Below are 57,153 nucleotides of genomic sequence, written 5' to 3'. Positions count from 1 at the left end.
GTGGCCGGGAAGCCGATGGTCCTGCCGGGTTCCAGACCCCCGGACGAGCCCCGGCGGGGCCCGCCGGCCGTGGATGTCGAGGGGTACTTGAGGAGGGTCCGGCAGTTGCTGGACGACGGCCTCATCTCACCGGAGGAAGCCGCGCGGAGCCGGGACCGCGCGCTCCGTGTGCTGGACGACCAGTTGTTGGGCGGCGCCTCGGGTGACTGAGCATACGGAGAACACGGAGGACGCCGAGAACTCGGAGAACGCCGAGAACGCAGAAAGTACAGAGCACGTGGAGCACATCGTTCCGGGGTGGGCGCAGCGGATCGCCGCCGCCGAGCGGGCGGTGCGGGGCGAGCCCGGATCGCTGGACGCGCTGCGCGCCCTGATCACGGCGCCGGCCGACGACCGGGAGTTCCTCCGCACCCCTGACGACGCACGGCAATTCGCCTACCTGGTGACCCTGTTGCGCGAGCTGGACCTCGGCGAAGAGCTCGCCGCCGCGCTGGACGTGGCCGTGGAGTGGATCGACGCGCTGCGCGTGGAGCCGCGGTACCGGTGCGTGGTGCACAACCGGCTCGCCGTGGTCCTCATCGACGAGGGCGGCGCCCGTCTCGACGGTGCCCTGACCGCGCTGGAGTCGGCGCTGGCCGCCACGGACTCCCCCCTCGAAAGAGCCCGCACTCATACAAGCCTGGCCCTGTGCGCCGCCGAGCAGGGCAGGTGGCGGGCCGCCGAGTCGCACGCCTGGCAGGGAAACGGGCTGGGCCGCTCACTGCCGGAGTCCGGGCTCCGCCTCGACGTACTCCTGCGCACCACCTCGGTGCTCCTGCTGTGCGCGGGGCGCGCCGCGGACGACGTACGCATACGTCAACTGGCCCAGGATCTCGGGGAATTGTGCCGTCAACAGATGGACCGGCTGGGGGACGACCATCCCCGGTCCCTGGAGGCCCTGGTCCTGATGGCTTCGGCACGGCACGAAATCGCCGTGCTGGACGGTGACTTGACCGGCATGGAGCGGCTGATCGACGTCCTCGCGGTGGCGGCGCAGCGCGCGTCGACCACGCTGGGGCTGCGGCATCCGCAGGCCAGGGCGGTACGCAAGGTCCTCGCCCACACGTACGAGACCACGGCCCTGGCCCGCGCCGCCGGCCCGGTCGCCGCTCCACCACCCCCGCCCTCGTCTCCAGCCCCCGAGCTCCGCACGAGTCCCCCTCTCGTCCTCGAACTCCTCGTCGGCGGCCTCCAGGGCGCGACGCCCGAGCGGACGCTCGGCGACCCGCGCGTCGCACAGATCGACGGCGACGAGATCGCGGCACTGCACCGCAGGGTCGAGGACCTGGACGCGGAGCAGCGGCCGCAGGACTACGAGGGGCGCACAGTGCCCGAGTCCTACAGCTGGGGACCGCTCGCGCCGGGCAGGCCAGGTCGGGTGCTGTGGTTCCTGCTGCTCCCCTTCATGCTCGTGAACCTCGCCACCTGGATGCACCCGCCTGCCCGTGGTCACCTGCGCACCCGCAGGCTGCACTCCGTTCTGATCAGGCTCGCGGCGCTCAGCCTGACGGTCATGGTGGTGACGGCCGTCTGCGCGCTCTTCATGGACCTCGTCGCCTGGCAGTGCGCGGGCCGGACCGCGTGCGCGCGCGGTCAGAGCTTCTGGCTGGGCTTCCTCTCGGCGGAGTCCGGCTGGTGGGGGCAGCCGGGCAGGCGGCTCGCGGTGGGATCGCTCCTGCCATGCGTGCTCATCGGTCTGTTGCGGCGGCTGTCCCGGCAGACGTGGAACGCGTACGAGTCCCAGCAGCCGCCGGCCCGTCCCCCGGAGGAGACCGACGACGCGGGGGCCTCCCGGCCCACCCTCTCGTTGCCCGGTTTCTGGTACGGCAGGCGCCACCTGGCCCGGCTCAACTCGATGCACACCACCGCCGGGCTGACCACCGTCGCCCTGCTGCTCGTCACGGCGACGAGCAGCTACGACCGGCGGTCCGGCGGACCGGCCGCCCTGGTCGTGTGCGGCCTGCTGCTCAGCGTGCTGGTCGCCTCCTTCGGACTGATCGCGGTCTGGGGGGTCTGCCGTCGGGGCCGCTCCGAGAGCTGGATCGACCGGAGGCTGGACCTGGCGCTCACCCGGGCCGTCACCACGGGCTCGGCGGTGCTCGTCGGGCTCTGCCTCCTGTACGCCATGTGGTCCCGGCCCCGCTGGCGGTCGGCTGGACTGCTGCCGAGCGGTGAACTCGTCTACGGCGGGCTGCTGTTGACGCAGGGCGTGATCGTGGTGGCGCTCGCGGTGGCCGGGACGGTGCTGTTCCGCAGTTCTCCCGCCCCGTACGTCCTCCTGCGGGGCCTCGCCCCCGCGACCGCCGTGACGCTCGCCTTCGCCCTGTACAACATGATGGCCGCAGGCGCCGTGCAGGGACTCGCGGACTGGCTGGGCAACTACGGCGGGCCGGGCACGGCGGGCGGCCCCATCACGGGCCCCTCTCCCCTGATCACCTGGCAGATGTCCACCATCCCCGTACTGCTCGCCGTGCTGCTTTTCCTCGCCGCTGCGATGCACCTCCGGCTGCGCCGGATCGCGCGGTGGTTGCGCGCCTCCGTGGCAGCCGACCATCCGGGCGACCGCCCCGACCCGTCGCGCACGGACCGGATCGCCACTGCCCTGGCGCACGCCCGTACCACCGACTCGATCCCGATGATGCTGAGCACCATGGCCACGGCCGTCCTGCTGCTGAGCACGGCCGCCGTGGCGGGGGCCCTGGTCACCGGCGCCCCGCCGGGCGGCCCGGGAGCCGGGCTGCCGGAGCCCCTGGGGGAGCTGAGCCGGGTGCTGAAGGGGATCGGGTCGTGGCTGATCGCCCTGGGGGTCCTCGTCTTCCTCAACTCCAGCCGCCGGGCCTCCCGCGCGCCCACGTCCCGCAGTCTGCTGGGCATCGTGTGGGACCTGGGCACCTTCTGGCCCCGCGCCGCCCACCCGTTCGCGCGGCTCAGTTACTCGGAGCGGTCCGTCCCCGATCTCACCTGGCGGATGTCGACGTGGTGCCGGTCGACGGGCGGCCGGATCCTGATGTCGGCGCACTCCCAGGGCAGCGTGCTCGCGGCCGCCGCCATCTGGCAGCTCTCCCCCTCCGAACGTCACCGGGTCCAGCTGCTCACCTACGGCTCACCGCTCGAGCGCCTGTACGGGCGGCTGTTCCCGGCGTACTTCGGGCAGCAGGAGCTGCGGGCCCTGCACCGCGAGGTGCACACCTGGCGCAATCTGTGGCGGCCCACCGACCCCATCGGCGGCCCGGTGTTCCGTGCGGGGCAGGACGACGGCCCCGAGGTCGACGTGCAGTTGAAGGACCCGCTCGCCTACGGCCGGAGCGTCCGGCACCCGCTGCCCGCGCCGATCCACGGGAACGCCGACTACAGCGCCGACCCGACGTTCGCCGAGGAGCGCGCACGCATGGCTGCGTCGGCGTTCCCGGCACTCGACGGCCCGGCACCCCGCCGGTCGCTCGGCGGTACGTAGACGGCGGACCGGCACGCGCCCACCACCACCGTCAAGGGGTCAGGCGCCGGGTCGGACCGGGCCGACGAGGGTGCCCCTGGTCACCTTGAGCCTGCCCTCGGCGACCGACGTACCGGGGATCTGCCCGCCCGGGGCCCGGAGCGTGAACGACACCTCGTTCGCGGGCTTTCCCCTGCCGGAGTTGGGGACCTGGATGTCGAAGTGCACCGGGTGGCCCGGGCCGAAGGTCACCGCGGTCCTCTGCTTGCCGTAACGGCCTGCGGTGATCCCGCTGTCGGAGCCGTGGTTCGCGAACCGGACCTCGGTGGGCGAACCCGCCAGCCTGCACGGGGCGTACCCGCGCGGCGCGGTCAGGGTGACGCGGTAGTGACGGTGCCCGGCGCTGTGCGGTGCGGCGGTGATCTTCGCGAGATGGTTGGCCGGACGGCATGCGGACGGGGCGGAGCCACTGCCCTTCGCCGGTGCGGCCTGTACGGCTCCCGCGCCGGCCGAGCCTGCCAGCGCGAGGGACGATGCCCGCGGAACCTATGAGCAGCCCCTGGCGGGCCACGCTCGGTTGTAGACCGGAGGCCCTGTCCCCGACGAACACCCGGTCATGCGGTAACCAACCCGCGGATATCAGGCTGACCGCGCGTCGTCGCACGACACGCACCCCGGCCTCCCGCCGGTCCCACAGCACCACCCCCGGCCCGCCCAGCGAGCCCAACTCCCCCTGCCCACTTGACAAAACGACCTACATATCAGGTTCACTTTTCGCGTGTCCCTTTCTCATTGACCGCGGCCCGTTTCCGTCCTAAAGGACAGCCCGGTGAGACGAACTCCCTGCTCTCCCACTGGCCGGGGGTGGGGTATGTCGCGTGTGGCGGGCGAAGTGTCGGAGTCTCCGTCGTACGGACGGGGGGATTGACGAAGTTCTGGTCTGGTCGACGTCGGGTGTCGATGTCTTCGAACCTTCGATGCCGTGGCCTACTTTCTGCCGGCGGTACGGGCAGAAGCACTATTCGGGGATCCACTGGTTCTCTACGATGCGCGTCCACGGCAGCTACGAGTGCCGTCTTGAGCTGACACGGCTGCTCTACGCCGACTTCGACCCGGACGTGGCACGTCTTCGCCCACCCGGTCTTGCTTTCCACCACTCTCGAATTTCGGTCGGTGTAGCGCGCGCTGGTCGAGGGAGCTCTGGAAGCCCGTCGGACGGCGGGGTACAGGTAATGCTCCTGACATGCCGTGTGCAGCGTTTTTTGGCCATCCCTGGGCCGTTCTCGGTACTGGCTACCAGCCAGCTATGCCCCGGCTTTGACCTGTGCAAATCATTGTGAATCAGGTCAATGCCACTTCACGCCGATGGAGAACAGGCCACCCCGGTATACCGGTGGAGCGGCCTAATCACTCTGGCCGGTTACGCCGTCGTCGTGCTGCTCCTGTTGACGCTACGTTCAACAGCGATCCGCACCATCACACCGACCACACCACTGGCCGGGATTCCCGCCTGTTCCAACGCGGGCCCGTCCAAAGGGGGATGAGCACGATGCGTCACTCACGATCGTCCGGTCGCTGGCGAAGAGGGATCGTCGCCCTCACGGTCGCCGCGAGTTCCGCGCTGACCGGCCTGACGGCAATGGCCCCGACGGCGGCTGCGGCCGAGACGAAGCCCGCCGCGTGGGCAACTGGCCAGCCCAAGCTCGGCGACGCCTGTACCGCTGCCGATCTCGGCAAGCGGCACCCGTTCATCAAGTCCACCCAGATCGTTCCGACGATCACGCACTTCAAGGGCTGGTACGTCACCGAGGGAACCATGGGCTCGCAGACGGTGGAGACCAGCACCCAGACCGTGATCACGGTCTCGGTCGGGCTGAACGCCTCCGTCCAGGGAAACTTCCAGGTCGAGGCACTCGGGCAGGTGGGGGCGAGCCTGGGACTGACCGTCCAGACGTCCTTCAGCCAGACCAGCAGCGAGTCGAAGTCGATCAGCTGGGACTTCCACGAGCCGGGCTACTACGCCCTGTACGAAGGCACCCGCAAGGTCACCGGCCAGTACGGCAGCCTGAACTGCAACCGGGTCGACCTGGGCAGCGGCAGCTACGCCACCACGTGGGTGGAGGGCCCCGAGAGCGGCTCCTACACCACCTATACGACCCTCGAAGCGGGCGCGGTGCGCTGCGAGGACACCGTCCCCGCCAGCAGCATCATGCGCAAAGCCCAGGACATCCTCGGCTGCGGCGCCGCCCCGGCCCGCGCCGAACACACCTCCTCCGCCGACAAGGCGATGACGCCTGCGAAGACAGCCCCGAAGGAGACGTCCGACGCGGCTCCCGCCGCCGGTGCGTCCTCGGGCTTCACCTGCGACGCGGGCTACTACAAGATCGGCACACCCGACCGGGCCCTGTTCTGGACCGCACCCCTGCAGCAGGGCGACAGCGTGCGGCTCAGGCCCTCCACAATCTTCAGCGGCAACCTGGACCAATGGCAGCTGTGCCGCGGACCAGAGACGCAGGGCGTCGCCGAACAGATCCTCGTCAACCACCGCACCGGCAAGTGCCTGGCCATCGCGGAGCAGAACGCAGCCAACGAGCAGGCACCCCTGGTCCAGGCCGACTGCAAGGCCGATGACCTCCAACGGTTCTACATCTACCGCGATGTCCCAGGCACCAACAAGATCGGTGTCCAGAACAAGTACACCGGCTCCATGATCGGCCACGACCGCTACGCCGACGGCCAGCCCCTGCGCCAGTACAGCATGGGCAAGGCCGACGGCACCGGCACCTACGTCCTGGTCAAAGCCTGACCTGTGACACCAGGCTCGATTCGGAAGCATCGGTGACACCCGCGTGGGCCCCGGGGACTCCACGTCCCCGGGGCCCACGCGCGCGACAGGGGGCCATGCGCAGAGGTGCTCAGCGGCGGAATGGCGCAGTAGGGGCGGCGGACGGCTTGTTGAAGTGCGCGGCGTGAGCAGGGAGTTCGCGCCGGAAACCTCCCCGCCTGTGGACATCACTGATGCCGAGGCCCGTCAGCGCCTCGTCAGTTCGGACACCAGGGCCGGCCGTCGTTCCAGCAGACCAGGCGCGCAGCGGCGCGGCAGGCACACTCGCCTGCTGCCCTGCTGCCCTGCTGCCCTGCTGCCCTGCCGGGCCATTCGTGGCTGACGGCTTTCCAGGACCGTGGCCGACCCCGTAGCGAACGGGGCAGCTCCGATCAACTCCGTTACGAACAGACCGAATCAACCAGAGGAACGAGAGGGAACGATCATGTCCATACCAGGTATACATCGCCGTCACAGGGGGCAGAACCGAAGGCCGAACAGGCTGCGCCATGCCCTGTCAGGGGCGATGGCAGCTGCTATCGCGGCAGCCATCGCATGCAGTGGCACCGCGACAGCCGCAGAGGCGCCCGCCCCTCGTGCCGAAGGCACAAGCGCCGTCACGACGGGCCCGGCGAAACAGCGCGTCACGTTCCAGATGTTCACGGCGCGAGTGACGGAGCTGGTCACCACGACACCGGACCACGCGGGCAACGTCACCGTGCGCCTGGCCGGCGGGAGGACAATTCCCATCCCGGCATCCGACAAGGACCGCGTGATGGCCCGCGCCGCCCAACAGGCCAAGGCCCAACTCCAGAGCCCCGCCGCGCCCAGACCGTGCGGCACCGCCTATGTCACGCTCATGGAGAAGTCCAACCACCGCCCGGTCAAAATCGAGACCGGGTTCATCGTGCCGGAGAAGGCCACCGGCTACGAATGGCTCGTCACCATCAAGGGGCCAGGCGGCTACACCCGCGACTACACCAGGCGCGGCAACCTCGCCCTGCGCAAAAGCTGGGCAGGAGGCGATGAGAGCGACAAGGACGAGGCCCCGGGCCTCTACACAGCGATCGTCGACCCCGCCGCATCCTTCGTTCGGCTCCTCAGCGGTGACCCCTGCATTGCGAGTGCGAAGGACACGGAGCGCCTGACCATACCCCAGGCCGCATGCATGGACGTGTCCCAGCCCAATTCCGGCGACGGGTGGATCCGCAACAGCACCGAGCCGGTGCCGCACCGTAACCGCACCGACCCGACCAGCCCGGCCGGTACCCGGGCGGCTGGAGCGCAGGCCTGCCTGCGCAAGAACCTGGGCAAGGGCAGTGATGCTTCGGGAGAGCCCACGGGGTGGCTGGACGCACAACTGTTCCGCGACACACACTCGCCCGGTACCACGATCGCCCGGTGCCACCTGATCGCCAACATCCTCGGCGGGAAGGGGCAGATACTGGACGGCGGACAGGACAATCTCGCCCCGTGCTGGCAGGTGGGACTGAACACGGGAACGCCCAGCATGCGAACCTACGAGCAGCAGATACAGAAGACGCTCGCAGCACTCCCCGAGGGGTCGGACGATGCGGTCTTCTACGTGGTGACCCCCTTGTACAGGGACAGCGAAAGCACGATTCCCACGGGCGTCTCAATGAGCGCTGCGCTTCAGAAGCCGGACAGAACACAGACCTTGCTCTTCGTCGACACCGTCCTCAACACCAAGGGCAATACTGGGCTGCTCAACCTCGGCAACTGATCCGACCTGATCCACCCGCAGGGAGCTAGAATGAGCCACACCACCCCGCCGCGACCTCTCGACGTTGTCGCGGTCTTCCCTCAACTGGCTCCCCTCGCACGTATGGCGACCCGGTTGCATCCACGCCCCGGCTCGCCCACACCGCACGACAGCTCGGTCGGCGGGCCGCTGCTGTGGCCCGCCGACGAGCCGTGGCCGTACTGCGACGGGCCGCACGAATGGGACGGGGTGAACGCAGCCCTCTCGCCGCAAGACGTCCGAGTGCAGCGGCGCATCCGGGTGGCCGTGGCGAGCCGGCCGCACGGAATACCCGAGACTGCCCGTTACACGCCCGAGGAACGCGCGATCGACGAGCGGATCGATGCCGGCCGCCCCTGGCCCACGGGCTCGGTCGCCATGCTGCCCGTGGCCCAGCTGTTCGTGCGCGATGTTCCCCTGCTGCGTCCGCCCGGCAGGACAGGCAGCGATCTGCTCCAGGTGCTGTGGTGTCCCTTCGACCACCCGGCACATCCCAGGACGGCCCTATTCTGGCGGTCCGTCGCCGCGGTCAACGATGTCCTCGACGTACCTCCGGAGCCGCCGGCGGTCCAGTTCCCCGGCTATCTGCCGCAGCCATGCCTGCTCGAACCGGAGCAGGTCACCGAGTACCCCCACGTGCTGGAGTTGAGCGAAAAACTGCAGCAGCAGTTGGGGGACTGGAACAGATGGCAGACGGCCGGAGCCGCCGTCGACAGCTACTACGCGCCCGCCCCGCAAGAGTTCTACATGGGCAAACTGTCCATCGCCCCCGGCTGGAAGGTCGGTGGCTGGACCCGCTGGGGCCTAACCGACCCCGAGCCCCGACTCTGCCTCGCATGCGGCACCGAGGCGGAGCCGCTGCTGACCATCGCCACCACTGAATGGAATGCCAGCACCGACAGCTGGGCCCCCGAGGAGGACCAGACCAACTCCGCTGCGATCCTTCCCGGTCATCCTCCGGCGAACTCCACCATGATCGACCTTGCACGAGGCTACGATCTGCAACTTCATGTCTGCCCGGCCTCCCCAGACCATCCGCACATTGAGCTTATCCAATAAGCGACTCGGTCCTCATGCAGTGCTCCGTGTTGGCGATAGGAGACCTGGGAGACAATCCCGCCGGATGGGACCAACACAGGGGCCAAGGTCGTGAGACAAGACGCTGTGACCCACGAACGAGACACGGAGAGAACCTGCAGGTGGCCATCACGGAACGGGACATTCCAATTGCGGACCTACACTCCGAGTCCGGAGCCATGGCCGCCGTCGACAACGGTTCATGCACCACCGCCGCCTCGCCCGCGACTGCGAGACCCGCCCCCACCGGTCCGAGGCGATGATCAAGCTGGCGATGGTCGACCTCATAAGCCGCCGCCTCACAAGGGAATCCACCCTGAATTGGCGCGACCCCAGGTCAGCAGTGTGATCCTTCGCCGTCCTGGCCCCGCAGAGCGGTGAAACGCTGATCCAGCAGGTCCACGCACTCATGGATCCCCGGCCTCGGCGCGCTTACGCGCTCACGCATCACTGCGATGGCCTGCACGTTGCAACCAGCAGCAACGAGACGGTCCACCTCCCGCTGATCCTCAGTCGAAAGGCGTCCCCACACGGAGTCGTTCACCCCATCATTGAACAGCCTCCGGGCTGACTCTCAACATGCAGGTCACACGCGGCATTACCAAACACCCCCGCCAGGCCAAAACGCTCTTTTTAGCTGGGCCTCACTGGCGGTTTGCTATACGGGACCGAGCTGACGGAACTCGTGCGTATCGCGAGGGTACCGAGATGACAGGATGCTCGATTTCAGCTCTCCGTCAAGGGAAGCGGCGAGGAACTGTGTGCAGGAGACGGGGAAGTGTTCCCACCGCTCACCGCGCGCCTCGTTCACCATCACAGTCCACAGGTCCGGTTCGCGACCGGGGCGAATGAGCCAGTAAAGGCATTCGCCGTTGTCCGTGGTCGCCCAGAGGATGACTCGGGATCCCTCGGTCTTCAGTTCCTCCGGTTTTTCCTCGACTTCCCAGAGATCTTCGAGGATTTCGGCTTGATCCTCTGCCGATGCGAGGAGGTCGTAGTACTCATTGGGACAGTCAGGCTCCAGGACGTACAGGTAGTCTTCCCACCTGCTGCCTCCGTATATCTGAATGAACTCCTTGTAGTCGGAGGGCAGTTCCACTCCGAGCCTGCGTTCGACCATGCTCCAGTCCTTCTGACGAGGTTCGCTCGGCGCTGGGATGATTTCGAGCAGACGCGTGAGTGCACTGGTCATTGCGGGGTCCTCTTTCCTGGACTGAAATGTGTTCGAGCGGGGGAAACGTCAGTCGCGCGGGCTGCTCTGATCAGAGCGCCGGTGCTGACCGGCTGCCGAGGTCCCGTTCCGCCGTACTGCTCCCCCGCCTCGTCCGTGCACGGCCCCGCGTCCCCGATCCCACAGACCGTATTCCCCGGACCGAAGCCATGCCCGCGCGCTACCGTACGGACAACCGCGCCCTCCCGTCGCGGCAGGGAAAGGAGACGCCCTGTGCCACCAGCGTGGGATCCGGCGGATGCTCCGGTCGGCAACATCGGTGCTGCGCTCCTGATGGTCGACGCGCGAATCAAGGAAATCCACGAGCCCAGTCCTCAGGGCGCAGACGCAGACGAACGCCGGGAGCTGGACAGGATTTTCGTCGCGTCCGCGGACGCCACAGGGCTGCAGGAACTGCTCGACGGCACCTGCACCTTGCTCTACATGTTCATGCAATGGCTGCGCCACACGCACGAACAGGACGACAAGGACGTCATCGAGTACGTCGTCCCCCACTTGGTGACCACACTGCGCAGGATGCCCAGGATCATCCGGCCGCAGGCCATTCCCACCATGGCAGCCCTGATCATCGCGGCGGGCACCGATCTGAGCCCCAATGGGTGGCGCAGCCAGTACGGAGACTGGACCCCCGAGGAGATGAACGCCCTCGAAGCCACGGTGTTCCTGATCGCCGAACACATCAACCGCATCGCCGGCGACCACGGCTTCGCCGTCCGGATGATCGCCGAAACCCTGAGCCGGGCCGAGAACGACGAGGACTGGCCCCGGTGATGTGACGCCTCGGACTCCTCACCGGCCTGCTCACTGGTGTCTACGACCCTAAGGGAAGGGCCCGATGCTGTTCGCCGCGCTGACCGTCGCCGCCGAAGGCCGCAGCACGCAAGGGCAACTACGGTAATCGACCGAGGGTCATCGAAGACGACATACTCGCGCTCAGGGACAAGGGCGTCCCGCTGCCGGAGATCGCCAAGAAGCCGGTCATCAAGACGCAAGGACGCCGGCGAGAAGCCGTCGGTGGCCGCCGTGAACCACGCGCTCGCCGATGCAGAGGAGGGCACCGCCGTCACTGCGGCGGCCGGCGGCCTTCCACTGTGGCCCAAGCCCGCGCAAATCCTGCGGCCCGAAAGTCCACTCAGCCCCGAGGACATCGAGCTGCGTGCGCCTGGTCGCCCAGCGCGCCCACCTGACCGCCGCCGAACGCCCGGAAGGGTGCCATCTGCGAGGGAGTTCTGGTCGGATGGGGACGGGCAACTCGCGCCCATGCCATCCGCTTTGGGTGCGGATCCTCTGATGGGGAACGGCCGGTAGATCGGTGCTGATATGGGTGTGTTCGGCTGAGTCCCCCTCTACCGTGGGTGGTGGAGGAAGCGATCCTTATGGGCTCGTTGTTCGAGGAGTTGGAGGCCCGGGAGGCGACTGCCCGGGTACGGGTGGACGAACTTGAAGAGCAACTGGCTGAAATGGCACGCCTGTTAGAAAAGGCTCGGGAGAATCTGGATCGGTTACGGATCGCTCGGGAGACGGTGTCCGAGGTGATGGCCGAGACGTCGGCGAGTGCATCCGCGGCGGCAGACGCAAAGCCGGAAGCCGTCAGGTCAGACGAGTCCGAGGAGGCTTCAGCGTACGCCGGAGCCGAGCGGCACATGGTAGGCGCGTTGTCGGTGCCCCACTGGCGGCCGGGAATGGACACGAGTGCACTCCCGAAGGTATATCGGGACATCGTGGAGGTGATCCGGGGCCGGTGCGGGCCAAGCAGACCGCGCCGAGGATCGGGCTGCCCCCCGAGGTGGGGAAGATCGACGGGACCCGGGGAAAGCTGAAGCGGCTGGTCGCCCGAGGCTGGCTGACCGAGGGCGATCCGGGCCTGTTCTCTCAGGCCCATTACAAGGCGGAGATGGAGCCCACCTCCCCGTGAAGGAGGGGCTCTTCTCCCTAGAGCCGAAGGTGCCAACCAAATCGACGCTCGCCGAGAAGAGCCCCGGCATGCGTGAAAGCCGGGGGTACGGCGGGTGACCTCGTGCAGGATCTCCTCGCGTTAACTTCCAGCGCACCTGCCCGGGGAGTCGACGGGGAAGACCCAGGCGGCCCTGTCTCGTACTGGCCGGTGTCCGGGTTGAGGAGCGCCTCACCGGCGCGCATATTGCGCACGGTGTCGGTCAGGATCTTCCGGTTGATCAGGTCGCTGACTGCTCCCAGGGACAGCACCTGCGTGGGGGTGCTCATGGTCAGAGATGAGCCCTTATGTCCGGCAAGTTGCCCGACACGAAAGTCTGTTACCACGTGGCGTGGCGGCCCTCAGTTTGGGAGGAGCTGAGGGCCGCCGCGTGAGGAGAGTCCTGGTTACTGGGGTCCGATGACGGTGTCGCGCTTCTCAGCCCACCGCAGGGAGTCGCGGATGCCGTCTTCGACGGTGAGCGCGGGCGTCCAGCCCAGGAGGTCGTGGGCGAGGCTGCTGCGCGTGTACGCGCCAGCCGAGTCGCCGGGCCGGGGGCCGGTTTCAGCGACTTTGAGTGTCTGACCGGTCGCTTTCTCGAAGGCGGCCACCAGTTCGCGGACGGTGGTGCCGTTGCCGGTGCCGAGGTTAACCACCCGGTAGGGGGTCGCGTCGGTGACGGTGTCGAACCGTCGGAGGGCGGCCACATGCGCCTGGGCCAGGTCCCAGACGTGGACGTAGTCGCGGACGCCGGAACCGTCACGGGTCGGCCAGTGCGTTCCGGTGATCTGAAAGGTGCCGCCGCTGTGGTGGGTGTCGATCATCGCGCCGAGGGCGTGGCTGGGCCTGCGGATCTGGAGGCCGGTGCGCAGTTGCGGGTCGGCGCCGATGGGGTTGAAGTAGCGCAGCGAGATCACGTTCATGGTGCCGGCGGCGGCGACGTCGGCGAGGACCGATTCGAAGACGGCCTTGGTGTTGGCGTACGGGCTGAGGGGCTCGATCGGGGAGTCCTCGGCGACCTGGCCGTCCTCAGCGGCGCGGTAGATCGACGCGGAGGAGGAGAACACGAGGCGGGTGCATTTGTTACGTGCGAGGTGCTGGAGGAACGCGATGCCCTTGGCGACGTTCTCCCCGTAGTAGCCAAGCGGGTTGGCTACGGAGTCCGGGACGACGATGAGGGCTGCGGCATGTACCACGGCGTCGATGTCGGGGTGCTCGGCGAAGATGCGGTCGATGAGGACGCCGTCTCGGATGTCGCCTTGGTAGGAGGTGCGACCCTTGGTGAACTCCACCCGGCCTGTCGCGTAGTTGTCGAGGATGACGGTGTCGATGCCGTCGTCGGAGCAGGCGGAGGCGATGGTGGAGCCGATGAACCCGGCGCCGCCTGCGATGAGAACCTTCATGAGGGTGTCCTTTGCCTGTGGTTGGGGGTGAGTTGTGCCACGGTGTGGCAGGTGGCGGGCTGGCCCGACAGGCGGGCACTGTAGCCGTGCTGCCGGCCGCCCTCGGTTGCGGCATGAGGGGGGCCGGCGCAGCGGAAGCCGATGGCGAAGCTGCTGTGCTCGGGGTCGGCGGCGAACCGTTCGGCGCTGCGGGTCTGCCAGCGGAAGTTCATCCAGCCACCGCCCCGCAGCACCCAGTAGTGGCCTGCGATTTTCGAGTACAGGGGCCCGTAGTCGCGGTTCGGGTCGTAGGGCTGGTAGACGCTGCCAGTCCACTCCATGACGTTGCCGGACAAGTCGCCGACCCCAAAGGGAGAGTCACCCGAAGGGAGACTCCCCACCGGTGTCGTGCCCGGAAGCGGCCGGGCGGTCCGGACCGTGTGCCACCAGGTCCGCCATGCTGCCCCGTCACTGATCTCCCTGCCGTCGGCGGACTCGGCGGACGTGCAGCGGGAGGCGTCCCACTCGTCACCCCAGGGCCACATGCGGTCGCTCTCAGGGCCGCGGGCCGCGTACTCCCACTCGGTCTCGGTGGGCAGCCGCAGCCCGGCCCACCGGGCGTAGGCGTCCGCGTCCGGCCAGGCAATGTGCACCACCGGGTGGGCAGGTCTGTCGGCGGAGGCGTCCTGGCCGATCGCAAGCGGGTCGCGCCAGTACGCACCGCGGCGAGGTTCCCAGAACTCGGCACCGTAGACGGCGCCGTAGCCCAGCCGCTCAGCAAGTGTCCGATAGCCCGTGCCTGCGACGAACTGGGTGAACTGTGCGTTGGTGACGGGGTGTGGGTCGATGGCGAAGGCGTCGACATGCACGCGGGCGGTCGGGGCTTCGTCGGCGAACCATTCCCGGGGCAGGTGTTGGGCAACGCCAATGGTGTCGAGCACTCCGTCGGCCGTCCCCCGGACCAGGTCACCGGCCGGGATATCGATCATGCCGTCGTGCACTGTGGGCTCCTGCCTGCCAGGTAGGCGGCCAGGGCTTCCTCCACCGGGCGCATCGCCACCCCGCACGTCCTCGTCAGGTCCGACCCGAGGAGGCGCGGCTTCGCGGGACCCTCCACCGTCTCAAAGGCCTGCTCAGGCCGTCCCTGGTGATGCAGCACGGAGGCGGCCAGGTCCGCCGGGGACATGTCGCCGTCGTTGACCAGGTGGAAGATGCCCGGGGATCGGAGTTCGATCAGGGTGAGGATGGCGTCGGCAACGTCCGGGGCGTAGGCCGCGTTGATGGGTGCGCCCTTGGTCATCCGCAGCGAGGATCCCCCTGCCAGGACTCGTCCCACGAGACCGGCCGGGGCGCCGTCCGCCCGGTCGCCGAACAGCGTCGCCGTACGGACCACGAGGCTCCGTTCGGCGTTGATGGTACGCACGTAGCCCTCGGCTGCCACCTTGGACACGGCGAGCACACCGGACGTACTGTCCGGCGTCTCCCACTCGTTGCGGAGCCGTGCAGCCGGCCGGAAGACGATGTTGCCGCTGAGCTGCACACACCACGCCTTCACCGTGCGCGCGGCCAGGGCACAGTTCCGTGCCCCCAGCACGGTGACCCGCCGTACGTCATCATCCGACGTCACGGCCGCCCGGGGCGCCACCGCCGCGTTCACCACCGCATCCGGCAGGAACGCTGACACCGCTTCAACTACCTGATGCGCGACGGTGATGTCGCACTGCCGCCGGGACAGCCCGATGATCTCGACCCCCGAACGACCGGCGGCACAGAGCGCGTGGCCGAGGAGCCCGGCCCCGCCGAAAACGAGAATGCGCATACTGATCCTTTCCAGAGCCCACGCACGGAGCGTGCGGGGGTCAGCCACCGGCCACGGCAGGAACGACCATCACGTCGGCACCGTCGCCCACCACCGTGTCCAGGCCCGCGGTGTGGCGTACGTCCTCGTCTCCGAGGAACACCACCGACCACGGCGCCAACTCCTCCCCGTGGAACAGGCGCCGCTCCACCTGCGGAGCCTCGGCCACCACATTGCGCAACACCTCACCCACCGTGCGACCCTCCACCCGCAGTACGGTTCGGCCCCCGGTGTACGGCGCCCACGCGCCCGGAACAGTGACAGTCACCACATTCGTCTCCTTGTCGGTCCAGTCCCACCAGAGACACCCGGTCAGGTAGCGCAGTTGCCGTTCGCGCCAGTCGGCGCACCGGCTCTAGAGGGGCTTGCGGGCTATCCCCGCGAACGCGCCGACGTGAATAGCCGGGTGCGCGCGGTACTTGCTGCCGGAATGCCACAGGTGCGGGGCGGTCAGGCCGGGGCCGAGGTGGACGAAGTCACCGAACAGGGCAGCCACCTGCCGCTCCGAGCGGGGGCGGACGTGGAGGTGGTGCAGCTTGTAGGTGTTCACGACGGCGTCGATGGTGCCGGGATGCCAGTGGCCGGTGAAGTGGGTGATCGACAGCACGCTCCCGGCCGGCATCCACTCCCTCAAGGTTCCGACGAGCCGGTTGACGGCGTCATCGTCCGTGATCCACGGCAGTACGTCGTGGAGACCGACGGCGACCGGCTCCCTGAGGTCGATGGCCTCGACCACCTCGGGCGAGTTCAGGACGCTCTCCATGTCCCGCAGATCAGCCTGCACCGCGTACAGATGGGGCCCCTCCACCAGCACAGTGCGGGCATGCGCGTGGACGCACCAGTCGTGGTCGACGTACACCACACGGCACCCCTTGGCGATCTCGTGGGTGTTCTCGCCCCACCGGACGGGATAGCCGCAGCCCAGATCCAGGAACTGACGGACACCCGCCACCACAGCGACGGCCACGGCCCGTTGGGCGAAGTCCCGGTTGACGAGAGCCGCCGTGCGCAGCCACGGGGCGACGTGGGCGAGGGAATCGACGGCGGCGCGGTCCGATGCCATGCTCTGGATGCCGTTGAGCATCCAGTCGTAGAGGCGAGCGCCGTTCGCCGTCTCGATCCACCGCCGCTGGTCGTCGTGGGTGCCGGCTCCCGTCACACCGGTCACTGCACGGCCTCGGGCGGGGGTGTCGTCGGGTGGGTGCGTGCGTAGGCGAGGTAGTGCAGGCGGGTGCCGAAGGAGCGGCACCAGTGTGCTGTCGCCGACGCTTCCCTGTTGTGCTCCAGGAGCCCGTCGCAGTGGCAGCACGCCGCGAGCAACCGTCCCTGCCAGGCCCTCGGGACACGGGTGTCGACCTCCGTGGCCAAGGCCGCGTACGCATCCCGCAATCCCCGGGCGAGTTCGTCGAGCTCGGCACCCGTGTGCGGGTAGTCGAAAACGTGCGTGGCCCGGTTGATGAGGACGTGGATGTGCTCGGTATCGATCTCCGGCGGTGCGGTGACAGTGGTCATCAGTCCTGCTCCGTAGTAGGGGGGAAGCCGTCGGGGGCGCCGTCGAACAGGCCGAACGGGCGTGGGGCGGGTGCTCGTCGCTGCGAGCAGGTCTCGCCCCAGGTCAGGAGCGCGACCCCCGCGAGCCCGACAACGACCGCGATCAGGGCGGGAGTCGAGAAGGGCACGAGGGGGCTCCTGGGTGGGGTGCGGGGCCCTCCGGCTGGGGCACCAAAACCGGAAGGCCCCGCGGGTTTCCCCGCCGGGCTCACCACCACGGCGGGGGCGCTGCCGCTCCCCGCACGTCGAGAGAGCAGCAGGGGTAGGGGTTCCGTACCGGCACCACGGGGGAAGTGCCGGTACGGAAGGTCAGAGGGCGGGGCTACTGCCGTCGGACGCGGCAGCGGGCAGCCACCGGCGCTGCGCGGTGAGGACCTCGGTCAGGGTCCGCACGTGTCCGGCCAGGTGCTGGGCGTGCTGGAGAGCGGCGCCGTGGTGGCGCCTGATCCGGGCCCGGTCGGCGTACCGGTCGTCGTATGCCTCGACGGTCGTCTGCCACTGCTCGATGAGCGTGCGGCCTCGGGTGGCGGCGTCTTGGCAGCGGGCGCGGAGCGGAGGAGGGAGGGTGCTGTCGTCGATCTCCACACGCAGGGCCCCGTACGCGGCCTCCATGTCCGCGACGGCCTGGAAGAGGATGTCGCGGTCCGGGAAGATCCGCACACCCAGCACCGACTGGTACAGGGCGCGGATCTTCACCACGTCGACGGGCTCCCGCTCCCCCTGCGATGGGCCGTCCGATTCGGCCGGTGCAGGCATCGGTTTCCTGAGGGAACTCATCGGTCTCCCTCCTTCGCATCGACCGCCGCGAACTCCGCCCGCCGCACCGCCATCAGCGCCCACACCGACTTCCGGCACTCCCCCAGGGGCAGCCACCCCCAGTCGCTGCTGAGCGCGTGCACCAGGTGCAGGCCCCGCCCGCCCTCGCTATCCCCCGTACTCCGTACGAGCGCGGGCGGCTGGGTGCTCCCGTCGCGGACCTCCACCAGGAGCAGCCCGTCACCGTAGGTGAGCACCAACTCCACCCGGGCACCGGCGGTGTGCCTGATCGCGTTCGTCATCAGCTCCGACACCACGTAGAGGGTGTCGTCGATGGCCCGCGGAATCCTCCACGCCGCGAGGGCGTTCCCGGCACGGTCCCGGGCCTTCTTTACGGCAGCAGGGTCGGCGGCGAAGTCGGCAACGAGCTGGCCGTACACGCTGACCCGGGGTCGTGGGCGCGGTTCCTGGTCGAGGACGCGGTCCCCCTCCGTGCCGGGCGCTCTGGCACTCGCAGCTCTGGTCATTCTGAGATCCCTCCACGTCGCTGGCCCAGTTCCAGAGCCAGACCCACCGGGATTCCGGTGCGGGTTGATGGCGAAATGGTGGGCTCACAGCAGGGGTCCTCAACATCGCGCGACGGGTGCCCTCTGCGACTCTTCCCAGCGACAGAAGTGCCGTCGGGGTAGCGTCGAAGTGTCTTGTGCCATACAGGTGTTGCGCGAAGGTCAGGATCGAGGTCCCCTCCGTAGAGGGAGCCGCGAACCTCGACGGCCGTCACACTCACATCGGGCCGGAGGCCGCCATGGGAGATATGCCTAAGACCCTCCTCAAAGTCCTCGTCGAGCAGCGCCAGTGGACCTACCGCGTATTCGAGGAGCGGTTCAACACCGCAGCGGCACGCCTCATCGAACGGCGGCCGCCGACTGTCAGCGAAACGCAGTTCAGGCGCTGGACCGCAGGCAAGCTCAAGGGCCTTCCGTCTGCTGACACCTGCCGTGTCCTGAAGGACATGTTCGGCGTCGAAGCCGCCGCCCTGTTCGCTCCCGCTCCCAAGGTTGACGCCCTAGTTCCGCAGTTCCACCTGGAAGACGAGATCAACATGACTGCACGGGAATCCCAGTCCTCTGCCAGCGAAGCCGCCGCCGCGTCCGTGTCGGACACCACGCTCGACCAGCTGCGCGACGACACCGACCGCCTCGCCCAGACTTACGGCAGCCGCTCGGCCTACGAGGTCTTCACCGAGGCTCGCACCCTGCGTGAGGAGGCCGACCGACACCGTGACCGCACTCATGTCCCGGCCCAGGAACAGGAGTTGCTGCTCGTCGCGGGGAAGGCTTGTGCGCTGTTGTCCACCGCCGCCTTCGATCTCGGGGCGCTCGACGCGGCGAAGCGCCTCGCCCGCTCCGCCGATCTTTATGGAGAGACGGCCCGCTTCGCCCCTCTCCGCGCGTTCGCCGCCGGGTCTCTCGCCTACGTTGCTTACCACTGCGGCCAGCCGACCGACGCCGCACTGCTCGCCCAGCGAGGCCAGCTGTACCAGGGTGTGGGGGAAGTGGGACGACGACGCCTTGCCTCCATCGAAGCCCGCGCACACGGGCACCGAGGCGACGTCACCGCAGCCCAGCGGGCGCTCCGCATCGTGATTGAAGATGCCACCGACAGCCGAGACACCCTGCACGACGACGTGGGCGGCGAGTTCGGCTTCTCCCCGGAGCGCACCGCCATGTCGACCGGCTCCACCTGCCTGCTGATCGGCGAAGGCGACCAGGCGGAGCGTGCCGCCCATCAGGCCCTGGAACTGGTCTCAGAACAGCCCCCGCAGCAGCGTTCCGTGACCATCGCCGGCAAGGCCTCCGCCGACCTGGCAACCGCACGACTCCAGAACGGGGACCTCGACGGCGCCCTCGAAGCCCTGCAGGGGCTGTGGGACATTCCCACCGAGCAGCGGGTGACCGGCCTCCTGGTACGGGCGGACCTCGTACGCCGCACCCTCACCAGCACCCGCTTCCGCGAAGCCCCGTTGGCCCGGGAACTCCAAGAGCGCATCGAGGACTTCACCCGCATGTCTGCGCAACGACAGCTTGGTGGCCCCCAGTTGCACCACCCTGCGCCCTTGGAGGCGTGACCTCATAGCGAGGCTAGGAGCTGCGCCTCCTTCTGCGGGTCAATTCCGTGATCTGCCCACCTCGGATGGGTCACGGGCCGCTCGCCTCCCGACAGCCACTCCCACGTGTCCCGCACAGTCTCAGCAAGCGGCCGGCACGTGAACCCCGCCGCGACTGCCTTCGACGGATCGACCGACCACACCCCCTTCGCGGTCCTCCACAACGGCAGCTCTGTCCACTGACGGACACCAGCCTTCGCCAGCGCCTCAGGTGAAGCCCACACCAACTCGCCTTCGCCTCCGGTGGCGGCCTGGCACTCCCGGACGAAGCCCTCGAAGGTGATCCCCTCAGGGTGTGCCAGGTTGTACGAGCCCCCACCGGACGCGGCGGCCTGGTCGAGGGCGAAGGCTGCAACATCGCGGACGTCCACCGGCTGAATGAGCTGCTCGGCCGGAGACGGCACGACGATGCGCCCACCGCGTTCCGCACGCTTCAGCCACCACGGCAGACGGCCCACGTACTCGCCTGGGCCGAGAATGACGCCGGGCCGCAGCAGCACCGCACCCTCCCCAACCGCGTCCACAACAGCCCTCTCCCCACCCGCCTTCTGGAACCCATATCGCGTCGGCGAACCGTCCTCACCGGTGTGCCCGTACGATTCGTCCGCGTCAGCCGGGCACGCAAGGACTTCGGACCCCTCGGTAAGCGGGTGGTGTGGCCAGCCCACGTACACCGACACGGTCGAGATGTGCACCCAGCGCGGTGCCTGCGCGGCAAGCCCCCGAGCTGCGATCTGCACGACCCGGGGAGCGAACTCCGAGCTCGACGTGTCGATCACCGCATCCCACGGGCCGTGGTTGGCCAGCCCCGCGAGATCGCGCACGTCCGTACGGTCGCCGTGAACTGCCTCCACGCCAGGCACGTCCCGGCCAGACTTACCGCGGTTGAACGTGGTCACCGCCCACCCACGCCCCAACGCGCCTTCGGCCACATACCGGCCCAGGAACCACGTCCCGCCCATCACCAGGATTCTCATGCCCCGATCCTGCCCCGCAGCGTGCCGCCCTCGCAGACCGGGACACGAATCCGGCCAGAGATCACACGGCCACATCCGGGTGCGGCCCGCACGTCCGCCGACATCTCGGGTGGGAGAACGGCCCCTCCGCCGCTTCCTCGATCTCCCGCAGTGTTCAGAGCCACCTCTCTCCGGGCTGCGGCGCGGGCGGTTCGGTTACCACTGGTAAGCCATCCGCTCCGCCTCCTGCGACCGGCGCAGGAAGTCGCCGTACGAGTCGGTGCAAGGCGCCTGGAGGGCGTCGGTGTGCGGCAGCGTCCACACGATTGCTTCAACGTTGCTCAGCGGCCCCGCCTACGGACGTCTCGCGATGGGCCCACTTGGAGTGGCGCCCCCTATGGCGGTCCGCGGTGGCCCCGCCGGTGAACTGCCGAGATACGCCGAGTGGGCCCGACGCAGGTCGTCTTCGAACATCCGAGTGGATCCAAGCGGAGGCGTTGGAATGTGGGACCGCTGAACAACGTCGAGGCCAACACGAACCGCTCCCCCGCACCCCATGCCCGCGTGGCCTGGGCGCCGCCCTGCTCGCACAGGTGCAGCAACTGCCGCCGTACGAACGCGACCGCCTCGTACGGCACCCGGTCACCTCCGCCGGCGAGCCGGAACGAGCGGCACCGCCACCAGGGCAGGGCGCACTCTCCTCACCAACCTTCACGTCACCGGGCGCCGTCAGCAGGTCCAGCCCGGCCATCTGCCGCTCCGGGCCTACCAAGTTCGCCGAGTGGTCCAGGGCCACCGCACCCGCACTGACACCCGCAGCGGATCCGTGAGGAGCTTCGCCCGCCGCTCGGCCAGCACCCTCGGTAACCTGCCGGGCGCTGTGCAGGCGTACGTACCGGGCTTCGAGGTAGGTGACGCCGGTGGTCGGCCCGCGCTGCGCAAGTAGCCAGGCCCGTACGGCTTCGTCCACGGCGTTCTCCGTTTCACGTCAGTGCCGCCCAGGCCGTTGATTGCTCTGCGTAGGGTGCACGCATGGCTGAGCAAGAGGGTGAAGGCAGACTGTCCGACGCCGAATTCGACCAGTTCATGCGGTACCTGGACCGTTTCGTCGATCACGACATGGACCTCTTTGAACAGTGGGAGGTCGGGAACCCCAAGTACCCCGCGTACGTGCTCATCGCCCGCACGCCCCTGGACGAGCTGGAGTACCGACGACGTCCGTCGTGAAGGCCCCACCGTCACAAGCGGGACCTTCACGGCCGCACATCCGGTGTCGGCCTCCGTGGTCGGATTCCGGCGCGCCTTCTCCTGAGTGTCGCTGTCGGATCCTGGGCGTCGCTGTCGGGCTCCCCCGCGTCGAGGTTGGTGATCGGCTCCGACAGATGATGCCGGGGGGGCGTCCTCGCGCAGGAACTCCGGGTTCGTGCCACCGGAGAGGTCCAGGGCCTCGGCCGTGCCACAAAAGTGCGCCTGAGCCCAATTCCGGCGCTCCGGCGGCAGCATGCTGCTCGGACCCGCCCCGACCTGTGCCGGTGCCGGTGCCGGTCGGGGCCTTCGCTTCCATGAGCCCTGCGCGTGGTTGGCCGGTTCTGGATCGTGGGGCACGGGCCGGTTTCCGTAGGCTCAGCGGTGCGGGGCTCCGCATGTCTCTCAAGTAGCCGTGGAGGTTGGCGTGCTGTACGCATTCGCCTTCGACCGGGTGGGCGTCGTGGTCAGCGACCTCTACTTCCTCAACCCGAATCCCACGCAAGGACAGGAGTCCCCCGAGCGCGGCGTACGGCTGGAACTGAGGGTCTTCGAGAGTGGCGAGCTGCCTGGCTCCATCTACGCCGCACGCCCCATCACGATCGGCCGCCCGCTGTGGCGAGTGGACCTCCTCCAAGACGCAGACGCCCCACCGAACACCTTCGACCGCACCCACCACCACCCCGACTTCGCCGGGTGGGACCCCGGGCCGCGAACCTTCGTCAAGGAACTGTCCGACGAGCCGCTGCCCTGGCTTGCCGACAAGCTCAGTCACTTCCCCGCCCTGCTGAGAGAGACGGGCATCTCCCACGACGCGATCTCGGCAGCGGACGCGGACAGCCTCCGCACTGCCGCTCCGGAGATCGTGGACACCGTCCGTCGGCTACTGGACCGGGTGTGGGCGGGCGAACTCGGCCACCCTCGGGACGGAAGCGAAACCGGCACGGCGACCAGCATTCGGGCCAGCTGGCTCTAGGCTGGGCTCCGAGGCCGAGCCGGACTCGCCGATGATCGCGTGGGGCGGCGGCAGCCCACGCGTCGACGAGGCCGCCTAGTAGACGTCTTCGGCCGGTCGGGGGACGAGGTCAGCCCATACCCGTGCCCGCACCCCGTCTTCCCCCGCTGTCCTCCACACCTTCGATACCCCCGGTGACGTCCACAGGGCGGCGATCGCCTCGGCGGCCACGCGCACCGTGTCCTCATCGGCGGCCGTGACCTCGACGTGGACGAGACCAGGTGACGGCAACGCGTTCATGATCTGTTCGTTGGTCAGCATGACCGCCTCGACGCCCCTCGTGTGCACCGAGGTTCCCCATCTCGGCGTACACCACCCTTGGGAGCGAACCTTCACCGCTCCGGCCGTGTCTCCTCGCCCGGGTCCTCGTCACCCTCCGCGCCAGGCGGCCATCCAGGCTTGCGGATGAGGGAGCCGCCAGGCCGCGGGACCGGCTTCCGGCAGACCCAGGTGAGCGCGGGCTTCAGCAGCGTCGGCGAGGCGGGCGGCGGCGTCGAAGACCCGCGGCTGGATGCGCTGGATCTCCTTGGAACGTCCTCTCGGGTATCCCGCGTCCATGAACATTTGCACGGCGGTCTCCAGGGGCATCGCCCCCGCCGTGACGACTTTGACGACTTCCTCCAGAATGGCGGCCCGGTCGGTCGCGGTGTGCGGGCCGACGCCCTACATCCGGAAGGACCCGGTCCTTCTTCTTCCCGCCGTGGCAACCAACAGCGGCCACCTCCCTCTCCTCGGTAGCGGAGATCATCAACACCGAGGGAGGGCTGAGATATTTGCGCCTCGCCGACATGCGTGTGAACGAGGCGTTCTCCGAGACAGATACCGCACGCCGGCCCGTTCCCGCACCGACCCCGGCGGCAGCAGCGGTCAGCCTGCCGTGCGGAGTTCACTTGGCTCGTAGCGCAGTTGAAAGGTCTGCGCGTGCGCCCCGTCCATCCAGTACAGCGTCATCATCGACAGCATGCCCTGCTTCACATAGCGGGTGCGCGCGGGTATGCCTTCGTCCTGCTGGACAATCCAAGTCTCCACTCGCTTGGGCAGCCCGAATCTCAACGCGTATGCATCAGGATTCTTGGCCGGGCGCAGTTCCCAAAGGGCATGAGAGGCGGCCTGGCTGATGCGGCGCAGCCTTACCGAATGCGTGGGGTCATTTTTCGCATAGTTCACGAAGCCGTACAGGTCATCGGATGCCAGCCCCAAAACGAACGGCGCTGCGGGAAAGGCCAGGACAAGGCCCAGCTTTGACCGGCTCTGCAACGCGCCCACCAGCACATCGAGTGCTGCGCGGAATGCATCGGGCAGGTGCACATCGCCAGCGTACATATTCAGCAGCGGGCCACGGAGGTACGCACGCATCTGATGCATTCTCGGCCGCTCGGCCGCGGGCGTGACCTCAAGTGCCGTGTTCAGGTTTTCGGCCGCGTCCATGACGAGGTGCCGCAGGACGGTGAAATCCGGCCCGGACAGATCGATCAGGGAGATCTGATGGGCCAACGCGTAGTCCTGCGCGTCCAAGGTGAAGCCCGATGTGGAAAAGATGGCGTAGTTGTACCGATACCGCGTCCTTGGCCGACCGGCGCCCGCCGTACTGAGCGTGGTGATCTCGCCTTCGTTCACGTCGTGGATCACACCGTGCCCGTTGCGCACAGTGGGCAGGCCGACTGGCTTGGCCAGATACTTCGCCTCGACGAACAGGCGCACCGGCAGCGAGAACGGCGGAACGTACCGGAACTGTCCCAGCGCGTCGACCTGGTGCCAGGCGCCACGGCCACGGACAACCAGCCCCTTCGGGCTCTCCTTGAGCACCTTCCACTTCTCCTGGACGGCGTCGTCGTCGGCTGCCGTGAGGACTTCGAAACCACTGGACCGCAACATCCAGGCCAGCACCTCCTCCAGGAGGTAGCCGCGCAGTTGCTCCTTGCGTATCTTTCCTGCCACGCCGATGATCCTATGCACGGCCCAAATCCTCACTTCAGGCCGCTGGCCGACTGGCTGGTACCCACGGGCAACGCAGCACAGCGCAGGCTCTGGGTATCGCCCACGTCAGCCGCCACCACAAGCCGTAGCAGAATGCCTGTTCAGGGGCCCTGCATGCTTCTGTCCGGCTGGGGGTGGCGGCCCCCACAGGAACGCCACAACCTCCAGGCTCGCCTGTTGCAGCTTCACCACCGACTTTGCGTGCTCCCAGGGCCTTTGGTGCGCCGCGGGGCCCGTTCCCGGGCCAGCAGGCCGTACCGCCTGGCGCGCGATACTGCTACGTCAGATCTGTTCGGTGTCCGGGGGTGCGGGCGAATAGGTGAGCGTCTGCTGCCCGCACCCCTGGGCGAGGCCGGACAGTGCGGCGATCTCTCTCTTGTCGGCGGTCAGGTTCCAACGAAGCTTGGTGGCAACCCAGTCGGCGGCGTAGGTACAGCGAGCATCGGCCAGCGGCGGCAGCCACTCAGCGGGGTCCTGGTCGGCTTTCGACCGGTTGCTGCGTGCGGTGACCGCGAGCAGGGAAGCCTCCGCATCGAGGTCGTTGGCGTAGGCCCTCCGCTGCCGGGCGCTCCACTGCGAAGCCCCGCTGTCCCACGATTCTGCGAGCGGCACCATGTGGTCGATGTCGATCTTGGATGGGTCGGTGACCGTCTCCCCGTCGTACCAGGAGATCCAGCTCCCCGACAAGACCTTGCAGCGGGGTCCTAGTTCGGCGGGGGTACGCGATTCGGTGATCAGGACCTCGGACCTCGTCGAGCACTGGTTCTTGTCGGCATCGATCCAGTGCCGGAAAGCGGTCCGCTGGTAGCCGTCACGTGCTTCCGCCGCGAGCGGCAGACGCCCGACCGCGTCGGCCAGGGGCAGCGTGACCGAGGCTCCGGCGGCCTGGGCAGGAGCGGCGGGGAGCAGGGGCAGCAGGGCGAGCGCGACACTGGCAAGAGCGCGGCGGGAAACGAGTGCGGACATGATGCCTGCATAGCGGCTCCGGCACCCTCAACTGCGCGCAAGCACACGGCGGTCACCCGAACGGCGGGAACTGTCATACCGGCCGGTGAGAACGCACCGCCACGGGCTGCACCACCCGGGGCCGCTCCCCGCATCCGCCTGTGCAGCCCCGCACGCCGCGGTGAGCACAGTGCCGACCCAGCGGACGTGCCTCTGTGGACTTGGGCAGCAGGGTTCTGCAGCTCGCGCCGATTCATTCCGGGCCGCCCGTTCCCTCCGTTGGCTCCCGCTCGTTGGCGATCACGCCATACCTGGGCCGGACAGCTGTCGGCTGCTTCGCAGGCAGGCACAGAGATCACATGTCCTTGTCTCCGCCGTCACCTGAGTCGCCTGTGCCGCGGTCGTTATGACCGCGGGGAGGGGGCCTGGGTGCGGAGCTGTTGAGAGTGAGCAGGAATGATGCCGATGCGATCCCACAGGCGGTTGGTCACCGTGTTCGGGCTGATGGGAGTCTGTGGCGGGTTGACGGCGGGGACCGGGGCGGGAAGTCCCGTCGCCGGGCGGGCGGTGCAGCCGGCCGTGCTGAGTTCGGTTGCTCAAGCGGTGGAACCGGGGGCCGATCAGGCCGGTGTGTCAGAGCTCGTGGCGCAGTGCGAGGTGGGCAAGGCGCATGTGCGGCGGTTCGACTTGTGCGTGGTCAACCGGGTGACGGTCACCGCGTTCGACAACAAGAAGCCGGTCGGGAACGCCACGTTCACCATCGGGCGGCACATGACCCTGCAGCCCAAGAGCCTCAAGTGGGCGGAGACCGTCTCGGTCTCCAAGGCAGTGATCGTGGGCAAGGCGGGCGGTGTAGCGGTCGCCCTGGCGGTGGCCCCGGGCAGCGGGGTAAAGGCGGGCAGTACATTCCCCCAGGGCAAGAAGCTCGGCGCGTCCGCGTTCTCCGGCAAAGTCCACTACACCGCCGCGGTCGCCAAGGGCAAGAAGCTCAGCAGCACGGTCAACTACCACTGGACGTTCACCAAGCCGGGATACAGCTTCAGCAAACTGAAGCTGTCCTCCTTCGCCTTCCGGTGCGACGACACGTTCTACTCCCGTCCCAACCCCGCACGCCGCACCCTGTCGCCAGGGTGCGCGTGGACACAGGCACCGGCCATCCTGGACATGTCCGGCCTCCCCGAGATCGCGGCCGGCATCCGGCAGGTCCAGGCCCGCGGCCAGCACTACGGACGGATCGGCTCACCCCGCCCCCTGCACCGCCAGGACGACTCCCTCAAGCAGACCAGCAACCGCAACGCGGTCTGCCCGCGCACTGCCGTCCCCCCGGCCCCCGGTCTCTCCTGCGACGAGTACCCCTTCGCGAGCACCAAGGAGGGCGGACTCGCCCTCGCGAAGGAGGACCGCGGAACCCGCTGGGTTCCGGCAAGCGAGCAGAACCAGCAGGGCGGGAAACTGACCACCTTCTACAAGCAGTACCGCGTCCTGGTGAACGACCCCTTCTTCGTCCGCGCCTGACAGCCCCACCCCCGGCCAGCCTCCGGCAGCCGGGACCGCCCGCTCCCCTCCCCTGCCCCAGGAGCACCGCCGCGATGGCACCCACGGAAGTTGCCCTCACCGTCGAGTACGGACAGTTCCTCATCCTCGACACCAACGCCACCCCCGACGAAGACGACCCGGTCAACGGGGCCTTCACCAACGGGCTGGCCGGAGTAGCCGCGGGTGGGCGCTGTGCGACGGTGCTGACCGGCACCGACTTCGGCACCGTCCCCGCCACCCTGGAAACCACCGGCGCCGCACCTCCCCTGCCCGCCTCCGGCTGGCAGGACGTTGTCGAGATCAGCATGTTCCTGCCCGACTGGGGACCTCTGCTGCTGTCGCCGGACACCGGCGAAGGGTGCGAGTTCCCCCTCGTCGACCACAGCTCCCCGCCGGCCGCCCTGGACACGCTGAGCGGCCAGGAATGGGAGGCAGCCAACGCCGCCCTGTCCCGCTGGTGGCGGCTGCGCATCCACGCCCACGGGCGCGACACCGCCCGCACCACCGAACCGCAGGAGCGGTACCTGATCCAGGCATGGCCCGCACCGCCCGCACCGCCCGCAGCCCTGAAGCTCACCGACGCACACGGCGCCCGGCTGCGCATCGAGAACGGACGCACCTCCGCAGACGGATGACGACGCGCGTCCCCGCCGTGTTGGGCTCAGCACCATGGCCACACCATCGACCGATGCGTGGTCGATATCATCGGGCACCGCCACCGCCCAAGCCGGCGATATCCCCGGGAGACGCACCGTCTCGTGCCCCAGGAACCAGCTCCCTGTGCGTGATCTCTGCGGGCCGCCCTGGTCGCCCTGAACCGACCAAGGAGTTCGCCTCCCGGACGGTCCTCCCTCCCACCGATGGCTCGGGAGCTTGGCGTTGCCACGGCCCTTGGACAGATGCACGTCTGCTGGCGGTACAAGGCCTCACCCGCATCTGACCCGCGGGAATGCGCTGAGTCACCCAATGTGAAACCGGGTTGGTCCGCACCTGGTCCGGATCTTGGTCTGCCTGGGGCCAGTTGCTGGGCAGGGTGCTCCGTTCGTGAGAGGCGGGGAAGCCTGGCCCTCGGTCCCACCTGGCACAGATCGTAGATCGCGTCCTACAGGGTCCAGGGTGGTTTATGTGGGGCGCATATGGCCAGGTCAGCCCGTTCTGTCCAGGGGTGTCGCCCCTGTTGGTGATACGGCTTGTGAGAGGAAGTACTCCCTCGCGTGAGACGTGACGAACCCCCGTCGGCTCTCCTCTCCGAGCAGATCCGGGATGTGGACGTGCCTTGGCCCGGCTCGCGAACCGGATGCCCCGCAACTCCTCGACATGGCGGAAGCCGGTCCGATGCAGCCGTCACTCTGCTGATCACGGCGGGGGACAACAAGGAGGGCAAGACCCGAAGCGAAAGCATCAAGTGCCTCAACCGCTACGTGCTCCGGAAAGTCGACCACCTGGACAGGCAGCTGCGATCAGGACCCGGCTCATAAGGGCAGCTGTGAAAGCGCGTGAGACGTGGAGGAGCCCCCCGGTAGGGCAGTCCCGGCAGGGTTCCGTCTGTAGAGGCAGGTCGTGCTGTGCGGTGTTCGACGCGGCTCTGGGGGCCTCCAGAGGGGCCGGTATCGACATGCCGCGCCGTGCTGTTCTGGTCGGCCCTACCGGAGACGGAGCAGGACTCCGTCCGTGTGGACTGCCACGAAGCCCCACCGGTACCCGCCCGAAAGGGTGGGTACCGCACCCTCGACGGAGATCGCTACGGTTCTCGAAGTCGGAGCGGCCCTCGGAAGGGGCAACGACAACCGCGGCTGCGTCCATCGTCTGCTTCTCGCGCTGCACGCTGCCTTGGCAATCCTCCATGACCACCGAATATTACGAAGGAGACCTGGTGAAACGATCGGCTCTCTTAGGTCTGCGCTCCGCCGCTGTGGCCTTTGCCGCATCGGCGTGCCTCATCGGAGGCGCCACGTTCGCCCAGGCGGACCCGGCCGGGGGCCGAGCCGTCCCGGGAAGTGGGCACGAGTACCGCGGTTCCGCGGCCGACAGGTGCCTGGATTTCCCGGTACGTGCGTATGAACTGAGCTCCTCGGTCGGGCCGTTCGACTGCAAGAGCGGAATGAACCAGAAGCTCGCCCCCACCGAGGTGAGCACGTTCACCGGCAGCGGGATGGGAACGTCGCCGTCGCAGGCAGTGGCCGGCGCCGCCCGGATGGCCTACGCGATCTCCCAAGGGGCCGGCTGGCAGGCGAACCAGTGCTACGTCCGCGCCACCGATGTCAGGGCGGTCGGCGGTGGCGTGTACTCCGCGGTCGCCAGTCTGTTTTGCCAACGCTGAATCACACCAACCTCCAGAGAACGGAAACTGACATGACCTCGATACTCATTCGTGGTGGGGCTGCCATGGCTCTCGCGGCCCTCGCCGCGCTCGCACCGACCGTCGCGCAGGCCAGCACGCAGGAGACACGCGCGCAGGCCAGCACGCAGGAGACGCGGGTGTTCACCGGCTTTCACTCCGGGAACAGCCCGAAGGAGGCGAAGCGGAAAGCCGAGACGGCGGCCCGCCAGCACGCGATGATCGGCGGCTTCCTCAGCGAGCAGTGCGTACTGCTCTACGCCAACTCCAGCCGGATGGGGCCCGGGTACTACTGGGGCGACGCCGCGATCAACTGCACCCGCTGATCAGCTGCCACCACTGATCCGCTGATCGTCCCCCGTTGAGGCGAACCGGTGCGCCTCAACGGAATCCGTCTTCTCCGTCCACAACAGACCGCTTCTTTCAGGGCGTTGGCGGTCCTGTGACCGCATCCACGACTCACAGTCGGTCGAGTCCGTCTTCGCGGACCCTCCGAGCCAGGTCGATCTTCGTGTATGCGGGTCTGCCCGCCGTCCGGTATTTGGCCTTGACCTGGCTGAGGTAGTACTTGGCCGTGTTCGGCGTGACGCCGGCCCGTCGGGCCGCGGACTTGAGGGTCAGGCCGGAGGTGTAGTCCAACAGGATGCGCAGCTCCTTGGGAGCGAGTCGCGGTACGACAGGTTTGACGCTCGCTGTGTCGAGCCCTTCTCCGTGGGTGATCCCGCTCAGCCAGCCGGATAGATCGGCGGCGGCGAAGTCGTGGGTGAAGACCTCGGGACGGCGGCCGCAGGAGTACACGTCGTCCCGTATGCTGCCGTGCCCGCGGAAACCGAGGCCCTGGACCAGGACTTGGTAGTCCGGGCTGGCGGTGGAGACGACCAGGCGCTCGCCGTGGACCGCCTGCCGCAGGACGTACCGCAGCAGGTGGGCACGCGCGGCTGTGTCGGCGCAGTGAGCGACGCCCAGGAACAGCCCGCCGGCGGTCAGTGCCCTGCTGTGCTGCTGGAGCAGCGGTTCCAGACCGTCCACCGTGTGCGAGCCGATCGGCATCAGATTGGCCAGGCCGATCGCCCGGCCGTCCCGGTCGCGGGCGATGTGGAAGGCGGAGATGTCGTCCGCGCCCCAGCGTTCGGTGAAGCGGTCGCAGCGGCGCGGGTCGAAGCCGCTGTCCAGGGCCCATTGGCGCATCAGCCGCCCGATGTCGTCGGCGTCCGCGGCGACGGCCGTGTGGAAGCCCACCGGGTGCTCGTCGGCCGGGAACAACTCGCGGCGCAGCAGTGGGTCGCCGGTGAGGAAGAGACCCTGGTCCGTGAGGTCTGCGCGCTCCTTCGCGTCGCGAGCACGATCGAGCAGGGTCAGGCGGTAGTCGCGGGCCCGGATCCGGACGCTCTCGTGTGCCTCCGGTCGCCGCCACCGGTAGGCCAGTTCGAGCACCGTCCGGTACGGTTCCGTGATCCGAAGCCCGAGGGTGTCGCGGTCGACGATGCTGAGCGCGGCGAGCGAGGAGAAGTGGTCCGGGCCGCCGGGCAGCAGCGCCTCGTCCCCGCACCCCACGGTGGCGAGGAGCCGTAGCGAGTGCCGCCACCGTCTGCCGGGCAACTCGCGGCCCAGCCGGTCCAGGATCACCTCCGCGAGTTGGTCGGCGACCGCGCCGGGGGACACGGCCGACACGCTGGAATCCAGGGCACGGCAGGCGGCGTCCCAGAGCAGCGGGATGCCGCCTGCCAGCCGGGCCACGAGTACCCGTCCCTCGGCATCATCGAGTCCTGCGGCACGAGTGGGGAGTTCCCCGTCGCGGGCGGGTGTCATGGTGAGGGTGACGGCGCCCGAGTACGCCCAGTGAGGATGGGCCAGGACCGGCCGGCGGCTGACAACGACCACGGTCGGGCACTCGCCTCCGGCGTCATCGAGCACGGTGCGCAGTACGTCCAGGCGCTGTCGGCCGTCGGCGCTGTCGATCACCAGCATGCGCCGGGCGGGATCAGCCAGCGCCCTGCGCAGCGCGACGAGTGCGTCGGACCGATCGAGGTCCACCGCGGCCGCGTCCCCCAGGCGGGCCGCGAGCAACGACTTTCCCACTCCCAACGGGCCGGTCAGGTTGACCAGCGAGTGAGTGGCCACCGCCGCACGCAACTCTTCCAGCACCTACGACTCTTCCTTCCAGCCCCGCCCGCAGGCACGTTTCTGTCCCCGGGGGCCCTGCCCGACGATGGACTGTAGCGATGTGCCCGTTCCCCCTGGAAGGTGCCGCAAAGCCATTTCCGCGCAGGCTGCCGATCCGCGGGGCAGGCCGGTACTGGAGGTCCCGCTCACAGGGCATCACAGGGCAGTGGCAGCAGGAGATCAGGGACGGTGCATCGCCGGCGGCGACGTCGGAGTGATGCCGCAGGCGGATCCTGCGGTGACAGTTCAGACCAAAGGAAACCGTAGGGCGTACCAGCGAAGGACCGCTGTGGTGTCGCAGGTAGAACCTGCGGTACGAGGGGAGCGGGTGCGGGAGGTGGGCGGCGTCATCGAGAAGCTCGCCTTGTCCTCGACGACGGTGTAGGCCCCGAGCGCAGGCAGTGGGGCTAGTGCCGGGAGAGCACAGTTTGGTCCGCGACTGGTCCGAGAAGGAACCGTTTGATGGACGTTTCTGACGTACGGCCCATGGTTGATTGCAGTAAGTGATTCCGAGATAGGTTGCCTGTAGCGCAACGCAGCCTCCAGGCAGCCCACTTGAAGCTCTAGAAGAACCCAAGTTTCTTTGGGTTGTAAGAGCAAAGAACGTTCTTCGTTCCACGGTGGCCAGCGCCTCAGTCGACAGCACGCCGGGGAATCGCGTTGATTTCAGCGCGAACCACGGCGAGACGCGACGATATTTCGTCCGGCAGGCCGGTCACAGAGCCCTCTGATTCCGCCTCGTCAAACATCTCAGCGCTGAGCCCAGCACAGGAGTGGAACTCCACTCGTTCGCCCAGGCGCGCGCGATCAAAGGATGCATGCTCCAAGGCGACGTCCGCGAAGAGGACACCGTCAATGTCCGCTCTCCGGAAGTTCACCAAAGTCATATTTGAGTCGACGAAACGGGTCTCTTCCAGCTGCGCGTCCTGAAAGGTGGCCTCCGCCAGGTGCACCTCACTGAACTTTGTCCGTTCGAGGGACGCACCGGTGAAGTCCGCCGCCGCGACCGCACAGTTCGAGATCACCGTATCCAGCAGCGTGGCCGAGGTGAATCGAGTCGTCCGCAGGCTGCAGTTCAGGAAATTTGCTTCAGTGAGGTCGGACGAGGAGAAGTCAAAGTTGTCCAGTCGTCCATCCTCGATGTGCGCCTCGTGCAGGGTCACGTTGCTCAGGTCAACGCGATGTTCCTCATAGCGCCCCGGTCGGCGGCACAGAACTTCAAAAGCGGCCATGCCGTCGCGAGCTGGTGGCTTGGATACGGTCAGGAGCCCCTGCTCGCCGTCGATGTCGATGATGTGTGTGCTGTCTTCGCGCTCACATCGTTCCCGGACAAAGGAAGCCAGGACCTCGACAACCGTCCAGTGATCCTTCTCGGAATCCTTCATGATTCTTTCCAGCGCATAGACGCCCCCGAGGCGCTCCGTCGCCTTGTCCGAGCCGAGCAGCTTGATCGCCTCTACGTACCGACCAGTGACATGGCCTTCCCTCGCAAGTTCGGCCTCCCGTCGGTCCTTTGCGCGCGTGTGCTGGAGGTTCAAGTGGGTGTACATCAGTCCGAAGCCCGCCACGATCGCAGCCCCCAAGGCGACGAGCATGGTCCGCAGCCCGGTGATCACCACACCGTCGGCGGGCTGCAGGTTTCCCGATCGGATGTGTGAGCCGTCGAGCCACCAGGGACCTTTCCAGAGCAGAAGTCCGTACCCAGCCGCAGCCACCACGACCACCGCACCAACTGCTATGTACCGCACCCGAGTTCTGATGCCTAACTTTCGCCGCCCATCGCCCGTATGGATCATCCGCCCACTGTGGCGCACGCCAATGAAGAGCGTTGCCGCTTCTGGGCACATCAGAGCAGAACTTGAGGATGGGCCTTTGCGCCCACAGCGCGGACGACACGGGCCCAGGGTGGGACCGCCGGTAGAGCTGTGCCCCGGCGCTCATGTACGGGGCGAGGACCGTCCGTTAGAAAGGCAGGCAGCGGATACCGAACGCCGTGGCCCGGCGGTCCGCGGGCAAGGTGTTCCGGATCAACGCGGTAAACGATCCGGCCGGAGGGCCCGAGTCACGTTCTTTCCGGCCGCCAGCCGCCTCGATCACCGTCGACGACGAACGTGAACTCGCCCAACAACGACCAGGGCCGCCGGTCCCTGCGCACGGTGACGCTGCACAAGCCCGGAGCCCGACTGTAGCCCCAGGTCGAAACGCTGCCCCAACCCGCCAGCACGACGGCTCCGGCACGGGAGTACCGGAGCCGCGCTCTTGCTGTACGCCTGCACGACGCCAGCGGACTGGTCCTCGTTCAGTGCAGTTAGGCGGGGATTCCACCCTCCACGGTTGAGGGGACCCCTCCGTCGCAGCGGGCCCGCCGAGGGACTGCCTTGGCCTCAGCAGTCCGCAACGGTCCCACCGACTCTCAGAGTGCGGAACGTGAGTAGTTGCCCGTTTCGGGGTTGGGCTTGAGTGAGGACTGCTGGTCACCGGGGCGGGATGGGGCTCAGGTTCCGGGCTGGGGGAACAGGCCGGGTTCGGGCTCCGTAAGGACGCCGCGGGTGACCAGGCGTTTCAGTCTGCGGTGGGGTGTCGTCACGCCCAGTCTTCCGGTTCCCAGGCGTAGAGCTGGTCGAGCAGCTTCGGATCCCCGTCGAGTTGCAGGGAGTCCAGCGAAATGCGGTCGTACCGCCAGAGGACCAGGTCATTGGCTGTGCCGCGGATGGAGAAGCGTGCGGCTTCCGGGGCCTCGCCGGTGGCGGGCAGCCGGGTGGTCCGTGCACCGTCGCCGTCGACAGTGAGGCGCCAGGAGCGGCCCTCGGTGGCGTGGAAGTCGAACGCGGTGGGTTTGTGCGGCCAGGCGCTTCTCGTGAAGCTGGCGATGAACAGGCTGTCCTCGACGCCGTCGAGCGCCACTTCGACAGGAAGGGAGGCCGGCTTGCCCACGGTGAGCTGGGCGTCGTAGGTGTGCACCGCGACTTCGTGGACCTGGTGCCGGGCGACGCCGCCGGCGGTGTGCGGCGTCTGCGTGACACCCCAGCCGGTGAAGCAGCCCTGGTCCGGTCCGGCCTCCCGCAGGGCCGCCAGCATCAGCTCGGTCGAGGCGGCCAGCCAGGCCAGCACGTCCTCGCGCTCCTGGGGTGCCACGGCGTTGCCCTGGGCCGGCGTCTTGGATATGGCGTCCGGTCCGGCGGCGACGGTGGCGGCCCAGAGACGGCGGCGCTCGCCGATGTGCTGCACCAGGTCGTACAGCGTCCACTCGGGGCAGGTCGGCACGGGCAGGCCGAGGCTGGGCGCGGCGGCGATGGCAGCGCGGAAGGCGGTTGAACGGTCGTCGATCAGCCGCAGCAGATCGGGAAACTCCAGAGTCTTGTGCACGGCGGTAGTCCTATCATCGTGATCCGTTTGCCCGACAGCGGTTTTCTCAGCCGCTACGGCGGGGAACTCCGGCGCAGGCAAGCCCAAGCTCAGGCTTCGGCTGTGCCACAGCCGAGCCCCGCGTAGCAGGCGACAGAGCCACGATCCAGATGAGCAGGGCCTGCTGCGGGCGGTGGTGACACGGGGAGCGGTGGACTGCGGGGTGGAGAGCGCCGACGACGGACGCCGCCGGTGGGCACTGTCGCCAGCGGCCGTCGTCGCGAGAAGGCGAGTTCGAGATGTGGTGTCCGCGCCCTTCGGTCCGTTCCTGTGCGCCTCCCTGATCGGCGGTCGGCCGGCGTTGCATCCGTAGGCCCAGGAGCGTTCTGCCCGGGCGCCGCACACACCGATCGAACTCGGCGTCCCCACCCGCCGACGGGTCCGAGCAGTGCGGGCTGTCGCCGTCATGTCCCGGCGGGCAGGTGCATCCGCCGGTGTCCCACTTGCCGACGTGGGCGTCGGCGACGCCAGCGACGACGACCACGCGAGAGCTGGATCGGATCGGTGGCGGTGCCCACCCGCAGCTCGTTCAGCACCGCATCGTTCTCCAGCAAGCACACCGCGACCCTCGGGGCCCGGTAGCCCTGCATCGCGAACCCCCACCGGCCAGGAGCATCGAGTGCGAACTCGCTGCCGCAGGACGTAGGGTGCGGGCGTGGACATGCGAACCGCCGTTGAGGAGCTGGCGCAGGAGGCCGAGCGGCAGCTCCGCGATCAGGTGTGGGTGGTGGACCTTGACGACCGTGACGTCGCGGCGAGGGCCGCCGCCGACCTGGAGGCCGCCGTCGGCGCCCCGGGCTCCCGGCAGGAGATGCCCGCGGTCGAGCGGCTGGCGCACCTGCGGGAAGCACTCGCCGCCCTGGCCATCGCCCTCGCCCACGTCCACGGACACCTGGCCTGGTTCCTCGGCGCAGCCACCACCGCCCTCACACCGATCCTGCACTGGCGGGCCCTTCCCGCCAAGGGCGGCCCCACCTTCGGCGCCATCACGCCGACCCCCCAGCAGTACGCGGAAGCCGAACAAGCCGTCCACCGGCTCCAGCGCACCCTCGCCCACATCACGGCCGCCGAGGACGGCCGCAGAGTTCAGAAGTAGTGCTTGCGTCCCCCGAGGCGCGACCCGTAGCACCGAGAATCCACAGGATCACACCCACCACCACCGCTGCCGGGACGTCGGTCCAGGAGCACGGGGCGTACAGCTCGCGGCCCACCGCGGCGCGACAGTGCAGACTTGCGTAAACGAGGTAGACGGCGACTTGGAAATTCTCGATCCCGCCCGCGGTGCTCGTGCTACTGGCGCTGAACGGCGACGGTGCGAGTGCCCTTCTCCACGTCGCCGGTCCCATCGACCAGAAGGACGGCCTGGTCGTCGTGGAGATGCTCGACCACATAGTCACACAGGTCGTCGCGGACGGTACCGGCGTCCCACTTGGCACGGTTCAGCAGGTGCTGCATGCCGTCCGGGGTCGAGTACCCCGCCCGCTCGGTGATGGTCCAGCACTTCTTCCGAGGCAGATCAGGGAGCAGACCGAGTACCAATCGCCGTATCCGGCGGCGGGGTTCAACTCGCTTGCACCGGCTCGCGATGCGATCCATCAGGCCCTCAAATGCTTCCTGCCAGCGGGCAGGGTCTACGCTGTGACCTGCGGCCATCGCATGATCTTTTGTCTTCACACGCCGATGATCAACGGTGGCCGCATCTGTGGGGAGCGGACGGGGAGCATGGTGCAGGTCGGCGGAGTCGAAATCTACGTGAACCACCCTATGTTGCACGTGGGGGCGACCGACTGGGTCCCGATCTCCCTCGCACTGGAGTCAGCCCCCGCAGCCAGCTGCGAAACCCACGTGGCGGTACGGGTCCGAGCCCAGCGAGGACTCATCAAAGTCCGTCTCTTCACCCAGCCTCAAACGCCGCAGAGCGAAGGACCCGACCCGTCGTTCACCACCGTCTTCGACGGCTCACTCCTGCTGCCTGACGGGCGCATGGCCATCGGTGATGTTGAGCAACTGACCCGTTTCGTCCACCGGGTCGGTGATCGCGGCAAGTACAGCGTGCACGTCGCGGTGGACTCGCCAGGGGCGAACGCAGGCGCGATCGACGTAACGATCACCCCACACGGCATCTGATCCGAAGAGACGGCCAGCCCCCGCTGGAGCACCACGAGGCGTATTTGGTTGTGATCAAGGGGAAGCTCGCTGCCTGGACGGTCCAGGCAATGACCTGAGGCGAGAGGGATCGTTGAGCCTGGCGTGACTCACATCAAGCGGATCCTTGCCGGGCTGGCCAGCACAGTGGCGGCCCTGAGCATGGCCTCGGTCTCTCCCGCCTGCGCGGCTGATGGGTACGACCGATGCCCTGACGGCTACTACTGCATGTTCTCGGGTCCCGACGGCACCGGAGACATGATCAAGCTGAGGGGGAACGCGCCGGACCTCGCAGCGCTCGGCATGAACGACCGGGCCGAATCCGATTGGAACCGGACCTCTTCGACCATCCACCTGTGGTCCGACGCGCACTACACCGGGTGCACAGCTGTCACGTCGTCCGGCCCGACAGGCAGGGGCAACTTCTTCCCGGACTATCGGGACTTCTTCAGCTCGGTGCAGTTCGACGGACCGGGCGGCCCGAGCTGTGGCACACCGCCTGACGGAAACGGTTAGAGAGCGCATTTGGTGGTGATCAAGGGGGTTGCTCCTGGAACAGAGCGGCAACGGCCGCCAGCGAGTGGGCGTTTCTGCGCACCTCGGACTGCTACCGGCCTCGCGGCCGCACGCGCGTGCGAGGCGGCGCCGTAAGGAATGACAACCTGCCGCCGCCATTCCGTGCCCGGAGGAACTGCCTTACGGTCACTGGCACTTGCCACTCGCTGTTGCCGCGGACGAGCACGGCAGGCCGGATCAGGAAGGGCGGCATTGTGGGGACTCCCGGTGAGGAATGGGGCCGGCAGGCCAGCTGCCGGACCGTCGATCCGGACGAACTGTTCGTCGAAGGGGCCGCTCAGAACAGGGCGAAAGCAGTCTGCGGAGGCTGCCCAGTGCGCACCGAGTGCCTCGCCCATGCCTTGGACACCGGGATCGAGCACGGGATCTGGGGCGGCATGACCGAACGCGAACGACGTGCACTCCTGCGCCGTCGCCCCCTGGTCACGTCCTGGCGGCAGCTGCTCGAATCCGCGCGTCGCGAGCATGAACTGCACACCGCGCACCCTCCGGAAAGCCAGTCCGCGGCCAGCTGACACCCTGTCCGGCGGATCAGGTCAGACGGAGGTCGATCCAGTGCACGGTGTCGCCCTCGCGCAGCAGATAGCGGTCGATCTCGACGAAGCCGTGCTGTTCGGCAAAGCGCAGCCCTTCCGGATTGGACGCCAGCACTACCGTCTCGATCACCTGAGCGTCCAGCGCGCGGGCCTGGTCCAGGGCACGTTCGTAGAGTCGAGTGCCGAGGCCGCGGCGGCGGTGTTCAGGCACAACACGGGCGATGACCGTCGAGGTGGCGCCGTTGTCTGGTGGGCGCACGGTGGTGCAGCCGATCAGGACGTCACCGAGGTAGGCGACCTCCATGCGGTTGCGGCCAGTGCGGGCACGGACGTCGTCGAGCGACAGCGCGTCGCCGGGGACGATCAGGTTGTGGGCGTACTGCCAATCGCGGATTGAGGTGTCGTCGTCTACCGCTCGGATCTGGAGGTCGTTCATCGGAGCAGCAAATCGGTGTCTGCCGTGCGCGTCAACCGGCGATGCCGTGCGAGGATGTGCAGGTCAGGGCAGTGGAAAGTGGGGCCGGAGCGGGCCGGGACCTGTCCGGCAGGTCATGGCGAAGCCAGAGTCGGATCGAGGCGACGGTGATGGTGCCGTGGAAGACCTAGAGCGTGTCTCTTTGATGAGTTGATCGGATGTGCCTGTCCGGTTAGTGATCACCGATGCGATGTGGGATCGGATCGAGCCGTTGATGCCGGCCGATCCGGTCCGTGGACGACGGTGGGCCGACCACCGCCGAACCCTGGAAGCCATCGCGTGGAAGTACCGCACCTGCTCACCTTGGCGTGACCTGCCAGAGGAGCTCGGACCTTGTCAGACCGCCCACAAACGCCTGATCAGGTGGGCCATGGACGGCACATGGGAACGGATCCTCGCAGCAGTCCTTGCAGTGGCGGATGCCGATGATGACGTGGGCTGGACAGTCTCGGTCGACTCCACCATTTGCCGGGCTCACCAGCATTCGGCCGGAGCCAGGAAAAGGGGGCGCCCGACCGGCCCGAGCCCGAGGACCACGCGCTCGGACGCTCCCGCGGCGGCTTGAGCACGAAGGTTCACCTGGCCAGTGACAGCCGGGCACGGCCTCTATCCATCCAGATCACCGCGGGCCAGGCCGGTGACGCGCCGGCCTTCGAGGCAGTCATGGCCGGAATCCGGATCCCGCGGAGCGGACTCGGCAGGCCAAGAACCCGCCCTGCGGTCGTTCTTGCGGATCGTGCCTACCCTTCCCGCGCGATCCGCGGGCATCTCCGTCGACGCGGCATCCGTGCGGTCATCCCGCAGCCCGCAGACCAGATCGGCCACCGTCTGCGGCGAGGCCGCGCCGGAGGCCGCCCGCCCAGCTTCGACGCCGAGGCATACAAAGAGCGCAATACCGTCGAGCGATGCATCGCCCGACTCAAGCAGTGGCGCGGTCTCGCAATGCGGACGGACAAGCTCGCCATCGCCTACCAGGCCGCACTCCAACTTGCTGCCATCCTCATCTGGACCCGGCGCTGAGCCAGGCGTCAGAAGGATTCGTCAGGCCGGCCCATGGACGACGAGCCGGTTCTGCTCTCCGTCAAAGATGCCAGCCAGGACCTTGGCCTCCCGTCGGTCCCCACCGAAAAGACCCCGCTGGTCAACGTGCACGCTCAGAATGTCGTGGCTGTCGATCACCTCAGAGATGCCCCGGGTCTCGATCGTGTCCGACCACGCGTCCAGGTTCCGGCCGAACCACTCAGGCAACCCGCACGGCTCGGCAACCGCATCCCAGAAGTCGTTGAGTGTCTCGATCGGCCGACCGCGCAGGTCAACGATCAGCTCGCTATTCGTCACCACAGCAGACTAACCAGCCCCCACCACGAGGCACTCACCGGTCAAAGAGACAGACTCTAGAGCGACGAGTCGGACTCCCGCATCGAGCAGGGCTATCTGTACTGCCAGCATGACCGGTTCCATGAGGTGTGCTCCTTCTTCGCCGCCACCTACGTGGTTAAGAGGCCCAGCGGAGACCGAATGTGAACTTTCCTGAGCGGCAAGGTGAGTTGGTCGATCCGGTGCGGATCGCGAGGGGGTTTCACGGGCGCGATGGAGGTCGCTGGTCCGCTCAACTTCTGCCTTACTCTCGGGGCCGCGACCACTCGGCCGGCATCGGTGCACCGAGCCGGGAGGTGAGCTGCGCGATGCCGTCGGCATCAGCGGCGGTGCAGGCGGCGGCCCACTGCCACACGTGAGCAGGGGCCTGAGGGAGAGCCATCCGATGGGCGAGAAGCCTTGAGCCAGGACGTAGGAGGCGAGGACGTCGAGGAGATCGGAGGTCGGCCGGACGGCGAAAGGGACCGGGGCTTCGAGCTCCGCGATCAGGGTCGGCAGCACGGTACGGCCGTGCTCGACGGTGGCGGCGTTCATTCGCATCGCCGCCCCTTCCTCCGGCGGCGCCGGCAGTCCAGCGGGCATACGAGGTTCGGGGATCTCCAGGACGGTCGATGGGCGGCATGCGCGTAGCGGACGTGGGCGACCCGGCCGCCGACCCGCAGGACGACGTGCACCGGCTCTGCGGGGTCGATCTTCTTCTCGCAGCCGAGGCAGATGGCGTGGTGGAGCGTGACCGCCCCTGCTCTGGCGGTGCCGTCTTCTCCCAGTGCGGTACGGACGTCCTCGCCGGTCACCGAATCCGTCCTTTCCGGGAAGTTGGGCCCAGTGGATGCGGACGGCCGCCCGGCTCACGGACGCCCGCCTCCAGGAGCTGGAGGCGCAGGGCATCGAGGTCTCCGACGAGGACGATGTAGTGGCGGGCGGGCTGTCCTGGAAGCGGCGGGAAGAGCTCGACAAGATCGATCCCGGGTGGTGCCCGGCCTAGGATGCGGGGTGGCAACGCTGCCTCCGGCTGGCGCAGCACCACCTGGAGGACGGCGGCACCCTCCCCACCGAGCCTGGTGTACTGCGGGTCCAGGGCGAGGACCTCGGACGGTGGGTCCAGGACTGCCGGTACGGATGGGAGAGCTTGCAGGCGGCACAGCAGTGGCTGTTGGGGAACGCGCTGGGGCTGGGGCCGGCTGACGAGAGCGAGCGGCCAGTGAAGCGGACGCAGGAGGACAAGTGGATGCTCAACCTTGCGGCGGCCGAGGCGTTCCACGCCCGTGAAGGGCACCTGAACGTGCCGAGGAAGCACCTGGAGCAGTCTGGAGCCGCACAACGTGCCGGGAAGCGCTCAGAGGGGCGCTGGCGGCGTCGAGGTGGTGAGCGTGAAGCTGGGCATGATCGTGGAGAACTTCCGCAAGCGGGCCGACAAGCTCACCGACGAACGACGGGCCGAGCTCGACCAGTTGGGGATGCGGTGTACGGCAGGCACGGCCAAGAAGAGCACATCATGAGCCCGGCAGGTGGATCCTCGTAGAGCCCCGGGTGGGTATATCAGGGCCACAGCGACGAAAGCCGGCGGTGCCACGAGCGCGGTGGTTGGAGGCCGGATGCCGCTCTCTCTGATTTTCGATTTCCGCTTCAGGACGCGGACGAGTCGGTGATGACGCCCTCGATGCTGACCCCGAGATGTACCGGCTTCTGGTCGTCGGCCGGGGTGCGTTTACTGGTGGGCTGGAGGTCCTCTTCGTCGAAAAGTTCCAGGGTTTCCCGCCCGTAGGGCATCACTTGGTAGAACCAGCGTCGGAGCAGCGGGTCGGGCTGGTCTGATGCGTACAAGGGGTAGTGCACGACGGCTTCGATCCCGACGAGTTCCTCGGCCCGGGCGTCGGCGCAATCGCGGATCATGACGATGTCGCCGCGCTGGAGCCGAGGGGCGGTGGCGGCTTCCTCTTCGCCCATCTGCGCGCCGTAGACCGCGGGGTGCAAGAAGACGGTGCCCTTGTGCTGGGGCCGTTCCCAGTCCTGCCACACCCCGTCCGAGTCCTGGGTGCAGCCCAGGGCTCGGAGGCAGTCCGTGGTGGACAGCACGGGGTTCAGGCAGACGGAGAACTCCAGCATCTCCGGGGTACGCCAGTACGGTCCTTTCACTACGACGACCTGTGCCTCACCATGCAACGCGAGCACCGAATCCAACATCTCTGTGAGCGATGCGCTGTCTTCAGCAGGAGCCAGCACCCAGAGGTTCATCCAGATACGGCGATAAGGAGCGAGTAGCACTGCACCGTCACATTCTTCGTCACCCAAAGCGGTCCTCAGAATATCCAGCGCGGCCTCCTTGCGGGCCGCTTTCGCGGCTGCGGCTCGGCGGCGGCTGTCGGCAAGATGGGCGCGGACGACTTCCGCTTCCGCCTGGAGGTCCCGATGGCGTTGCAGGCACTGCGGATTCACCCCGGCCCGGCGCGTGATGTCCGCGTCAAACAAAGGTGTGCGGGTCTTGCGCATTTCGGCGATCACGTCGAGTACGCGCCGTCGGCACTTTCCGCTGTAGGCGCGGCGGCGCGCGGCTGCGGCCTCGCGGCCTGTTTCCAGAGCGCTCGCTCGCGCAGTCGGCGCGGAGGCGCAGGGCCGCTGCTCAGGCAGACTCACGCTCATGAAGACTCGATGGTGAGCAGGATGGGGTCGGTTGTTGGCCGGTCCAGCGGCTGGCGGCCGGCGAGCACCGCCGCTACGGGGATGACCGTGACGAACCGGTCGCGACTGTACATCCACGCCTCCACCGTCGTGCGGTCGCTGTCGCTGAGCGATCCGAGGTCCGTCTCGTACTTGGCGGTCAGCTCGTCGACCTGGATGATCTCCTGCCGCAGCAGCTCCATGTTCGCCCGGGTCAGGGCGTTGGGGGTGAGGACGCTCCCGTAGGCGGCTTCCAGCATTGCGAGCTGCTGGGCCTTCGCGTCGCGCAACTGGCGCAGTTCGGGCAGTTGGGAGAAGTCGGTGGTGAAGAACCTGCAGGAGAAGCAGCGGTAGTAGTCCCGGCAGCCGTAGTCGTCGGCCCGGACGCTGTTCATGTCGTGGCAGAAGCTGCCGGGTACGGGCACCGAGCCGACGCCCGCCCGGACCCGCAGGGCCAGGTCCTCGTCGCCGCTGCGGTGCCGGAGCCGGCCGCCGACGATGTCGATGTCAATCTGGTACTTCGCCGCGATGGCCCGGACCGCCTCGACCCGGCGGGGGTGCGAGATGCGGTAGTAGATCTGCGCGGTGGACGGCTTGTGGTGGGACATCAGCACCTGCAGGATCTCCACGGGCTCCCCGGCGTCGGCCCGAATTTGCGCGTAGGTGTGCCGGAACGCGTACGGGAAGGCCCGTGTCTGTACGCACAGCAACTGGAGCGGCTGTACGCGGGGTACGGGCCGCAGTCGGCCGGCCGCGAAGTACGGGCGGCGCGAGTTGCTCGCGCCGCCCGGTATCGCTGATGGTCCTGGAGCGGCTGGAGCCAGACCAACGACGCCCTCTCCTGCGGTCTTCAGCGTCGGAGGGCCGCGACCGCGGTGTCGAAGGCCGAGTCGCGGTTCTTGGCGAATTCCTCCGGGGTGAAGACCGGGGTGCGCAGGTGGGGTGGGATGCCGGTGCCGTCGAAGGTGTGGCCCGTGCGGGTCAGGAGCTGTTCGTTGGGGAGCCAGAACGCCATGTCGTTGGGGAGCTTGCGTTCCAAGACGTCAGAGAAGACGCCCTGGGTAGCTTCCCCGATGCGCACGGTTCTGCCGGGCCGGTCGATGAGAGCCTGGGTGAAGGTCTCGGCCGCGCTGATCGTCGTCCCAGCAGTCAGCACCGCGACCGGGCCCGTGTAGCGGGGAGCGCCCTGTTCGGGTGTCACACGGACGGGCTGGGCAGGGGTGTACTGGGTGCGCCTGCTGTAGGCGAGGTACGGGGTGTCGGTGAGGCGTTCGGAGATGTGTACTCCGAGGGCCTCGTAGCCACCACCGTTGGTCCGTACGTCGATGATCAGCCCCTTGAGGGACACCGTGCGCTTTGCAGTGAGGATGCTGTCCAGCGCCTTGTCAAGCTCTGCCAACTGGGCAGCGTACGAAGGGTCCTTGGGGTGGAATCCGCCGAACGCTGAGATGCGGAGATAGCCCTGCTTGCCGGGCAGGTCCGCATAGCTGACCTGCCCGTTGGCGAATTCCTGCGGCTTGTTGCCATTGAGGTCACGCTGCACGACATGGTTCTTGACCTTGGTTTCCAGCTCCGGGGTGAGCAGGGTCGTGCCGGGACGTATCTGGACGAAGTAGCGGTCGCCGTCGTAGACGACGACATGGGCGTCGTACAGCGGCTTCACCATGTCACCGAAGAGGGAGAGCAGCTCGGTCCTGGTCGTTCCGGCGTGCACCCTGGGACGGAAGCTGTCCCGTACCGCGTGCCAGTCGATACCTTTGGCCGCGAAGAAGGGGTAGTTCTCCTCGAAGGTCTGCCAGAAGGTGTCGAACGTCGTGAGGGGGTCCTTGGCCATCGGCTGCCGGCACGCCTCCGGGAGCTCCGTCAGCCGGTGCAGCGTCCTGTCCCCCGACGAACCGGCCACGCGCAGCGTCCCCGGCTGCCGGACGGTGAAGACTGTTCCGCCGGCGGTGCTGTACGTGCCCGGGGCGGTCCGGGTCGCGACAGCGCCTTTCACACAGCTCACCGCTGTCGTCTGATACTCCTGCAGACGACCGTCCGCGATCGTCAGGACGGTGTCGTAGCCGTCCATCCGCCAGATCCCGTCGGCAGTCGCAGGCTGCGGTGCCGCCGCTGCGGGCGCCATCACCACACCTACAAGTACCGCTGTCATTAAGGCGGTTATGGCCTTCGAACTCCTGCGTCGCACAGTTCACCCTTCTTCGGAAGACCCATCGGTGCCGGAGGCTCTCGACGATTCGTCCCCGCACATGAAGGGCGCCGACCAGGCCGAGAGACCGGTAAGGGGCACAGCCCTCTTGATCCACTCACAACCTACAGCCACTCACTTAACAGACACAGGGCTTCCCGGTGACTCCTGACGACTCACCCAGCCCGCCCTCCGGGCTCGTTCGGCCCATCGCCACCCCCGCAACGGCACGCTCGCGCACTGCGGTCCTCGCCCGGATGCCCCTCGTGCGCGGGGCATCCGGGCGATGTCAGTGGCGGCCCGTGCGTGAGCCCATTGCGCGCCGATCGGGCACCAGTACGGAGATCCATTCACGTGAGCGGGTAATGGGCTGGTGTGGTCAGGGCCCGCTGTCACGAGAAGCCCACCGTGTCCGTACCGGCGAGGACCTGCTCACGCCGCTCCAGCGCTGGCCCTTCACCACTTCCCCCGCCTCGGCCGCTGACGAGCCCTCCCCGTTGAAGGCGGTGGGACAGCGGGTCGGTGCCGTACAGGTCGAAGGGATCCGGGCGGTCACCGCCACCTTCCGCGACCTCGACAACCGACACGGCGGCGCGCTCTCCCGCAAGGCGGCCATCGGGCAGCTCATCGACGCCGTCACCCTCCTCGACACCTGCACCTACACGGCGGCCACCGGGAAGGCGTTGTTCTCCGCGGTCGCCGACCTCGGCTCCGTGGCCGCATGGATGGCCTTCGACGCGTGCCGCCACACCAGCGCCCAGGCCCTGTTCATCACCGCCCTGCACGCCGCCGCCGAAGGCGACGACAAGGTGATCGGGGCGCACCTGCTGCAGTGCATGGCCCGCCAGATGTCCCACCTGGAGCACTTCAACGACGCCCTCGACGTGGTCGCGCTCACCCAGTACGGGGCCCGCCGCCACATGACCAAGCCACTGCGGCCGTGCTGGCCTCGCTCGAAGCCCGCTTCCACGCCATCCTCGGCAACCTCGACGACAGCGAACGTGCCGCCGGCCGCGCCCAGGACGCCTTCACCCGCATCACCGCCATCGAAGAGCCCGCCCACCTCGCGTTCTTCGGCGCCGCACTGACACCCCGACCCTCGGACGACACAGACCCCGGAGCGGCCCCGTCGCCGTCCCAGGCCGCAGTCGCCCCCCTGTGCCCCTTGGGGCGTGGGCCGCCCCGTATGGGGCAACGCGTGTCGTTGTCGTTGCGGCGAGCAGGCATGCAGCCTTGTTTGCTGTTCACTTCGATCAGAGGGGGGAACGGGTCAGTTGGTGCGAGCGGGAAGTGGGCGTGGGTGCGCGACAAGCAGGCACGGAAGCGGATTGTCCGTGGTGGGGAAATCCTGGAGCGACTGAGACACACCGCGTTCGATGGAACGGTGAACATCAGTCAGGAGTCCCTGTCGGACAGGGATGCCCGCCGAGTCATGGACTTCGCAGTGCAGTTGGGGCAGGAGCTTTTCCTGTCCGGGTTCGACACGCAGACCATCGAGTCGGCTGTGATTGCGGTCTCCACGGCTCTGGGACTCACACACCTGGACATCGACATCACCGCGCGCACTATTCACTTGCAGTACGCTCCGCCGCGGGCGGCTCCAGTCTCGATGATGCGTGTCACCCGGACAGTGGAGGATCCCCGTGATCTGCGACGGATGGCTGCCTTGCACCGTCTCGCGCAACATGTGATCGACGGTCACCTGGACGTGCGGCAGGCGCTCAAGGCACTGCGTCGCATCCAGGCCGTGCCACCGCCCTGGCCCTGGTGGGCACGTACCTTGGGCAGCGCAATCCTGGCCGCGTCGGTGACTCTGCAGGTCGGCGGTTCGGTATGGGCGGCGCTCACGGCGGTGGTGGTCTTCGTGGCGTGCGAGCGGACCGGCAGACTGTTGCGCCGTATTGCCGCGCCATTCTTCTTCGTTCTTGCAGCCCAGGGTGCGCTGGTGGTCGCGCTGGGCCTCCTGCTCCTCAACACAGGACTGGTCTTCCCGTACAGCACCGCGGTGATGGCCGCGAACTTGGTGGTGCTACTGCCGATCGCCCCGCTCATCGCCCTTCCTCAGGACGGCATTACCGGCTTCTCCCTGATGGCTGCCACGCGTGCGGTGAATGTGATTCTCTCGGTGGCAGGGATGGCCGTCGGCGTTGTCATCACGGCCGTGCTCGCAAACGAAGCGACCGTGAACCTGTACGCGCCGCGCATCAACCATGCCGTGCTGCCCGTCTGGGCGGGACTGGCAGTTTCCGCCATCGGCGCGCTGGCCAGCTGTTTCGCCATGGGAGGCACCCGGCGCCAGTTGCCCGTCGCGGTAGCGGCCGGCCTCGCGGCAGGAGCGGTGAACATGGCAATTTCCCACCTGCTCCACGTACCCGCACTCGCTATTCTGTGTGCCGCGATGGCTCTGGGAGTGGGAGCCGCCGTGTGCAGCCCTGCGCTGCGCGTACCGGCAGCCGCTGTAGTAATCCCGGGAACGACAGGAGCCCTGCTCCCCAGCCTCCAGGTGTACGAGAGCCTGACGCAGCTGTCCGTGGGACACGAAGGAGCAGGAGAGGCTGCTCTGCTCGCTCTTTTGGCCACAGCGGCCATTGGCGTGGGCGCTGTAGCCGGAGAGATCATGGGAAACTCCGTCATCCGGACACTGGTACGCCATCAGCCGCCGACAGGAACCCGCTGAAACAGAGACGCGCATCTGCCACCCACAGGTGACTGCAGAAAGTAACATCCGACTGGAACCCTCGCCTTGGTACGACATTCCGACCGAGGCCGACCACGGCACCGAGCATTCCGTCACGCGGCGCCTCGCCCCCCAACGGGCTCGTGCGCGGTAAGCGGTGGGACGCCGAGACCTCCTCCATGGCCCACCAAGGAGGGGAGGTGGGGAACGTGGGTCGGGCCGCGATCGTTAGCGTCGGATCACCGGCCTGACAGCCGATGTGATCGGTGAACTCATCGTCGAAATCGACCCGTTGTGGCATGCCCGCCACCAGGCAAGGCTTGCCTCCCGACCGCGGAAGCGAGCCGTGGGGGCCGGTGCGAAGCACCAGCTGGCGGTCATCGACCGACTGCTGGCCACTGTGGTCCACCTGCGCCATGGTGCGACTCACCACGTGCTCGCCTGCCGGTTCGATGTGGACCGCTCCACCATCAACGTCGATGAGGTGCGGCCCCTGCTTGCCGAGCGAGGCTGCACCGTCAGCCGGGGAGTGCGGCCGCGCACTCTTGCCGAGGTAGTCAGCCACCTCGGCAAGAGAGGTGAAGACCGGGATCATCGACGGTACGGAGTTCCGTGTCCGGCGACCCGCGGCCGGGCGCAAGGGCGAGGACAGTTTTGTTTCCGGCAAGAACAAGCAGAGCGCCGTGAAGGCCATGGTGGTCACCGACGGCGAAGGACGTGTGCTGTGGTGCAGTCCGGCCCGGCCCGCGAGCTGGCCGGACATTGCTCACGCCCGCCGGCTGGGCCTGGTCCAACTCCTCGCCGACGGACCCGTGGTGGAGGTCCTCGCGGATGCCGGCTGCCAACGCCTCGGCGCCCAGAGCGGCGGCCAGGTAGTGACGCCACCGCACCGCAAGTTCAAGAAGCACGCCCCCGACTGGAACCAGGACATGTACGAGCGTCAGCGCAAGGCACACTTCTCACTGCGCATTCCGGCCGAGCACGGCATCGCCCGCCTCAAGAGGTGTCTCTCCACTTACCGTGCACGAGCTCGTTGGCCGACGCGAGCCTCATCGTGATGGACACCCAGAGCATCCGTGTGGCCGTCGGCGTCCCGACCGCCACGACCGGCGAGGACGCGGCGAAACGGGTGCCGGAGCGCAGGAGATGCGCGGCCGTGGACGTACTGGTTCTCGTCGTAGAGGCTGTCGTCCTGCTGGCGTCCCTTGCACGACAACGCCGTCGGAGTCGCGCTGTGGGACGGCGTGGCCGCCCAGACGGACACCGTGAAGAAGGCTCTGGTCGGCCAGAGGTTCGAGAAGGCCGTCCTCGACCACGGCAAGCAGTACGACATCGACGTCGAGATCGCTGAGTGCGACCCGGCCGGCAAGGTCTTCGTCCCGCAAAGCCAAGCGGTGGATCGTGGAGCAGACGAACGGGATCCTGATGTTCTCCCGCCGCCCGGTCCGTGACTACGAGCACCGGCCCGACACCTCGCGCTCTCGCGTCTTCTGGGCGGTGACCCCGGTCATGACCCGTCGGCTCACCGGCGCCACCCTGCATCTGGGCCGCTGGCCGGGGACAGACCGCCCGCAGGGGAAGGAGCGGGCCCGTCATGCCCCATCAGGAGCTTGTGGCGTCTCTCTGCCTGGTCCGCCGTACCTCTGGCTGAGGAACCCTACCGGCCCCAGACCACCCGCCCCACACCCCGTCAGCTCCGGAGCCCCCCCGCCCCGGTACCGCTTCCTCATCCCGGCCATCAATACCCTGCGGGAATTGGCTCCACCCGGCCGACCTCGGGCGGTACGAAGAATCTCGACCCACGGGTTGGTGCCCTGCGGCGGATGGGTATGTTCTGCTGGTGAAGAGCAAGGCGGTCCGTCCAGAGTTGACGCCTTCACTGTTCGGTGGCGCTTCCTCAGCTCGGGCACAAGGGCTACGTGACGATTCCCTCATGAGTTCCCGTGCGCGATAGGCGGCGCAATGCGCGCTTGGCCGGGCTTCTGCAGGAGGCGGGCTGGTCCTCGGCTGAGCTCCTGAAGGCCGTGGGCCGGCACGGGGCCCGTTCGGGATTGACCCTGCGGTACGACCGCAGTGCGGTAGCACGCTGGAAAGCGGGGGCGCGCCCGCCTGCGCCGGTCCCCGATGCGGTGGCAGCGGCATTCAGCCAGCGCCTGGGCCGTCTTGTGACAGCCTGGGAGACCGGTCTGTCCGCAAGCCCGCCGCCACGGTGCACCGAGGCGGGTGCTCTGGCTTCGCTGGCGGACCTGTCCCGCAAGGACTCCGACGTCCGTGCGGGTCCGGAGTTGCTCCGTATTCCCTACACGCCGCCCACCGCACTGCACGACCTGGCTGGTCGGACTTCCGCTCCCCGTCGCGCCGGAGCCTCTGTGCACCCCATCGAAGAGGCGGATTCTGCGGTGCGAAGCCACTTGACAGACGTGTTCACCGACCTGACCGAAAGACACGGCGGGCGGTTCACTCGGACCATGCTCGTCTGCTACGTACGAGAGTCCAGTGCCACGCTGGCGAACATCCCCGTCGGTGAAGGAGCGTCCGAGGGCCAGCTGGCCGAAATGGCGAAGCTGGCGCACACATTGGGCGCGGCCAACGCGGACGCAGGCCATCAGTCACTGGCGCAGGGGTATTTCCGCAGGGGCTATCGTCTCGCCATTGAAGCCGGGAGCGGCAGTCTGGCTGCAATTTCCCTGCGCGCGCTGAGTAGTCAGGCACTGGAGGAGGGATACCCCCGTCCTGCTCTGGCTCTGGCGGAGAAAGCCTTCGGGCAAGCACGCGTGGAGAGCGATCCTGCGGTATTGGCATTTACTGGCGGCCTGAAAGCCCAGCTTCATGCGCTCCTCCACGACGAGTACGAGGCGCAGAAGCAGCAGGAGATCGCCGAGCGGTTCTACGGCGAAGTTCCCCAGGACAATCCTGTTCCCTTCTTGCACTACGACCGTGCCAGCTTCCTCTATCGGCATGCGCAGACCTCGCTCGCGCTGGGGCGTCTGGACGCCACCGTCGAGTCGCTGCTCGCTTCACTCGAAGCTCGTGACGCGGGCAGGAACCGCAGTTTGGCCCTCACGCACGCCCGGCTGGCCGAGACCTATCTGCGCCTTGGTCAGGTGGAAGCGGCGTGCGCCCATTGGGGGCGGTTCCTGGGCCTCTTCCCCTCCTTGCACTCACGGCAGACGGAGCGCGCCCTGACTGGCATGCGCCGCGAACTGCGCCGCTACGCCCGAGTCTCGGCAGCTGGCGAGCTGCTGCTCCGCGCTCAAGATCTCACGGCGGGGACGAACGGCTCCTGACGGTTGGAGTGTGCCTGAGGTCCCTCCCGGGGCCCTGGTGGGCGGGGTGTTTGACGCAACGAGTTCGGCTGCGCCGGCCGGCGGCTGGGGGCTGAAGGCAAAGGGATCATTCACGTCGTGATCGCTACCTCGTCGGCGCCCTGACATCACGCCCCTCCCCGACGAATGGGTGAGAGTGCTGTCCGACGGCCTCTTGCCCTCTCCGGATTTCACAAGCACGCAAGCGCACACCACGTGCATCGGCGAATCGTCGCGTCCGCCGCATCACCCCCACGGAGGCGGGGGCACCCGAACATGTGCCCCCCGGTCCGCTTCAGCGCCCCTTGTGGCGCACTTCGTCAGGGCCGATCACCTGTGCCGTGAACCGGCACTCTACGAGGGAGACCTGATGTCCGGCAGTGACGTGGACGCCCTGATCAAGAAGACAACCCCGGATGTGACCGCGCATGTGCACGGCAACCCGTTGCTCTCGTCGCTCTCGGCGGGGCAGGCGGGCGCAGCCGAGATCGCCCGGCTCGTGGCGGGCGAATTCCATGCACACGCGGCGGAAGTGGCGGCTTTCGCCACGCTTGCGGCGCGCTACCCGGCACAGCCGGTGGCCGGCTATTTCGTGGATCTGGCACGCCTGGTGCTCGATTGTGACGTCCCGCTGCTGGCGTGCGCAGAGGCGCTCGGACGGAGCGAAGAGGCGTTGCGCGGGCAGCGGCTGCCGGGTGGGATGCGCGACTTCGGCTCCTTCATGTCATGGCTGTCGCTGCGGGCAGGCCCGGCCGAGGCAGCTTGTGCTGTGCGAGCGGATCTCCTGCTGTGGTGCGGCGCCTGTGCGGCCCTGACAGAGGAGCTGGTACGGCAGGAAGCAACGCTGCCACGACCTGTCCTCGACTACTTCTCGCTGTTCCGAACGGCTCCGGAACGCTTCATCGACGAAGCCCGGGAGGTTGCCGCCTACGGTCTCGCCCGGGGAGAAGAGCCGGATCTGATCGAGCGGGGGGTCGCCCACGTCGAACCGGTTCTCTCCCGCTTCTGGGCAGCGGCCGTGCGGCCTCCCGCCCCCGCACGCTGATGCGCAACACAACTCACCCGAAACCCCACACTGAAAGAAGGCCTCTGATGACATCGGCACTGTCCTCCACCAACTCGCGACACCTTGACCTGGTAAGCCGGTGGAACAGCGAGTCCACCGAGTACCCGAGTGCAGGGTCCGTGCCGGAACTCTTCGAGCAGCAGGCGGCCGCCACCCCCGGGGCAGTGGCGCTGTGCCAGGGCGCCGAGCGGCTGACCTACGGCGAACTCGCCGACGGCGTCGCGCGGTTAGCCGATCACCTCGTCGATACGGGCGTGAAGCGCGGTGACCGTGTGGGAGTCCTGCTGGAGCGGTCTGTGGCCTGTGTGACGGCCGTACTGGCCGTGATGCGGGCCGGGGCAGCCTACCTGCCGCTCGACCCGACCCACCCGCGCCGCCGTCTGCTGCAGATCCTCGATGACGCCGACGTCAGCACAGTGATCACGGATGACCGCAACCGGCAGACGGCCGGGGGACGGGCAGTGATCGTCGGCGCAGACATCGAGTTCGAGCGCACGGGGGCTTCCGACAGGGTGTGTGTCGACGTCGATGTCGACGACGCCGCCTACGTGATCTTCACATCGGGGTCGACGGGTGTGCCCAAAGGTGTGGTGGTACCTCACCGAGGCCCGGTGAGGCTGGTCTGCCAGGGAGACGAACGTCTGCGGTTGACGGCCGAGGATGTCGTACTGGCGACCACCAACCCCACGTTCGACGTGTCGTGCTTCGAATGGTTCGGCGCGCTGCTCAACGGAGCTCGGCTGGTCCTTGCGGAAGTGGACACGCTGCTGGCCGCCGACGTTCTGGAAGCTACGCTGCGGACGGAGCGAGTCAGCGTGATGTGGCTGAGCGCCGGGCTGTTCCATCAGATGGCCAAGGTGCGCCCTCAGATGTTCGGCGGCCTGCGGTATCTGATCGCGGGAGGCGACGCGCTCTCGCCCGAAGCGGTGCGGCAAGTCCTGGCCCACGGTCGCCCCGGCATGTTCCTGAACGGCTACGGCCCGACCGAGAACTCTTCCCTGTCCACAGTGCACCAGGTCACCGAGCTGCCGCCCGAGGCAGAGACGGTGCCGATCGGAACTCCGGTGGCCAACTCCACCGCCTACGTGGTGCGGCCCGACAAAACCTTGGCCGAAGTCGGGGAGAGCGGGGAACTCTGGGTCGGTGGCGACGGTGTGGCCCTGGCCTACCTCGGCGACGAGCAACTGACCGCATCGCGGTTCGTCCCGGACCGCCCGGACAGGCCTGGCGCGACCGGACAGCTGTACAGGACGGGGGATTTGGCCCGCTGGCAGCCCGACGGGGTGCTGGAGTTCCTGGGGCGTGCCGACCGACAGGTGAAGGTACGCGGCTATCGGATCGAACTGGACGAGATCGAAGTTCACCTCAGCACTCACGACCTCGTGCGCGAAGCTGCGGTAACCGCTCAAGGGGAGACCGGAAACGATCGGCTCGTGGCCTGGGTGACCCCGCGCGACGGACATGACCCCAGCACACTCCCTTCAGCACTGAGGGAGTATCTCCGCGACCGGCTTCCCGTCTTCATGGTGCCCAATCCGATCCTCGTCCGCCCCCGCATGCCCCTGACACGCTCAGGAAAGATCGACCGCACGGAACTCGCCCGTGAAGCCACCGAGCACACCACCCCACGCCCGCACACCGACTCGATGCTGCGGACGCCTGCGGAGAGGGACGTGGCCGACGTCTGGAAGGGCATTCTGGGCTTCGCCGGGCACATCGGCCGGGATGATGACTTCTTCGCACTGGGCGGACACTCCCTGCAGGCCACCCAACTGGCTGCGCGCTGCCGCGCACGCTTCGACCTGCGTCCGCAGGACAGCCGCCACCTGATCCGCACCCTGCTGGCCAACCCGACCGTGCGCACCTTCGCCGCGCGCGTACAGGCACTGCAGGACACGCCGGAGACGGAGAACAGCGAGACCGCGGTGGACTTCGGGGCCGTCTCCCGCCTCGATGCGCAACTGCGCTTCCCCACCGCCCCCGACCTGCCGTCGCAGGGGCGACACGTTCTGCTCTCCGGTGCCACGGGATTCCTGGGCACATATCTGCTGGACGCCCTCCTGCACAGCGGTGTCGCCGAGCGGGTGCACTGTCTGGTGCGTGCCGACGACGAACAGGAGGGGGAGCGTCGGCTGGCGGCCAGGATGCGTCGCTACGGTCTCGATCCCGCCCGCATCAAGGAACGGGTCACGGTCGTGCCCGGCGACCTGGCAGCACCCCGGTTCGGGCTGAGCGAAGCAGCCTTCCGCGCGCTCGGCGAATCATCGGACACGCTGCTGCACGCGGGATCGCGGGTCAACTTCGCCTACCCGTACGCCGCCTTGGAAGCGATCAACGTAGGCGGCACCCACACCATGCTGGACCTGGCCCGCACCGGACCCCCGAAGGAGTTCCACTACGTTTCGTCCATCGCGGTCATCGCCGGATTCGGCACCGCAGGAGTGCGCCACGTCGAGGAGGACGCCCCGCTGGACTTCGGCGACCGGATCTCCCTGGGCTACCCGGAGACCAAGTGGGTCGCCGAACGCCTGATCACACAGGCCGCTCAGCGAGGTCTCGCTGCCGCCATTCATCGGCCCTACGAGATCACCGGCAGCCTCACCGACGGCGTCTGGAACACCGACACGATGATGTGCGCCTTGTTCCGCAGCATCGCCGAAACCGGACTCGCCCCCGCCATGGCGCTTCCGCTGGACTTCGTCCCCGTCGACTACACGGCCCGGGCCATCGTGCACATCCTCGCCCACCGCCGGGCCACGGGACACGCGTACAACATCACCAACGCCCACGACGGCCGCCTGTCCCTCCTGGTCGAACGGCTGCAGCACATGGGCTACCCGGTACGGACCGTGCCCTACGAGCAATGGGTGGCCCACATGGCGCAGCTCACCGCCCAGGACCCCAGCCAGCCAATGGCACCGTTCATGCCGATGTTCATCGAACCGGCTCGGAGTACCACCATCTCGGTCAAGGAGATGTACGTCGCCGGTACCTTCCCCGGCTTCGGCCGCGGCAACTTCGAGCAGGCGATCGCCGACTCGGGTCTGAACTGCCCGCCAGTGGACGGCGAGCTCATCGACTCCTATCTGCGCTACTTCGTCGACTCCGGCTACCTCCAACCGCCCGCCAACGTCCCCGCCCACGCGTGACCGACCGAGGAGGACCCCCTTGCGTATCGCCGTCATCGGAGCGGGCATCGCCGGTTTGACCGCAGCCTGGCTCCTGGACGAACTGCACGACGTCACCGTCTACGAGGCCTCCGAACGGCCCGGAGGCAACATCCATACCGTGCCCGTCCGGACCGAGCGCCACGGCACGGTGCGCGTCGACCTCGGCGCTCAGTTTCTGTCCCCGGGGGCCTTCCCCCACCACAGCACGCTGCGCCGGGCGATGGGGATCACCGACGTCGACGTCACACCGGTCCCGCTGACCACGACGCTGCTGCGTGCCGGTAGCGACGAGCCCCTGCTCGTCACCCCTCATGCGCCCACGGACGCGGCAAACGGCCGTAAGTCACTGACCGGACCGGCCTGGGAGGCGTTGGGCGCGTTCCTGGCTCAGGCAGGGAAACTCGAAGCCGACGACGCACCGCACACGACGACGGTCGCCGACGTGACCACCCGCCTCGACCTGCCCGAGTCTCTCGTACGCGATGCGATTCTGGCCTGGTGTGCTTCCTTCGTCGGCTGCACCCTGGACCAGGCCGCTCACATGCCCGCACGGGCAGCCGCCGCCTGGGCCACCCGTACTCCGCCCTCCGGACCGGAGACCTCCCCGACGTGGCACGTCCTCACAGACGGCCTCGGCACTCTCGTCAACCGGCTCTCCACGGCCCTGGGCGACTGTATCCGCTACAGCACGCCCATCCACCGGCTGTCCACCGCAACCGGCCGGCCCGCGGTGCTTCACGGGGGCGGCACGACCACCTACGAAGCGGTCGTCCTGGCTCTGCCCGCCCCACAGGCGGCACAGCTCCTGGACAGTTCCTCCGACCTCAACACCACGTCGGCGGCTCTGGCCTCATTCGTCTACGAGCCGACCACCGTGGCCCTGCACCGCGACGCCCGGTACATGCCTGCCGACCACGCGCACTGGTCGAACGTGTGCACCACCGGCAACGGGCGCTGGGCAGAGACGACTTACCGGCTCGGACCCAGCCTGGGCACTGACGTCTTCAAGAGCTGGATCACCCACCGCACCCCGCCCAGCGATCTCATCGCCTCCGCCTCCTTCCAGCAACTGGTGCCCACCGTCTCCGGCCAACGCGCCGCCCGGCAACTGAGGGCGGCACAGAGCCGGGGTGGCCTCTACTTCACCGGCAGCTACCTGGACGACGCCGACAGCCAGGAGGGTGCCGTCCGCTCAGCTCTGGAAGCGGTCAGCCCACTCTGCGCCGCCGGAACACGCGTCAACACCCTTGCCCCTTGAGGCAGCTCCGCACCTTTGCTCCTGCCATGGCACTCGGCGGGTTCCGGAACGGCCCTGTCCGTCCTTGAGCATCCACAAAAAACCCCCCCAAAGGCCCACCACAGTTCCACGTTTTGTTTGCCGGACCCT

53 protein-coding genes and 3 pseudogenes (1 of these 56 only partly in view) are annotated in these 57,153 nt (G+C 68.0%); 31 read left to right on the top strand and 25 right to left on the bottom strand.

Annotated elements, in window-relative coordinates:
* Both ACZ5PB_RS39305 and ACZ5PB_RS39300 read left to right on the top strand, forming a co-directional pair.
* A protein-coding gene (locus ACZ5PB_RS39305) for a S1 family peptidase (RefSeq protein WP_468698066.1) crosses the window boundary here: on the top strand, positions 1–210 show its end. 636 nt of this gene lie to the left of the window's left edge; the window shows 210 of its 846 coding nt (coding positions 637–846); the start codon falls outside the window, past its left edge; its stop codon occupies positions 208–210.
* The gene (locus ACZ5PB_RS39300) at positions 203–3,493 is read left to right on the top strand and encodes a hypothetical protein (protein WP_468698064.1); all 3,291 of its coding nucleotides are present in this window, start codon (positions 203–205) and stop codon (positions 3,491–3,493) included. Before ACZ5PB_RS39305 ends, ACZ5PB_RS39300 begins: the two co-directional genes overlap by 8 nt.
* A 39-nt stretch (positions 3,494–3,532) precedes the next feature.
* On the opposite strand, the gene ACZ5PB_RS39295 is transcribed toward ACZ5PB_RS39300, so the two are convergent.
* Positions 3,533–3,994, bottom strand: a complete 462-nt coding sequence (locus ACZ5PB_RS39295) for a DUF4232 domain-containing protein (RefSeq protein WP_468698127.1) — start codon at positions 3,992–3,994, stop codon at positions 3,533–3,535.
* Between the two features lie 1,027 nt (positions 3,995–5,021).
* On the opposite strand from ACZ5PB_RS39295, the gene ACZ5PB_RS39290 reads away from it, so the two are divergent.
* From ACZ5PB_RS39290 to ACZ5PB_RS39275, 4 genes and pseudogenes are all read left to right on the top strand, one after another.
* Positions 5,022–6,278 carry an RICIN domain-containing protein gene (locus tag ACZ5PB_RS39290; RefSeq protein ID WP_468698063.1) on the top strand — a complete coding sequence of 419 codons (1,257 nt, stop codon included), beginning with the start codon at positions 5,022–5,024 and terminating at the stop codon, positions 6,276–6,278.
* A 544-nt stretch (positions 6,279–6,822) separates the two neighbouring features.
* Positions 6,823–8,040 (top strand): DNA/RNA non-specific endonuclease, encoded by a 1,218-nt coding sequence (locus ACZ5PB_RS39285; protein ID WP_468698061.1) that lies wholly within the window; start codon positions 6,823–6,825, stop codon positions 8,038–8,040.
* A gap of 30 nt (positions 8,041–8,070) precedes the next feature.
* Complete coding sequence (locus tag ACZ5PB_RS39280) at positions 8,071–9,117, top strand: hypothetical protein (protein ID WP_468698059.1); 1,047 nt, start codon at positions 8,071–8,073, stop codon at positions 9,115–9,117.
* Positions 9,118–9,337: 220 nt separating this feature from the next.
* Positions 9,338–9,484, top strand: a pseudogene (locus tag ACZ5PB_RS39275) (IS5 family transposase); the annotation flags it as partial.
* Between the two features lie 309 nt (positions 9,485–9,793).
* Here the strand turns inward: ACZ5PB_RS39275 and ACZ5PB_RS39270 are convergent.
* Positions 9,794–10,327: an SMI1/KNR4 family protein gene (locus ACZ5PB_RS39270; RefSeq protein ID WP_468698057.1), complete on the bottom strand. Its 534-nt coding sequence runs from the start codon at positions 10,325–10,327 to the stop codon at positions 9,794–9,796.
* A 252-nt stretch (positions 10,328–10,579) separates the two neighbouring features.
* Between ACZ5PB_RS39270 and ACZ5PB_RS39265 the strand changes: the two genes are divergently transcribed.
* Entirely contained in the window at positions 10,580–11,137 is a 558-nt protein-coding gene (locus ACZ5PB_RS39265) for a hypothetical protein (protein WP_468698056.1), read from the top strand.
* Positions 11,138–12,107: 970 nt separating this feature from the next.
* Positions 12,108–12,281, top strand: coding sequence for a hypothetical protein (locus ACZ5PB_RS39260; RefSeq protein WP_468698054.1), 174 nt, complete (start codon positions 12,108–12,110; stop codon positions 12,279–12,281).
* Between the two features lie 425 nt (positions 12,282–12,706).
* On the opposite strand, the gene galE is transcribed toward ACZ5PB_RS39260, so the two are convergent.
* From galE to ACZ5PB_RS39215, 9 genes are all read right to left on the bottom strand, one after another.
* Positions 12,707–13,702, bottom strand: coding sequence for a UDP-glucose 4-epimerase GalE (galE, locus tag ACZ5PB_RS39255; RefSeq protein ID WP_468698053.1), 996 nt, complete (start codon positions 13,700–13,702; stop codon positions 12,707–12,709).
* Positions 13,699–14,670 carry an SUMF1/EgtB/PvdO family nonheme iron enzyme gene (locus ACZ5PB_RS39250; protein ID WP_468698051.1) on the bottom strand — a complete coding sequence of 324 codons (972 nt, stop codon included), beginning with the start codon at positions 14,668–14,670 and terminating at the stop codon, positions 13,699–13,701. The genes galE and ACZ5PB_RS39250 overlap by 4 nt, the downstream gene beginning before the upstream one ends.
* The gene (locus ACZ5PB_RS39245) at positions 14,667–15,500 is read right to left on the bottom strand and encodes an SDR family oxidoreductase (protein WP_468698050.1); all 834 of its coding nucleotides are present in this window, start codon (positions 15,498–15,500) and stop codon (positions 14,667–14,669) included. Before ACZ5PB_RS39245 ends, ACZ5PB_RS39250 begins: the two co-directional genes overlap by 4 nt.
* Positions 15,501–15,540: 40 nt before the next feature.
* Positions 15,541–15,807 carry a MoaD/ThiS family protein gene (locus ACZ5PB_RS39240; RefSeq protein WP_468698048.1) on the bottom strand — a complete coding sequence of 89 codons (267 nt, stop codon included), beginning with the start codon at positions 15,805–15,807 and terminating at the stop codon, positions 15,541–15,543.
* An 87-nt stretch (positions 15,808–15,894) separates the two neighbouring features.
* Positions 15,895–16,698, bottom strand: a complete 804-nt coding sequence (locus tag ACZ5PB_RS39235) for an SAM-dependent methyltransferase (protein WP_468698047.1) — start codon at positions 16,696–16,698, stop codon at positions 15,895–15,897.
* A 5-nt stretch (positions 16,699–16,703) separates the two neighbouring features.
* Entirely contained in the window at positions 16,704–17,051 is a 348-nt protein-coding gene (locus tag ACZ5PB_RS39230; protein ID WP_468698045.1) for a hypothetical protein, read from the bottom strand.
* On the bottom strand, positions 17,051–17,218 hold the full coding sequence (locus tag ACZ5PB_RS39225) for a hypothetical protein (protein ID WP_468698043.1): 168 nt from the start codon (positions 17,216–17,218) through the stop codon (positions 17,051–17,053). Before ACZ5PB_RS39225 ends, ACZ5PB_RS39230 begins: the two co-directional genes overlap by 1 nt.
* A gap of 181 nt (positions 17,219–17,399) precedes the next feature.
* Positions 17,400–17,867 carry a hypothetical protein gene (locus ACZ5PB_RS39220; protein WP_468698042.1) on the bottom strand — a complete coding sequence of 156 codons (468 nt, stop codon included), beginning with the start codon at positions 17,865–17,867 and terminating at the stop codon, positions 17,400–17,402.
* Positions 17,864–18,373, bottom strand: coding sequence for an ATP-binding protein (locus tag ACZ5PB_RS39215; protein ID WP_468698041.1), 510 nt, complete (start codon positions 18,371–18,373; stop codon positions 17,864–17,866). The genes ACZ5PB_RS39220 and ACZ5PB_RS39215 overlap by 4 nt, the downstream gene beginning before the upstream one ends.
* A 278-nt stretch (positions 18,374–18,651) precedes the next feature.
* On the opposite strand from ACZ5PB_RS39215, the gene ACZ5PB_RS39210 reads away from it, so the two are divergent.
* Positions 18,652–19,974: a DNA-binding protein gene (locus ACZ5PB_RS39210; protein WP_468698039.1), complete on the top strand. Its 1,323-nt coding sequence runs from the start codon at positions 18,652–18,654 to the stop codon at positions 19,972–19,974.
* 2 nt (positions 19,975–19,976) lie between these two features.
* Here ACZ5PB_RS39210 and ACZ5PB_RS39205 read toward each other — a convergent pair whose 3' ends face one another.
* On the bottom strand, positions 19,977–20,990 hold the full coding sequence (locus tag ACZ5PB_RS39205) for an NAD-dependent epimerase/dehydratase family protein (protein WP_468698037.1): 1,014 nt from the start codon (positions 20,988–20,990) through the stop codon (positions 19,977–19,979).
* Between the two features lie 1,011 nt (positions 20,991–22,001).
* Between ACZ5PB_RS39205 and ACZ5PB_RS39200 the strand changes: the two genes are divergently transcribed.
* Positions 22,002–22,196 carry a hypothetical protein gene (locus ACZ5PB_RS39200; protein ID WP_468698035.1) on the top strand — a complete coding sequence of 65 codons (195 nt, stop codon included), beginning with the start codon at positions 22,002–22,004 and terminating at the stop codon, positions 22,194–22,196.
* Between the two features lie 445 nt (positions 22,197–22,641).
* The gene (locus tag ACZ5PB_RS39195; protein ID WP_468698034.1) at positions 22,642–23,190 is read left to right on the top strand and encodes a hypothetical protein; all 549 of its coding nucleotides are present in this window, start codon (positions 22,642–22,644) and stop codon (positions 23,188–23,190) included.
* A gap of 75 nt (positions 23,191–23,265) precedes the next feature.
* Here ACZ5PB_RS39195 and ACZ5PB_RS39190 read toward each other — a convergent pair whose 3' ends face one another.
* The 3 genes from ACZ5PB_RS39190 to ACZ5PB_RS39180 form a co-directional block, all read right to left on the bottom strand.
* Complete coding sequence (locus ACZ5PB_RS39190) at positions 23,266–23,517, bottom strand: DUF6207 family protein (protein ID WP_468698032.1); 252 nt, start codon at positions 23,515–23,517, stop codon at positions 23,266–23,268.
* A 579-nt stretch (positions 23,518–24,096) separates the two neighbouring features.
* Complete coding sequence (locus tag ACZ5PB_RS39185; protein ID WP_468698030.1) at positions 24,097–25,167, bottom strand: hypothetical protein; 1,071 nt, start codon at positions 25,165–25,167, stop codon at positions 24,097–24,099.
* A 321-nt stretch (positions 25,168–25,488) separates the two neighbouring features.
* Positions 25,489–26,172: an HNH endonuclease family protein gene (locus ACZ5PB_RS39180; RefSeq protein WP_468698029.1), complete on the bottom strand. Its 684-nt coding sequence runs from the start codon at positions 26,170–26,172 to the stop codon at positions 25,489–25,491.
* Between the two features lie 609 nt (positions 26,173–26,781).
* On the opposite strand from ACZ5PB_RS39180, the gene ACZ5PB_RS39175 reads away from it, so the two are divergent.
* From ACZ5PB_RS39175 to ACZ5PB_RS39160, 4 genes are all read left to right on the top strand, one after another.
* Positions 26,782–27,666 carry a NucA/NucB deoxyribonuclease domain-containing protein gene (locus ACZ5PB_RS39175; protein ID WP_468698027.1) on the top strand — a complete coding sequence of 295 codons (885 nt, stop codon included), beginning with the start codon at positions 26,782–26,784 and terminating at the stop codon, positions 27,664–27,666.
* Between the two features lie 74 nt (positions 27,667–27,740).
* The gene (locus tag ACZ5PB_RS39170) at positions 27,741–28,322 is read left to right on the top strand and encodes a hypothetical protein (protein WP_468698025.1); all 582 of its coding nucleotides are present in this window, start codon (positions 27,741–27,743) and stop codon (positions 28,320–28,322) included.
* 1,208 nt (positions 28,323–29,530) lie between these two features.
* Positions 29,531–30,007 carry a hypothetical protein gene (locus tag ACZ5PB_RS39165; protein WP_468698024.1) on the top strand — a complete coding sequence of 159 codons (477 nt, stop codon included), beginning with the start codon at positions 29,531–29,533 and terminating at the stop codon, positions 30,005–30,007.
* 32 nt (positions 30,008–30,039) lie between these two features.
* Complete coding sequence (locus tag ACZ5PB_RS39160; RefSeq protein WP_468698022.1) at positions 30,040–30,351, top strand: hypothetical protein; 312 nt, start codon at positions 30,040–30,042, stop codon at positions 30,349–30,351.
* Between the two features lie 133 nt (positions 30,352–30,484).
* Here the strand turns inward: ACZ5PB_RS39160 and ACZ5PB_RS39155 are convergent, their stop codons facing one another.
* The 3 genes from ACZ5PB_RS39155 to ACZ5PB_RS39145 all read right to left on the bottom strand — a co-directional run bounded on the left by ACZ5PB_RS39155 (position 30,485) and on the right by ACZ5PB_RS39145 (position 35,554).
* Positions 30,485–32,170 (bottom strand): helix-turn-helix domain-containing protein, encoded by a 1,686-nt coding sequence (locus tag ACZ5PB_RS39155; RefSeq protein WP_468698020.1) that lies wholly within the window; start codon positions 32,168–32,170, stop codon positions 30,485–30,487.
* Between the two features lie 650 nt (positions 32,171–32,820).
* Positions 32,821–33,984: a pentapeptide repeat-containing protein gene (locus ACZ5PB_RS39150; protein ID WP_468698017.1), complete on the bottom strand. Its 1,164-nt coding sequence runs from the start codon at positions 33,982–33,984 to the stop codon at positions 32,821–32,823.
* Positions 33,985–34,771: 787 nt separating this feature from the next.
* Positions 34,772–35,554, bottom strand: a complete 783-nt coding sequence (locus tag ACZ5PB_RS39145) for a maleylpyruvate isomerase family mycothiol-dependent enzyme (RefSeq protein ID WP_468698016.1) — start codon at positions 35,552–35,554, stop codon at positions 34,772–34,774.
* A gap of 700 nt (positions 35,555–36,254) precedes the next feature.
* On the opposite strand from ACZ5PB_RS39145, the gene ACZ5PB_RS39140 reads away from it, so the two are divergent.
* On the top strand, positions 36,255–36,689 hold the full coding sequence (locus ACZ5PB_RS39140; protein ID WP_468698125.1) for a hypothetical protein: 435 nt from the start codon (positions 36,255–36,257) through the stop codon (positions 36,687–36,689).
* 70 nt (positions 36,690–36,759) lie between these two features.
* On the opposite strand, the pseudogene ACZ5PB_RS39135 reads toward ACZ5PB_RS39140, so the two are convergent.
* Positions 36,760–37,189 (bottom strand): annotated as a pseudogene (locus ACZ5PB_RS39135) (transposase); the annotation flags it as partial.
* Positions 37,190–37,315: 126 nt separating this feature from the next.
* Between ACZ5PB_RS39135 and ACZ5PB_RS39130 the strand changes: the two are divergent.
* The 3 genes from ACZ5PB_RS39130 (at position 37,316) to ACZ5PB_RS39120 (ending at position 38,829) form a co-directional block, all read left to right on the top strand.
* Complete coding sequence (locus ACZ5PB_RS39130; protein WP_468698015.1) at positions 37,316–37,720, top strand: hypothetical protein; 405 nt, start codon at positions 37,316–37,318, stop codon at positions 37,718–37,720.
* Positions 37,721–37,843: 123 nt separating this feature from the next.
* Positions 37,844–38,254, top strand: coding sequence for a peptidase inhibitor family I36 protein (locus ACZ5PB_RS39125; RefSeq protein ID WP_468698014.1), 411 nt, complete (start codon positions 37,844–37,846; stop codon positions 38,252–38,254).
* A gap of 251 nt (positions 38,255–38,505) precedes the next feature.
* Positions 38,506–38,829, top strand: coding sequence for a WhiB family transcriptional regulator (locus ACZ5PB_RS39120; protein ID WP_468698124.1), 324 nt, complete (start codon positions 38,506–38,508; stop codon positions 38,827–38,829).
* A gap of 16 nt (positions 38,830–38,845) precedes the next feature.
* Here the strand turns inward: ACZ5PB_RS39120 and ACZ5PB_RS39115 are convergent, their stop codons facing one another.
* Complete coding sequence (locus ACZ5PB_RS39115; RefSeq protein WP_468698012.1) at positions 38,846–39,286, bottom strand: GNAT family N-acetyltransferase; 441 nt, start codon at positions 39,284–39,286, stop codon at positions 38,846–38,848.
* 229 nt (positions 39,287–39,515) lie between these two features.
* On the opposite strand from ACZ5PB_RS39115, the gene ACZ5PB_RS39110 reads away from it, so the two are divergent.
* A protein-coding gene (locus ACZ5PB_RS39110) for an IS5 family transposase (RefSeq protein ID WP_468698122.1) occupies positions 39,516–40,345 on the top strand; the annotation gives its coding sequence in 2 pieces (ribosomal slippage) (positions 39,516–39,854 and positions 39,857–40,345; 828 coding nt in all).
* 21 nt (positions 40,346–40,366) lie between these two features.
* Here ACZ5PB_RS39110 and ACZ5PB_RS39105 read toward each other — a convergent pair.
* Positions 40,367–40,663: a barstar family protein gene (locus tag ACZ5PB_RS39105; RefSeq protein WP_468698011.1), complete on the bottom strand. Its 297-nt coding sequence runs from the start codon at positions 40,661–40,663 to the stop codon at positions 40,367–40,369.
* A gap of 569 nt (positions 40,664–41,232) precedes the next feature.
* Positions 41,233–41,496 (bottom strand): hypothetical protein, encoded by a 264-nt coding sequence (locus ACZ5PB_RS39100; RefSeq protein WP_468698009.1) that lies wholly within the window; start codon positions 41,494–41,496, stop codon positions 41,233–41,235.
* A 35-nt stretch (positions 41,497–41,531) separates the two neighbouring features.
* Between ACZ5PB_RS39100 and ACZ5PB_RS39095 the strand changes: the two genes are divergently transcribed.
* Both ACZ5PB_RS39095 and ACZ5PB_RS39090 read left to right on the top strand, forming a co-directional pair.
* Positions 41,532–41,687 (top strand): hypothetical protein, encoded by a 156-nt coding sequence (locus ACZ5PB_RS39095; protein WP_468698008.1) that lies wholly within the window; start codon positions 41,532–41,534, stop codon positions 41,685–41,687.
* A gap of 385 nt (positions 41,688–42,072) precedes the next feature.
* A complete protein-coding gene (locus ACZ5PB_RS39090) occupies positions 42,073–42,201 on the top strand; it encodes a hypothetical protein (protein WP_468698006.1) in 129 nt (42 codons plus the stop codon).
* A 127-nt stretch (positions 42,202–42,328) separates the two neighbouring features.
* On the opposite strand, the gene ACZ5PB_RS39085 is transcribed toward ACZ5PB_RS39090, so the two are convergent.
* The 3 genes from ACZ5PB_RS39085 to ACZ5PB_RS39075 form a co-directional block, all read right to left on the bottom strand.
* Positions 42,329–43,342 carry a hypothetical protein gene (locus ACZ5PB_RS39085; protein WP_468698005.1) on the bottom strand — a complete coding sequence of 338 codons (1,014 nt, stop codon included), beginning with the start codon at positions 43,340–43,342 and terminating at the stop codon, positions 42,329–42,331.
* On the bottom strand, positions 43,339–43,989 hold the full coding sequence (locus ACZ5PB_RS39080) for a hypothetical protein (RefSeq protein WP_468698004.1): 651 nt from the start codon (positions 43,987–43,989) through the stop codon (positions 43,339–43,341). Before ACZ5PB_RS39080 ends, ACZ5PB_RS39085 begins: the two co-directional genes overlap by 4 nt.
* A 221-nt stretch (positions 43,990–44,210) precedes the next feature.
* On the bottom strand, positions 44,211–45,512 hold the full coding sequence (locus ACZ5PB_RS39075) for a S41 family peptidase (RefSeq protein ID WP_468698003.1): 1,302 nt from the start codon (positions 45,510–45,512) through the stop codon (positions 44,211–44,213).
* A 401-nt stretch (positions 45,513–45,913) separates the two neighbouring features.
* On the opposite strand from ACZ5PB_RS39075, the gene ACZ5PB_RS39070 reads away from it, so the two are divergent.
* The 9 genes and pseudogenes from ACZ5PB_RS39070 to ACZ5PB_RS39030 all read left to right on the top strand — a co-directional run bounded on the left by ACZ5PB_RS39070 (position 45,914) and on the right by ACZ5PB_RS39030 (position 57,024).
* Positions 45,914–46,636 carry a hypothetical protein gene (locus tag ACZ5PB_RS39070; protein WP_468698002.1) on the top strand — a complete coding sequence of 241 codons (723 nt, stop codon included), beginning with the start codon at positions 45,914–45,916 and terminating at the stop codon, positions 46,634–46,636.
* Positions 46,637–46,848: 212 nt separating this feature from the next.
* A complete protein-coding gene (locus tag ACZ5PB_RS39065) occupies positions 46,849–48,225 on the top strand; it encodes a threonine/serine exporter family protein (protein ID WP_468698001.1) in 1,377 nt (458 codons plus the stop codon).
* 259 nt (positions 48,226–48,484) lie between these two features.
* Positions 48,485–48,679 (top strand): annotated as a pseudogene (locus tag ACZ5PB_RS39060) (transposase family protein); the annotation flags it as partial.
* Between the two features lie 124 nt (positions 48,680–48,803).
* On the top strand, positions 48,804–49,283 hold the full coding sequence (locus ACZ5PB_RS39055) for a transposase family protein (RefSeq protein ID WP_468697999.1): 480 nt from the start codon (positions 48,804–48,806) through the stop codon (positions 49,281–49,283).
* 147 nt (positions 49,284–49,430) lie between these two features.
* Positions 49,431–49,676 carry a hypothetical protein gene (locus ACZ5PB_RS39050; RefSeq protein ID WP_468697998.1) on the top strand — a complete coding sequence of 82 codons (246 nt, stop codon included), beginning with the start codon at positions 49,431–49,433 and terminating at the stop codon, positions 49,674–49,676.
* A gap of 918 nt (positions 49,677–50,594) precedes the next feature.
* Positions 50,595–51,512, top strand: coding sequence for a hypothetical protein (locus tag ACZ5PB_RS39045; RefSeq protein ID WP_468697996.1), 918 nt, complete (start codon positions 50,595–50,597; stop codon positions 51,510–51,512).
* A 388-nt stretch (positions 51,513–51,900) separates the two neighbouring features.
* Entirely contained in the window at positions 51,901–52,575 is a 675-nt protein-coding gene (locus ACZ5PB_RS39040) for a hypothetical protein (protein ID WP_468697994.1), read from the top strand.
* A gap of 47 nt (positions 52,576–52,622) precedes the next feature.
* Entirely contained in the window at positions 52,623–55,745 is a 3,123-nt protein-coding gene (locus ACZ5PB_RS39035) for an amino acid adenylation domain-containing protein (protein WP_468697993.1), read from the top strand.
* A 19-nt stretch (positions 55,746–55,764) separates the two neighbouring features.
* Positions 55,765–57,024 (top strand): FAD-dependent oxidoreductase, encoded by a 1,260-nt coding sequence (locus ACZ5PB_RS39030; RefSeq protein ID WP_468697991.1) that lies wholly within the window; start codon positions 55,765–55,767, stop codon positions 57,022–57,024.
* Positions 57,025–57,153: the final 129 nt, after the last annotated feature.

It is taken from the genome of Streptomyces sp. NPDC032721, assembly GCF_055579625.1.
Note: the sequence above shows the minus strand (reverse complement) of the source record. Positions and strands in the feature narration are given on the sequence as shown.

What these genes read in the sequence shown, in the direction of transcription:
- ACZ5PB_RS39290 (WP_468698063.1), top strand. Translation starts at nt 5,022, where the DNA reads ATGCGTCACTCACGATCGTCCGGTCGCTGGCGAAGAGGGATCGTCGCC.
- ACZ5PB_RS39285 (WP_468698061.1), top strand. Translation starts at nt 6,823, where the DNA reads ATGGCAGCTGCTATCGCGGCAGCCATCGCATGCAGTGGCACCGCGACA.
- ACZ5PB_RS39280 (WP_468698059.1), top strand. Translation starts at nt 8,071, where the DNA reads ATGAGCCACACCACCCCGCCGCGACCTCTCGACGTTGTCGCGGTCTTC.
- ACZ5PB_RS39270 (WP_468698057.1), bottom strand. Translation starts at nt 10,327, where the DNA reads ATGACCAGTGCACTCACGCGTCTGCTCGAAATCATCCCAGCGCCGAGC.
- galE (WP_468698053.1), bottom strand. Translation starts at nt 13,702, where the DNA reads ATGAAGGTTCTCATCGCAGGCGGCGCCGGGTTCATCGGCTCCACCATC.
- ACZ5PB_RS39250 (WP_468698051.1), bottom strand. Translation starts at nt 14,670, where the DNA reads ATGATCGATATCCCGGCCGGTGACCTGGTCCGGGGGACGGCCGACGGA.
- ACZ5PB_RS39245 (WP_468698050.1), bottom strand. Translation starts at nt 15,500, where the DNA reads ATGCGCATTCTCGTTTTCGGCGGGGCCGGGCTCCTCGGCCACGCGCTC.
- ACZ5PB_RS39230 (WP_468698045.1), bottom strand. Translation starts at nt 17,051, where the DNA reads ATGACCACTGTCACCGCACCGCCGGAGATCGATACCGAGCACATCCAC.
- ACZ5PB_RS39220 (WP_468698042.1), bottom strand. Translation starts at nt 17,867, where the DNA reads ATGAGTTCCCTCAGGAAACCGATGCCTGCACCGGCCGAATCGGACGGC.
- ACZ5PB_RS39215 (WP_468698041.1), bottom strand. Translation starts at nt 18,373, where the DNA reads ATGACCAGAGCTGCGAGTGCCAGAGCGCCCGGCACGGAGGGGGACCGC.
- ACZ5PB_RS39210 (WP_468698039.1), top strand. Translation starts at nt 18,652, where the DNA reads ATGGGAGATATGCCTAAGACCCTCCTCAAAGTCCTCGTCGAGCAGCGC.
- ACZ5PB_RS39205 (WP_468698037.1), bottom strand. Translation starts at nt 20,990, where the DNA reads ATGAGAATCCTGGTGATGGGCGGGACGTGGTTCCTGGGCCGGTATGTG.
- ACZ5PB_RS39200 (WP_468698035.1), top strand. Translation starts at nt 22,002, where the DNA reads ATGGCTGAGCAAGAGGGTGAAGGCAGACTGTCCGACGCCGAATTCGAC.
- ACZ5PB_RS39180 (WP_468698029.1), bottom strand. Translation starts at nt 26,172, where the DNA reads ATGTCCGCACTCGTTTCCCGCCGCGCTCTTGCCAGTGTCGCGCTCGCC.
- ACZ5PB_RS39170 (WP_468698025.1), top strand. Translation starts at nt 27,741, where the DNA reads ATGGCACCCACGGAAGTTGCCCTCACCGTCGAGTACGGACAGTTCCTC.
- ACZ5PB_RS39165 (WP_468698024.1), top strand. Translation starts at nt 29,531, where the DNA reads ATGACCACCGAATATTACGAAGGAGACCTGGTGAAACGATCGGCTCTC.
- ACZ5PB_RS39160 (WP_468698022.1), top strand. Translation starts at nt 30,040, where the DNA reads ATGACCTCGATACTCATTCGTGGTGGGGCTGCCATGGCTCTCGCGGCC.
- ACZ5PB_RS39150 (WP_468698017.1), bottom strand. Translation starts at nt 33,984, where the DNA reads ATGATCCATACGGGCGATGGGCGGCGAAAGTTAGGCATCAGAACTCGG.
- ACZ5PB_RS39140 (WP_468698125.1), top strand. Translation starts at nt 36,255, where the DNA reads ATGCGAACCGCCGTTGAGGAGCTGGCGCAGGAGGCCGAGCGGCAGCTC.
- ACZ5PB_RS39130 (WP_468698015.1), top strand. Translation starts at nt 37,316, where the DNA reads ATGGTGCAGGTCGGCGGAGTCGAAATCTACGTGAACCACCCTATGTTG.
- ACZ5PB_RS39115 (WP_468698012.1), bottom strand. Translation starts at nt 39,286, where the DNA reads ATGAACGACCTCCAGATCCGAGCGGTAGACGACGACACCTCAATCCGC.
- ACZ5PB_RS39095 (WP_468698008.1), top strand. Translation starts at nt 41,532, where the DNA reads ATGCGGACGGCCGCCCGGCTCACGGACGCCCGCCTCCAGGAGCTGGAG.
- ACZ5PB_RS39085 (WP_468698005.1), bottom strand. Translation starts at nt 43,342, where the DNA reads ATGAGCGTGAGTCTGCCTGAGCAGCGGCCCTGCGCCTCCGCGCCGACT.
- ACZ5PB_RS39075 (WP_468698003.1), bottom strand. Translation starts at nt 45,512, where the DNA reads ATGACAGCGGTACTTGTAGGTGTGGTGATGGCGCCCGCAGCGGCGGCA.
- ACZ5PB_RS39070 (WP_468698002.1), top strand. Translation starts at nt 45,914, where the DNA reads ATGGGCTGGTGTGGTCAGGGCCCGCTGTCACGAGAAGCCCACCGTGTC.
- ACZ5PB_RS39040 (WP_468697994.1), top strand. Translation starts at nt 51,901, where the DNA reads ATGTCCGGCAGTGACGTGGACGCCCTGATCAAGAAGACAACCCCGGAT.
- ACZ5PB_RS39035 (WP_468697993.1), top strand. Translation starts at nt 52,623, where the DNA reads ATGACATCGGCACTGTCCTCCACCAACTCGCGACACCTTGACCTGGTA.